Here is a 56,668-nt window from a genome sequence, read left to right as displayed (position 1 = left end):
GCCGAAGACACGTCCTCCCGGGCCTGCCGCAACACCTCGTCCGCCCGCGCCGGCGAAGCGGCAAGCAGGTTGCGCGCGGTGTCGATGCGCAGCGCCACCCCGCCGAGCGCCGGGCCGAGGCCGTCGTGCAGGTCGCGGCGGACCCGGCGGCGCTCCTCCTCGCGCGCCCCGACCAGGCGCTCCCGGCTGTGCTGCAGCTCGGCGGCGAGATGGCTGGAGCGGGCCGCGGCCGCGGCCTGCCGGACCACGTCCGCGAGGAGCCGCTCGTCCCGCGGCGACAGCACGGTGCGGGGACCGCCGGCCGGCAGGATCAGCCGGCCCACCGTCTCGCCACGGTACGTGATGGGCAACGTCTGCGTGTCCGGCACCGCGGTGCCGTGCTCGGCGAGCAGCGTCGAGTCCCCGCCGCGGTGGACCTCGACCGCCACATACGGCGCGTTGAACGCCTCGGCAACGCTGCGCGCGACGGCCAGGAGCTGGTCCTCGGGGCTGTCGGTGCGCTCCAGCTGCTCGGCCAGCCCGGACACGACCCGGTACGGATCGTGCCGGCGGCCCAGCACGACCCGCTGCACGAGTTGCCAGAGGCGGTGCCGCAGCGGGCCGTACACGAGCATCACGACGAGCAGCCCGGCCAGTGCCGCGCCCTGCTCGCCGAGCAGGGTCGTCGCCGCGGCGAGCAGGACCGCGTCGACGGCGACCACGAGGGTGGCCAGGGCGCCGTAGAGCACGGTGCCGCCCAGCAGCCGGTCGATGTCGACGAGGCGCGGGCGCAGGATGCCGATCGCGATGGCGCCGCCGGTGACCACGATCGCCACGACCAGGCCGAGCGACAGCGCCGACTGGGGCAGCAGCAGCGCCGAGAGCATGACCAGCACGTCGACGACCCCGGCCCAGACGAGCCACCGCATGCGGGTCTTCGCCAGGCCGGAAGCTTGCCGGTACCGGCGGAAAACGACGACGAACGGCACCAGCAGGCTCAACGGCAGCGCCGCGTAGCCGATCCGGAGCAGGACCGTCCAGACGCCGTCGGGCAAGGGGATGCCCAGCAGGTCGGCGGACAGGTGTTCCAGCGGGCCGGCGTCCCCGGCACCGGCGATGCGGGCCGGCACGAAGAGCAGCGTGAGCGGCAGGATCGCGGTGCAGCCGAGGCTGATGTACGCGGCCCAGCGCCAGCGGCCGGCCGGTGGGCGGCCGTCCGGGTAGAAGACCAGCAGCAGCGGCAGCGAGAACAGCAGCGACGCGCCGAGCCGCTGATACAGCCACCAGGTGACGGTCGCGCCGGGCAGCCACGGGTCCTGCGCGGTCGCGTAGCTGGCCCACTCGGCGCTGGTGCCGTCGGCGGCCCAGTGCAGGCCGGTGACGCAGAGGATCCAGGCGACCGGGTTGCGGGGGACCTTGCGGACCAGCAGCGCGCCCGGCACCGCGAGGGCCAGCCCGGCGAGGCCGGAGATCCAGCCCGGCTCGACGCCGTCGGCGGCCCGCCGGTCCGCGCCCAGTGCCACCTCCAGGACGATCGAGGCGACCGTCGCGGCCAGCGTGAGCAGGACGAACAGGCCGCCGGCGAGGGTGGGGAGCCGGGTGCGCATGCCGTCATCGTGTCAGCCGGGCAGTCCCGTCGTCCCGAGGCAGCTGTCCCGACCTGTCCGGGACATGTTCCGGGCCGCGTTCAGGGCGCCGGGCCCTGCCGCCCGGGTCGCCGTGGGACGCAGGATTCTCGGCATACCCGGCGAGCCTGCGCCGTTCACATAAAGGACCTGCCATGTCGATCCGCACCGAACCCGTCCCCGCCCGCACCGACGTCCTCACCGGTCAGCCGGCACCGGCCGCCATCTCCGTCCGAGGGGTCCGGGCCCTGGGCCTCGCCCTGACCGCCGGCACGCTGTCGTGGGCGACGAGCATGTTCACCGTCGGCAACAACCCGACGGACTCGCTGGGCCTGACCATCACCGACACCACCGGCGGGCTGTTCCAGCTGGGGCTGTTCGCCCTGCTGGCGATCCAGGTCCGGACCCGCGCGACCGGCCTGACCAAGGTCGCCAAGGGCATGCTGGTCGTCGAGCACGTCCTGCTCGCCGTCGCCACCCTGTGGAGCTTCCTGCACGCGGTCCCGGCCCTGCGCGACGCGGCGTGGCTGATCCCGATGGACATCTTCTGGCCGCTGTCGATGCTCGGCATGGCCGTCATCGGCGTGAAGATCGCGTTCGCGGGCCGCTGGAAGGGTGCCGCCCGGGTGTGGCCGACCGTCGCGGAGAGCTGGGCCGTGGTCACCGTCCCCGCGTTCGGGATCTTCGGCTCGCCGGTGGCGGACTACATCGGCGGCGCGCACCTGCTCATCGGCTACGTCGCGCTGGGCGTCATCCTGATGCTGCGCCCGCAGCTGACCGGCGCCCGGGCCTGACCTTCACCCGGGGTCTGAGGTTCACCCGGGGTCTGAGCTTCACCCGGGGTCTGAGGTTCCCCGGGGTCTGAGGTTCACCCGCACACGAAGCCCTTGCCGGTCTCGGCGAGGGCTTCCTGCATGACCGCGGTCAGCGTGGCGCCGCCGGTGCGGTCCGGATACGCCTGCACGGCGACCCGCAGCGACGTCAGGAAAGCCGCCGCCATCAGCCGGGCCCGGATCGGCGCCGCGACCCCACGGGCGGTCAGCTCCGCGGTGAGGTCGTCCTCCATCGCGGTGTACGTGGTGACCTGCTGCGCGGCGAGCGCCGGGTGCCGCCGCACCAGCCGGACCTGCGCGATCCACCCGGGGTCACGGGTGCCGAAGTCCTGGAACACCTCGACGGCGGCGGCGGTCAGCACCGGCCACGGCGCGTCGCTCTCCGGCCGGGACCGCACCGCGTCCAGCAGCAGCCGCATGCGGGCCAGGTCGCCGTAGAGGAGGGCCTCCTCCTTGTTGGCGAAGTAGTTGGAGAACGTCCGCCGCGACACCTCGGCGGCGTCCGCGATCGCCTCGACGGTGACCCGGTCCGGGCCGTGCTCGATCGCCAGCCGGACGGCCGCTTCGTGCAGGGCCTGCCGGGTGGCGGACTTCTTGCGTTCGCGCAGCCCGGTGCTCACGCTCCGAATGTTACCCACTTCTCACCGGGCAAACTTGCGCATTGGGCAACTTTTTCAGATGCTTGTACAAGGCAAGTATCTGGGAGGTGTACCGGTGGAGCTGCGCGACGAGCTGTCCGGGCTGATGAAGGTCCTCCGCGTGCTCAAACAGCAGCGGCATCCGGTCCTGCCGAGCGGGACCGTCGGGCTGCTGCTGGCGATCGAGCGCGGCGGGCGGCTGAAGGACGTCGCGGCGACCTGCGCCCTGGACCAGTCCACGACCAGCCGGGCGGTCAGTGCCGCCTCGCAGGCCGGACTCGTCCGGCGGGTGCCCGACCCGCACGACGGGCGGGCCAGCATCCTCGAGCTCACCGACGCCGGCCGGGCCACCCTCGCCGAGGCCGTCACCTGGTACGACGCCCTGCTCGCCGACGCCCTGCGCGACTGGACCAGCGCGGACGTCGAGCAGTTCGGCGCCTACCTGCGGCGCTTCACCACCGCGCTGCACGACACGTCTCTGCACAGCACGTCTCTGCACGGCACGTCTCTGGAGGCACAACGATGAGTCAGACCAAGACCGAGGAGCCGATGTCGCATCGGCAGATCCTCGAGGCGCTGAGCGGACTGCTGCTCGTGCTGTTCGTGGCGATGGTGAGCTCCACCATCGTCTCCACCGCCCTGCCGAAGATCATCGGGGCGCTCAACGGCACGCAGGGCCAGTACACCTGGGTCGTCACCGCGACCCTGCTCACCGCGACCGCCTCCACCCCGATCTGGGGCAAGCTCTCCGACCTGTACAGCAAGAAGCTCCTCGTCCAGATCTCCATCGTGATCTTCGTCGTCGGCTCGATCGTCGCCGGCCTGGCCCAGAACGCCGGCGAGCTGATCGCCGCCCGCGCCTTCCAGGGCATCGGCGTCGGCGGCCTGCAGGCACTCGTCCAGGTCGTCATCGCCGCGATGATCCCGCCGCGGGAGCGTGGCCGGTACAACGGCTACCTCGGCGGCGTCATGGCCGTCGCGACCGTCGGCGGCCCCCTCCTCGGCGGCGTCATCGTGGACACCTCGTGGCTCGGCTGGCGCTGGTGCTTCTTCGTCGGCGTGCCGATCGCCGTCATCGCGCTCATCGTCCTGCAGAAGACCCTGCACGTCGCCACGCTGCGCCGCGACAACGTCCGCATCGACTACCTCGGCGCCTCGCTCATCGCCGCCGGCGTGAGCACCCTGCTCATCTGGGTCTCGTTCGTCGACGGCTCGTTCGCGTGGCTGTCCTGGCAGACCTTCGCCATGGTCGGCGCCGGCCTGGTCCTGCTCGCCCTCGCCGTCCTGGTCGAGGCCCGCGCCGCCGAGCCCGTCGTCCCGCTGGACATCGTGCGGCAGCGCACCACCGCCCTGTCGATCGTCGCCAGCCTCGCCGTCGGCATGGCCATGTTCGGCGGCGCCGTCTTCCTCGGCCAGTACTTCCAGATCGGCCGCGGCTACACCCCGACCGAGGCCGGCCTGCTGACCATCCCGCTGATGGCGGGTGTCCTCGGCGCCTCGATCGTCGTCGGCCGCCTGATCACCCGCTCCGGCAACATCAAGCCGTACATCGTCGCCGGCACCGTCGTCCTCGTCCTCGGCTTCGCGGCCCTGGCCACCATCGACCACGAGACGTCCCTCGTCTTCGTCGGCGCGGCCATGCTCCTCGTCGGCATCGGCGTCGGCTCCTCCATGCAGAACCTCGTCCTCGCCGTGCAGAACACCGTCCCCCTGAAGGACATCGGCGCGGCAAGCTCGACGATCGCCTTCTTTCGCTCCCTCGGCGGCACGATCGGCGTCTCGGTCCTCGGCGCCGTCCTCGCCCGCCGTGTCACCGAGAACATCGCGCACGGTCTGGCCGCCGCGGGTGCACCGGCCGGCGCCGGCTCCAGCGGCACCAGCAACCTCAACCTCAACGCCCTCCCGCCCGCGATGCAACACATCGTCCGGGCCGCTTACGGCGATGCGACCGGCCACATCTTCCTCATCTCGGCCGGCATCGCGATCGTCGGCGTGATCGCGGCGGCACTGATGAAGCCGACCGCCCTGCGCAGCACCCTCGACCTGACCGCCCCGACCGAACCCGAGAAGGTCCCGGCGACCACCCGCTGAGCAGACACCCTGGCGGGGCGGCTTCCCTCGGAGCCGCCCCGCCCACGCCGTTTCACAGCAGCACGCACGCCCGATGCCGCAGGAGATCCTCGGCCAGCTCCTCGACCAGAGTGGTGGCACCGACCGCACGCAGCGCCTCCGCCACCATGCCCGGCACGCCGTCCGGCACCCCGTGATCCCCGACCGCCGGCAGCGCCGTCAGCAGGTGCACCGGCTCCAGCGGCAGCAGGGCCCACGGCAGCCCCGGGCCCGCCTGCCACCCACCGTCCTCGTCAGCGAGCCGGCGCACCGCGGCCCGCACCTCGGCGTCCAGCAGCCAGTCGTCGTCCCGGCGTGTGGCTTCGATCACCGCCGGGTAGGACCAGCGCTGGAACGGGGGCCTGGTGTCCGGCCGGCGGAGGTAGGTTGCAGGGGTGTCGCAGTCCGCGCTGGTGCCCGATGACTTCGTCGTTCCTCACGAGCTCGTGACCGGTCGGTTCCGCCTGGAGCCGCTCGGCCCGCAGCACAACGAGCGTGACCACGCGGCGTGGACCGGCAGCATCGAGCACATCCGGGCGACGCCCGGGTTCGACAGCGGGACCTGGCCGCCGGTCGAGGGCATGTCCCTGGAGCGCAACCTCGCCGACCTGGAGCGCCACGCGGCGGACTTCGCGCGGCGGACGGGCTTCACGTATTCGGTCATCGGGGTGCCCGGCGGGGACGTCATCGGGTGCGTGTACATCTACCCGGCGCGCGACGAGGGTTCGGTCGTGGAGGTCCACTCGTGGGTCAGCGCCGGCCGGGCCGAGCTCGACGGGCCGCTCCACGAGGCAGTCACCCGATGGCTCGCCGCGGACTGGCCGTTCACCGAGGTCCGATACGCGGCCAGGTAGGCAGGTGTAGGGCAGGTCGGTCAGCGCGCGAGGAACAGGATGCCGACGGCCAGGGTCAGGTCCAGCACGCCGCACCACTCGGCGAACGAGCGGGCGACAACGGCGTTCGCGCGCCAGTGGGCGGCGTCCCAGGCGGCGTGGGCCAGCAGGCCGGCGGCGACGAGGTAGCGGCCCAGGTCGGTGGGGACCGACAGGGCGGCCACGCCGACCGCGAGGAACACGAGGCCGGCCGGTGCCTGCAGGGCGGGCAGGCCCCGGCGGCGCAGCTGCCCGCCGAAGAGGCCCACCGCGGTCAACGCGACCGCGAGGACGACCAGGGACGGCCACGGGTCGATGTCCAGGAGGCGCTGGACCGCGACGACGCCCACCAGGGCGAAGAGCACCGGCCAGGTGGCGCGGGGGCGGTCGACGACGGTGATGAAGAGGTACCCGGCGGCGGCCACGGCGAGCAGGAACGCGTATTCGAGGCCGTCGCCGGCGTCCCAGAGGCTGATGGCGGCCCAGGCGAGCGCGAGCCAGGTGGGCCAGCGGTGACCGATCGCCGACGCGACAGAGGTTGATGACATGGCCACACCATCCGGGCTGGGGACACGGCGGGCCAGACCAGCGTCGCGGCAGGTCCGAAACTCTGGGATGTGGGTCCGTTCGGACTACACTGCCGGCGTATGGAGACCCGGCCGGTCGCCGTTGTCGGGTACGACGGTGCGGAGCTGCTCGACATCGCCTGCGTGACGACGACGTTCGGCATGGCGAACGTGATCGGCGGGCTGCGCAGGCCGTACCGGATCATCGTGGTCAGTCCGGGAGGGCTGCCGATCACCTGCGGGCCCGGGGTGGTGCTGCACAGCGCGCAGGCGCTCGAGCGGCTCACCGAACCGCTCGACACCGTGATCGTCTCGGGCGGGATCGGTCATGCCGGCGCGGCCGCGAACCCGTTGCTCGTCGCCCACGTGCGGCGGCTGGCCAGGCTCAGCCGGCGGGTCGCGTCGGTGTGCACGGGTGCGACGATCCTCGCCGCCACGGGCCTGCTCGACGGCCGGCGCGCGACCACGCACTGGCGGTTCGCCGACGCGCTGGCCGCGCAGTACCCCGGCGTCACCGTCGATCCGGATCCGATCTACATCCGGGACGGGGAGATCTCGACCGCGGCCGGCGTCACCAGCGCCCTGGACCTGGCGCTGGCCTTCGTCGAGGAGGACCACGGCATCGAGCTGGCCCGGCTGCTCGCCCGCGACCTGGTGACCTACCTGCAGCGGCCCGGCAACCAGGCGCAGATGAGCCTGTTCACCGCCGCGCCGCCGCCCGACCACGCCACCGTCCGGGGCGTCGTGGACCACATCAACGCGGCGCTCGACGGTGATCTCAGCACGACCAGCCTGGCCCGGGTCGCCGGGGTGAGCCCGCGCCACCTCACGCGGCTCTTCCTGACGAACCTCGGGCAGACGCCGGGCCGCTACGTGCGGGACGTCCGCACGGCGGCGGCCGCGCATCTCCTGCTCACCACCGCGCTGCCGCTGCCGGGCGTCGCGGCCCGGTGCGGGCTCGGCTCGGCCGAGACGCTGCGCGCCGCGTTCCTGCGGCGCTACGGCATCGCCCCGTCCCGCTACCGGGCCATCCACGAAGGCTGAGGCCGCCGGGCGATCCACGAACGGCTAAGGCCGCCGGGCGACGCCGAGGAGGTGGCCGCTGGCGCCGAGCATGCTGGGTTCGCGCTCCACGCCGCGCAGCACCTCCAGCATCGTCTCCGTCGCCGCCGGGTCGCCGACCAGGGAGTCCAGGCGGTCGTCGTTGAGCCACAGCGGGCACTCCACCGCGACGACCTGGACGTCGGTCAGCCCGGCGTCCTCCGCCTCGGCGGCCACCTCCTCCGGGCGGTGGAAGTACGCGGTGGTGAAGTAGCCGCGGCCCGACGAGTCGTTCACGTGCCGGCCCTCGCGCAGGGCGCGCTCGACCAGCGGCGGGAAGCCGGGGTCGTCGAAGAAGCCCTTGAGCAGCCCGTCCAGCAGGAACGCGAACCGGCTGATCACCGCGCCGACCACCACACCGCCCGGGGCGACGGCCCGGGCCGCCTCGCGCCACGCGGCGACCCGGTCGGCGCGTTCGGGCAGGTGATACAGCGGGCCGAGCAGCAGCACCGCGTCGGCGGCGCCGTCGGCGACCGGCAGGGCCCGGGCGTCCCCGACGGCGGCGGTCACGCCCGGCTCCGGGGTCAGGTCGAGGACGTGCACGCGATATCCGGCGGCGGTGAGCGGGCGCGCGTAGACACCGGTGGCCCCACCCACGTCCAGCAGCGTCGCCGGCGCGGGTGGCAGCACCCGGGTCAGCACGTCCCAGGTGCGCAGGAACTCGAGCCGACCGACGCCGGACGCGGTGAGCCTGGTCCGTTCGCCGCCGCGCCGGTAATACTCGGAAATCGCGTCTGTTGCCATACGCATTGTTATACCGACAGGATTCGATCGGCCGGGGGCGGTTCGGCTGATGCGGGGTGGCACGTTTCCGGGATTTTGGGTCGGGCGGACGGCCGTACCGTTAGGTCCAACAGCGCAACACCGAGATACGCATCCGAGAGGAACACCCCCATGAGCGAGTACGGCGAGATCGAGACCGGTGAGGCCCACGGCGGCCTCTCCGAGGCGCACGCGGAGACCGGCAGCGAGCAGGACTACAACTCGCAGTACGGCATCCTCGAGACGGACCACCAGAGCATCGAGCACACCGAGTTCGAGAACGTCAAGCACATCGAGTACACGGACGCCGCGGGCAACCACTACGAGGTGACCGAGTACACGCGCTACGAGCACACCGAGATCGAGTCGGAGCACACCTTCGCCGCGTACGGCCAGGAGGGCTCCGCCGGCTTCGGCGCCGCCGAGATCGAGGGGACCGACGAGACCTCGGACTCGCAGGTCCTGTCGCTGACGGAGCGGTTCGAGAGCTTCCTCGGCGACGTCCTGGACGGCCCGAACTACGAGATCTCCGACAGCAGCGCCTGATCCACCCGCCCGGGTGCGTCTCGACTGCGCTAGGAACGCCGGTCAGCCTTCGTGCTGGCCGGCGTTCCGCGCTGTCCGCCCCGGGTCATCTCACGTCCAGGTGACGATGTCGGGCAGCATCTCCGCCATCCGGTCGCGGGCCGCCTCCGCCGGCATCCGCTGGAACACGAACTGGACGATGACCCCCTCGGCCGCCCACGCGCACCACGAGACCAGGTTGTCCTGGACGCGATCATCCCGGCACGCGGCGACACCGCCGAGGCGCGGCGGCACGCGGCCCTTGATCGTCCGGTCGCCCCAGTACGTCGTGCTCGCCGGCACCGGAGCCTGGGTCGCGAGCCAACCGTCGACCGCGGCCTGCGGGCCCTGCGCCGTGAACCGCGCCCCGACCTGCCCGGTCACCAGCGCCCAGTACTGCGTGTCGACGGCGTCCTCGTAGGCCGTCGCGTAGGGATCCGTGACCCCGGCCTGCCGCTGCCGGGCCAGCGCCGCCGTGGTCGACGTGGTGTCGGCCGAGCGCCGCAGCGTCCCGGCCTGGGCCGGCGCGACCAGCACCCACGCGCGGGCCGGTCCGGCCGACCGGCCGCCGCCCGGTGACGCGGACGCGGTGCCCGGGAGGCCGCGTTGCGTGGCCACGGGGGACCTCGGCGCTCGGGTGGTCGGGGTCGAGGCCGTCCGGTGTCCCAGGCGGATGATGGTGTACCCGTATCCGCCGACGCAGGCCACCAGGACGACGACGCCGGCCAGGATGGCGATCAGCGGACCGCGACGCAGGCGCCGGATGCCGCGCGGGCCGGGCTCGGGCGGCTCGTAGTGGTAGGGCGTCGGCTGCGTCGGCGGCGCCCAGGACGGGGGCGGGACCGGCGCGGGGGTAGAGGGCGGTGCGCCGTCGGGCAGGTGCCACCCCTGGTTGGGCTCCGGCTCGGCCACTGGCACTCCCCGCCATCGTTGAACGTCGGACCGGCGCAGGATACGTGATCACGCATCCGCACAGCGGCCCACGCGACGGAGGCGTCGGCGGTACCGTGGCCGAATGACGACCACGAAAACCGTCGATACCCGCCGGGGTCGTCGTGACCTCGCCGTGCTCACGGCCGGTCTCGGGGTGTCGATCGCGGGCGACGCGGCCGCGCTCATCGCGCTGCTGCTGCGGCTGCAACCACACGGCAGCGGCTGGGTCGCGGCGCTCCTGGCCGCCGAGCTGGCGCCGTTCGTGGTCCTCGCGCCGGTGGTGGGGCGGGTCGTCGACCGGTTCGAGACCCGGGCCGTGCTGATCGCCGCGCTGCTCGGCCAGGCCGTCGTCGCGGTGCCCCTGGCGCTGCTGGACGGGCCGCTGCCGACCGTGCTGCTGTTCGCCGCGCTCGCCAGCCTGTCGGCGTTCGTGCGGCCGGCGACGAACGCACTCGTGCCCGCCATCACCGGCCCCGAAGGGCAGCAACGTGGCTTCGCCCGGCTCGGGCTCGGCTTCGGGCTCGGCTGGATCGTCGGGCCGGCCGCCGGCGGGCTGCTCACCGGCTGGTTCGGGGTGCGGACCACGGTGCTCGCCGACGCGGCCACGTTCGCCGTGCTCGCCGGCACGTGCGCGCTGCTCACGGTGCGCCGCCGGCCCGACCCTTCGGCGAACGGCCGCGACCGGTCCGGCGGGCTGCGGCTGCTGCTCGCCGACCGGGTGCTGTCCGTCGCGATCCTCGGCGTCGCGGTCTGCACCGGCGCCGCCATCGTGGACAACGTCGCCGCGCCGTTCCGCTTCATCGACCAGCTCGGCGCGTCGGACAGCCAGTACGGGCTGTACCTGACGCTGTGGGGCGTCGGCTCGCTCGCCGGCGCGCAGGTGCTGCCGCTGCTGCGCCTCAGCCACCGCACCGCGCTCGCCGTCGCGTGCCTGACCATCGGCGCCGGGATCGCGGGCATCGGGGTCGCGCCGGTGCTGCTGCTCGCGTACGCCGCGGCCGTCCTCGGCGGGGTGGGCAACGGCATGCTGAACGTCGCCCAGAGCGCGCTCGTCACCGCCCGCACCCCGCCGGAGCGGCACGGCCGCGCCTTCGCCACCGTCGGCGCCGTCGTCCAGACCGCCATCGGCGTCGGCACCGCGGCCGCCGCGCCGCTCGTCGCCTGGCTCGGCGGCGGCGGCGCCATGCTCACCGCCGGCCTCACGTCCATGGCAGCCGCCGTCACCGTCCTGTTGCTCACGGGCAGCGCCTGAGGGCACGCCGGGGTGTGCTGATACCGGACAAGGGTGTCGGGTGGGTGACAGGGCGGCGCAAGTGTTCGCCAAGTGGGCGCCAAGTGCGGGGCGGCATGCTCTTCCCAGCAGCAACCGAAAGGGCCCGGAAGGGTCCTCGCACGGACTAGCTCGAAGGCCCCCCTTCGATACACATATATCGCTGGACCGGTAGAGCGGCGCTCCTCCCTCGCGCCGCTCTACCAAGCTTTTCCAGCGGGCGTTTCAGCAGGCGTTTCAGCCGGTGAAGAGCAGGACCAGGCCGGCGACCGTGTAGGCGACCATCAGCCCCAGCAGCGGCACCTGGCCGGTCATGGCCTGGGCGCGGGGGAAGAGTTTCAGCGCCCGGTCATGGGCGAGGACCGTGCCGACCAGGTGGCCGAGGATGATGGCGGTGATCTGGACGTTGGCGACGCCCGTCGGGGTGATGACGCCGGTCCACGGGTCGAAGTCGGGGTGGTCGAGCAGCAGCGCGACCGTGCGCTGGCCCTCCAGGACGAACAGCGAGTAGTAGTGCGCCACGACGTAGCCGACGACGATCGGCACGATCGAGTGGGCCAGCTCGCCCGGGGTGCGCTCGGCCGACGTGTGGCCGCGCCGGCCGGCCGCCCGGGTCGCCACGGTGTAGGCGAGCGCCACCGCACCCACCACGCCGAGCAGGCCGAGGGTGCCGGTGACGGGGGCGGGCAGGCCGTTCTCCTGGGTGAAGCGCAGCCAGAACAGTGCGCCGGACATCGCGTCGTAGAAGGTGGCGCCGAGCAGGATGACGACGACGGCGACCAGGCCGGGCGCGGGGCGCAGGCCGGCGATCCCGTCGAGGGGGTTGCGCAGGACGCGGGTGCCGTCGGGGCGGCGGCCGATCGGGGAGAGCCGGCCGACCAGGTCGCTGAGCACCTCGAACGCGTCGCCGCGGGTGAACCAGTCGGGGCCGTAGACGAAGCCGCCGGCGAGCATCGCCACGGCGTAGACGGCGAGCCAGGTGCCCAGGACCGGCAGGGTGGCCCGGTCCGGGGCGACGAGCTCCAGCCAGGCGAACGCGAACAGCCCGGCCGCCGCGGGCCAGTAGCCGAGACCGGCGGGCAGCTCGCGGCGGGCCTTGAAGCCCAGCGACAGGGTCCGCAGCGGGTTCAGCGCCCGCCAGACCGGGCCGAGCAGCAGTGACAGCGGGACCAGGCCGACCCAGAACAGCACGTACACGATCCCGGCGGCCGGGTTCTCGGTGGTGTCGGGCAGCGTGAACGTCCACGCCAGCACCGCCAGAAGCACGATGCCAAGCAGCCGTGGTACGACGGCCGGCACGGCAATCGCACGCACCGGGCGGCCCGCCGCCGGGTCGAGCCGTGGGGCGCGCCACGCGACGCCGAGCACGAGGAAGGACACGATCAGGGCGGCGGCGGCCCCGACGAGCAGCTGGCCGAGGGTGAGCGGCAGGTCCTGGCGGCCGCCGACGCCGTGCGCCAGGACCGGGGTCACGGGGTTCAACGGACCACGAGCTGGAAGAGGACCAGGTGCGACGAGTGCGTCTCCACCTCGAACAGCCCGGTCTTGTCGACCCGCAGGTCGATCGAGGCGGGGGTCCCGGCCGGCAGCGCCAGGGTCTTGTCGTAGCCGTGCACGTGCAGCTCGTCGGCGACGTCCGAGGTGACGGTGATGCGCACCAGGCTGCCCTTGGTGACCTCGACCCGGCCGGTCGGCGGGGTGACCTTGCGTTTCGCGACGCTGACCACGACCTCCTTGTCGAAGGCCGGGACGGGGGAGGGCGGCACCGAGGTCGGCCCCGCCGTCGGCGACGCGGAGGCCGACGAGGAGGCCGCCGGGGAGTCCGCCGGGGAGTCCGCCGGGGCGGCGCTGGTCGTCGGGGCGCTGGTGGGCGCGGCGGCGGGCGAGTCGCAGCCGGCGGTCAGGAACGCGAGCAGGCAGGCGGCGGCGACGGTGGAGCGGGCGGCAGGCACGAAAGGGGCTCCCGGGCGGCGGGGGTTCGTCAGGGCTGTGAATTTAGCGTCTTGTCGCTCATGGGGGAACCCGGCATCATGTGCCGATGCGATCGGTCCGCGCCACTATGGTCAGATTCGCGGTGCTGACGATCGTCGCCGCGCTCGGTTTGGTGCTGCCGGCGGCGCCCGCGTGGGCCCATGGGCAGCTCGCCATGTCCGACCCGGTGCAGGACAGCACCGTCGACAAACCCCGCGCCGACGTGGCGCTCTACTTCACGGAGCAGCCGGCGTCGTTCGCCTGGTTCACCGTGACGGCCCCGTCCGGGCTGCGGGTCGAGGGTGGCTGGCGGGGCGGTGAGCCGAAGCGGCTCGACAAGCCCGTCCAGGAGTACTTCATGGTCGACGGGAAGTTCGAGCCCAGGTCGTACAACGCCGGCTTCCCGGCGATCGTCCCGGTGTCGCACTGGCCGGAGCAGGGGCTCTACACCGTCGCCTACCAGTCGGTCGCCTCCGACGGCGAGGCGGTGAAGGGGCAGCTGCGGTTCACCTACAGCGGCTCGGTGACGCCCGCGCCGGCGGGCTGGACCGCGCCGACCGGCGGGCCGCCGGAGGCGCTGACCAGGGCGCTCAACAAGGAGGGTGCGCCACTGGCGACGCAGGCCGCGCCCACCGCCGGCCCGCAGCAGGCGCTGCCGCCGCCCGCCCCGGCGACGCCGTTCGTGCTCACCGACTGGCTGATTCCGGGGCTGCTCATCGCCGGCGTCGCGGTGATGGTCTGGCTCGCCGCCCGCCGGGCGCCGATCCAGCCGGAGCGGAAACGCCGCAAGGCCGCCCTCCGGTAGGAGGACGGCCGGCGCGGCCGGATGTCACTTCGTGGCGGTCCCGCAGGTCTGCTGGATCTGCTGGGTGAGCCGGCTGGCGAACTCGTGGTCGCTGATGATCCGCTGCTGGTACTGCTCGACCTGCACGTCGGTCAGCCCGGCGTAGATGGGCTTGCTCGCGTACGCGTCGGCCATCGCGCCCGGGTCGGTGTAGACCCGCGACTGCACCGCGCACAGGTGCGCCGCCGTGGTGTCCACGTAGATCGTCTCCAACCGTTCGGGTGTCAACGACGCGCTGGCGGAGGGGCTGGCCCCGGTTGCCACGGACGGGGCGGCGATCTTCGCCCGGGTGTTCGCCGGCTCGTCGCCGCAGCCGGCCAGGCCGGCCGTGACGGCGAGTGCGGCGAGCGCGAGCAGCGTTCTGGAGCGGATCATGACGATGCCTTCCTGCGGCGTCGGCCTCTAGACGACGACGAGCGTGAGCGGGTTGGTGTCGGTGGTGGTGCCGTAGGTCTGCTTGACGGTGAGCGTGTAGGTGCCGGCGGCGACGTTCGTGGCGTCGAACTTCACCGACGCGTAGTCGTCGGCCCCGACGGGCAGCCCGGCGGCGTCGTTGAGCTGCGTGTACGCCCGGTCGGCGGGGTAGCTCACGCCCAGGCCGGCGGGACCGCCGGTGACGGTGATCTTCAGGTCGTCGACGCCGGCCTTGCGCGCCTGGAACACCAGCTGGCTCCAGACCGGCGTCTTCTTCGGCACGGTCACCGTGGAGGTCTTCTGCGTGACGGCGTCACCGGTGACCAGGATGACCGGCAGGGTCGCGGTCGAGCTGCCGGTGCGGGCCGTGCCGGTGCAGGTCGTCGCGCCGGCGGTCTTCTCGGTGTAGGAGTAGTTCAGCGTGATCGGCGTGAGCGAGACCAGCGTGTTCGTGGTGACGCTGATGTTGAACGCGGCGTAGTCGAGGCTTCCGGCCGCGAGCGTGTCGCCCTTCGACAGCGACGAGTAGGTCTTCGTGTTCGTCGGGTAGTTCACCGTGACACCGGGGCCCGACGCGGTGAGCTTGACGTTGCAGACGTCGCCGGCCGCGCCCCACAGGGTGCTCACCCACCCCTGCTGGCCCAGGATCATCGGCGCGAGCAGCGGGACCGTCAGGCCGAAGGCGGGGGTCGCGGCGCTGGCCGGGGACGCGGCGGGCAGGATGGCTGCCGCGCCGGCGGCACAGGCGATGGCGATGGAGGCTGAACGGCGCATCGGAGAGGTCCTTCTCTGTCGGGACTGGTGATGTCTGCCAGATCGGCCGGTCCGGCGTGGGCTTGAGCTAGCCGCCGAGCGCCATCCAGGTGTCGTACTGGTGCACCGCGATTCCCTCGAACGCGGCATAGCGCTGGGCGGCGCTGTCGACCGCGCTCAGGGTGGCCCGCATGGCGCTGCCGCTGCCGCCGTGAAACGTGCAGTACGCGCAGTCACCGAGCGCCTGCGTCTCCGCGCCGAGCCGGGCCGGTTTGGCCGCCTTCCCCGCCCGTCGCAGCAGGTCCTCGGCGACGCCGAGCATGGAGTTGCCGCCGGTGGCGGTGTTGCGGTAGCTCATCACCGTGACGCCGTCGACCCGTGCGAGGACGGCGTCGGCCAGGTTCTCCCCGCCGACCTGCACCGTCGGCAGCCAGAACGGCACGTCCATCTCGACCGGCGGCCCGATCAGCACCAGCTCGTCCAGGAGCCGCAGCAGCATCGGTACCAACGCTGCCTGTTGCTTTTCCCAGGACGGCAGCAGATAGGGCTCGACGTCGACGTGCAGGCCCCGGAACAGCCCCGTCGCGGCGGCGGCGCGGGCCCAGGCCAGGGCGGCGCCGTGGTCCGTGGTCCAGGCCGGCTCGCCGCCGAGCGCGTCCAGGGCGATCCCCGCGTCGTCACACAGCGCGCGCAGCCGGGTCAGGTCCGTGACGTCGGCCCGTGGATCGTAGTACGCGAAGATCGTCGTGACCGAGTTGGCGACCGCCCAGTCGACGACCGACTCCGGAGCGGCGCGCTCCCACAGCCACATGGCCCGGGTGCCGGGCGGCGCCACCGACGTCTCCGGTGCGGGCGGCGGCAGGCGCCGATGCCCGGCCGCGACCAGGAACCCCATGGTCAGCACGACGCACAGGACCGCGTGCGCCACGCTCCGGATCACGTCAACTGTTCGGCGGCGCGGACCCGGCCCGAAGGATTTGGGTCACGTTGACGTCACTGGGAGCCGTGGGACACGATGAACCCCGAGCGGTCATAGGGAGGAACCCAGTGCGAGTCTGGGACGGTCCCGCCACTGTGACCGGGCGCCACCAGCCGGGTGCATCCGGGAGTCAGAGACTCCAGCCGCTCGCTTGACGACCCAGCGGGCGCGGACCCGCCGAAGGGAATGTGCCCGTGACGTCGCCGTACCCGTTCTCGGCCGTGGTCGGCCTGCCCGACCTGCGCCTCGCCCTGCTGCTCACCGCCGTGTCACCGGCGATCGGCGGGGTCCTCGTCCGGGGTGAGAAGGGCACCGCCAAGTCGACCGTCGTGCGGGGCCTCGCCACGCTGCTGCCCGAGGTCGACGTCGTCGCCGGCTGCCGCTTCGCCTGCGACCCCGCCGCGCCCGACCCGTCCTGCCCGGACGGCCCGCACGCTCCTGATTTTGGTCTGGTCCGGCGTCGCTCGGCCCTGGTCGAGCTGCCCGTCGGGGCGACCGAGGACCGGGTCGTCGGCACCCTCGACCTGCAGCGGGCCCTCGGCGACGGGGTCAAGGCCTACGAGCCCGGCCTGCTCGCCGCCGCGCACCGCGGCGTGCTCTACGTCGACGAGGTCAACCTCCTGCCCGACCACCTCGTCGACCTGCTCCTCGACGCCGCCGCGATGGGCCGTGCCCACGTCGAGCGCGACGGGGTCTCGGTCAAGCACGCGGCCCGCTTCCTGCTCGTCGGCACCATGAACCCGGAGGAGGGCGAGCCGCGCCCGCAGCTCGTCGACCGGTTCGGGCTGGTCGTCGGGGTCGCGTCGCCGTCGACGCCGGCGCCCCGGGCCGAGGTGGTGCGGCGGCGCCTGGCGTACGAGAACGACCCTTCGGGGTTCGCGGCTCGGTTCGCCGAGGAGGACGCGGCACTCGCGGCCCGGATCGCCGTGGCCCGCCAGGCGCTGCCCGGGGTGTCGCTGCCGGACCGGCAGCTGGACCGCATCGCGCGGATCTGCCTGGCCTACCGGGTCGACGGCCTGCGCGCCGACATCGTCGTGGCCCGCACCGCGGTCGCCCTCGCCGCCTGGCACGGCCGGACCGTGGTGACGAAGGACGACCTGCGCGACGCGGCCCGCCTCGCGCTGCCGCACCGGCGCCGCCGCGATCCCCTCGACCCGCCGGGCGCGGACCAGGAACGCCTCGAGGAGATCCTGGACCAGGAGCTCGACGGCCCCGACGACGACACCGATGGTGGTCCTGACGACGGCCCGGATGGAGGGGATCCGCCGCCTTCCGATCCTTCCGCCGGTTCCGATCCCACCGCACCGGATGTTTCCGACTTGTCCAACGAGTCGCATGATGCGGAAAGTGGTGGCGGCGCGCCCCCACCTGCGTCGGCTGGTCCCGGCACGTCCCCACCAACCTCGCCCGGCCGCAACGCGGACACATCCGAAATTTCGGATTCAAGCGATGCAGCGCCAGGTGACGACGGCAACGCCGGCCCGGCCACGCAGCCGGCCGGGGAGTTGGCGTTCGCGCAGGCGCCGTACAAGACCCGGCTCCTGAAGATCGGTGGCCGGGCCAACCGGCAGCAGGGCGCCCACGCCGGCCGGCGCTCACCCGCGCACGGGCGGCACGGGCGCGTGGTGCGGTCGCGGCAGCCCAGCGGCGGCAAGCTCGTCAGCCTGCACCTGCCCGACAGCGTGCGGGCCGCGGCGCTGCGCGGCTCCCGCGCCGTGCACGCCCAGGACCTCCGCGAGGCGGTCAAGGTGGGCCGGGAGGCCAACCTGGTGCTGTTCGTCGTCGACGCGTCCGGGTCGATGGCCGCCCGGCAGCGCATGACGGTCGTCAAGACGGCTGTGCTGTCGTTGCTGCGCGACGCGTACCAGCGCCGGGACAAGGTCGGCATGATCACCTTCCGGGGTGCGGAGGCGACCAGCGTCCTGGAGCCGACCGCCAGCCACGAGGTCGGCGTCCTGCGCCTGGCCGAGCTGCGCACCGGCGGCCGCACCCCCCTCGCCGCCGGGCTGCGGCAGGCCGCCCGCACCCTGCACGGCGAGCGGCGCCGCGACGCCCGCCGCCGCCCGCTGCTCGTCGTCGTCACCGACGGCCGGGCCACCAGCGGCCCCGACCCGCTGACCGTCGCGCCCGCGCTGGCCGGAGTGCCCGCCGTCGTCGTGGACTGCGAGTCCGGACCCGTGCGCCTCGGCCTCGCCCAGCGCCTCGCCCGCGCCCTGTCCGCCGACTGCGTCCCGCTGTCGGCACTGTCCGCCGTGTCTGTCGTGGGGAGCTGAACATGCCGCAGGGCAAGGTCGAGAGCGTGCCCGACGACGGGCTCACCACCCGCCAGCGCCGCCGCCAGCACGTCCTGGCCGTCCACACCGGACAGGGCAAGGGCAAGTCGACGGCCGCGTTCGGGATGGCGCTGCGCGCGTGGAGCGCCGGCTGGCCCATCGCCGTGTATCAGTTCGTGAAGAGCCCGAAGTGGAAGGTCGGCGAGGAGACCGCGCTCAAGGCACTCGGCGAGACCGGTAAGGGCGGCCCCGTCGTGTGGCAGAAGATGGGCGAGGGCTGGTCCTGGATCCAGCGCCCCGGCACCGAACGCGACCACGCCAGCGAGGCCGCCGAGGGCTGGGAGCAGATCAAGCGCGACCTGGCCGCCGAGGCACACCGGTTCTACGTGCTCGACGAGTTCACGTATCCGATGAAATGGGGCTGGGTCGACGTCGCCGACGTCGTCGCCACGCTGCGCGACCGGCCCGGCAACCAGCACGTCGTCATCACCGGCCGGGACGCGCACCCCGACCTGATCGAGCTCGCGGACCTCGTCACCGACATGACGAAGGTCAAGCACCCGATGGACGCGGGCCGCAAGGGGCAGCAGGGCATCGAGTGGTAGCGAGGATCGTCATCGCGGCACCCGCCTCCGGCCACGGCAAGACGACCGTGGCGACCGGGCTCCTCGCGGCGTTCGCGGGGCGCGGGCTGCGGGTGGCGCCGTTCAAGGTCGGGCCCGACTACATCGACCCCGGCTACCACGCCCTCGCCGCCGGCCGGCCCGGTCGTAACCTCGACCCCGTCCTCGTCGGCGAGGAGCGCATCGGGCCGCTGTTCGCGCACGGGTCCGCCGGCGCCGACATCGCCGTGGTCGAAGGGGTCATGGGCCTGTTCGACGGGCGCACCGGCGCGGGGGAGTTCGGCTCGACCGCGCACGTCGCGAAGCTCCTCGACGCACCCGTCCTCCTGGTCGTGGACGCCACCGCGCAGGCCCGCTCGATCGCCGCGGTCGTGCACGGCTTCCGCTCGTTCGGCTCCGGCGTCCGCATCGCCGGCGTCGTGCTCAACCGGGTCGGCTCCGACCGGCACGAGCAGATCCTCCGCGACGCGTGCGCCGAGGTCGGCACCCCGGTGCTCGGGGTGCTGCGCCGGCACGACGCGGTCGCCGCGCCGTCCCGGCATCTCGGGCTCGTCCCCGTCGTCGAGCGGCACGCGGAGGCCACGGAGTCGGTGCGGGCGCTCGCCGCCGTGGTGACCGCCGGCGTCGACCTCGACGCGGTCCTCGCCGTCGCCCGCGCCGCGCCCGCGTTCGCCGCGGCGCCGTGGTCGCCGGCCCTGGTGACCGCCGGCGAACCCGTCGCCGGCCGGCCGCTCGTCGCGGTCGCCGGTGGTCCCGCGTTCTCCTTCAGCTACGCCGAGACCGTCGAGCTGCTCACCGCCGCCGGCGCCGAGGTGTCCATAGTGGACCCGTTACGGGACGAGTCGCTGCCGCCCGGCACGCGCGGGCTGGTCGTGGGTGGCGGCTTCCCGGAGGTGTACGCCCAGCAGCTCTCCGACAACACCCCCCTGCGCGAAGCCGTCGCCGCCCTCGCCGCCCGCGGTGGCCCGGTCGCGGCGGAGTGCGCGGGGCTGCTGTGGCTGGCCCGATCGCTGGACGGCAGGCCGATGTGCGGCGTGCTGCCCGTCGACGCGGGCATGACGCCGAAGCTGACCCTCGGCTACCGCGATGCCGTCGCCTTCGGTGACAGCGTCCTCGCGGCCGCCGGGACCAGGGTCAGCGGTCACGAGTTCCACCGCACCGCGGTCACGCCGCCGGCCGGTGCCACCCCGGCGTGGGCGTGGCGGGGCGAGGCCGGCACCGTGCGGGAGGGGTTCACGGCCGGGTCGGTGCACGCGTCCTACCTGCACCTGCACTGGGCCGGCGCGCCCGAGCTGGCGCACCGGCTGGTCACCGCATGCGCTGCGTGATCGGGTTCGGCGCCCGGTCCACCGCGACCGCCGCCGACGTCGAAGCCCTCCTGGCCGACCTCCCCGGAGCCGAAGCCCTCCTGGCCGACCTGCCCGAAACCGATTACGTGCTGTCCACCGTGGACACCAGGCTGGATCTCGCGACGGAGGTGGCGGCCGCGCACGGCTGGACGGTCACCACCGCGCCCGCCGAGGTGCTCGCCCGGGTCGACGTGCCCAACCCGTCCGCGATCGTGGCCGCGCACACCGGCACACCGAGCGTCGCGGAGGCCGCCGCCCTGCTCGCGGCCCGCGCCTACCCGTCCGTCCGGACGGTGTTCACCGCGCCCGACGGGCCCGCGCCGGCCGTGGGAGGGCCCGCGCCGGCCGTGGGAGGGCCCGCGCCGGCCGTGGGAGGGCCGGCGCGGGCGGTGGGAGGGCCTGCGCGGGCGGTGGGAGGGCCTGCGGCGGCCGTGGGAGGGCCGGCGGTGCTGCTGGTCGCCAAGCGGGCCTCCGCGGTCGCCACCGTGGCCGTGGCGGCGGTCGCGCCCGCCGTGACCGTCGTCGGGATCGGGGCGGGAGGCCTCGAAGACCTGTCGCCGGCCGGGCGTGCCGCGATCGCCGGGGCCACCGTGCTGTTCGGCAGCGAACGGCAGCTCGACCTCGTGGCGGGCGGGGCCACCGGCGCGACATCGGTTTCGTGGCCGTCGCCGCTGGTGCCGGCGCTGCCGCGGCTCCTGGCGGCGCACCACGACGAGCGGGTCGTCGTCCTCGCCAGCGGGGACCCCATGTACTACGGCATCGGCACCACGCTCGGGCGGCTGCTCGGCGCGCGGCACGTGCACGTCGTGCCGCACCCGTCGGCGGTGTCCCTGGCGTGCGCGCGGCTCGGCTGGGCCCTCGACGACGTCGAGGTGGTCAGCGCCGTCGGCCGGTCCGTCGACGCACTGCGCCGCGTCCTGCACGACCGGCGCCGGGTCCTCGTCCTCAGCGCCGGTGCCGGCACCCCCGCGCAGGTGGCGGAGATCCTGCACGACACGGGTTTCGGCGCGAGCGAGGTCACCGTCCTGGAGTCGCTGGGCGGGCCGGACGAGCGGATCCACCACGACGTCGACGCGGCCGGTCCGCTGAACGTCGTCGCCGTGGACTGCCGCGGCGGCGGCGGGATCCAGGTGGTGCCCGGGCTCGCCGACGGGTCGTACACCTCCGACGGCCAGCTGACCAAGCACGAGATCCGGGCCGTCACCCTCGCCGCGCTTGGCCCGCGCCCCGGCGAGCTGCTGTGGGACGTCGGCGCCGGCTCCGGCAGCATCGCGATCGAGTGGCTGCGCGCGCACCGGTCCTGCCGTGCCGTCGCCGTCGAACGCGACCCGGTCCGCGCGGAGCGGGTCGTCGCCAACGCCCGCGCGCTCGGCGTGCCGCAGCTGTCCACTGTGGTCGGTGCGGCGCCCGGCGCCCTCGACGGCCTGCAAGAGCCCGATGCCATCTTCATCGGCGGCGGCTTCACCGCGGCAGGGGTGTTCGAGCGCTGCTGGTCGGCGCTGCGCCCCGGCGGACGGCTCGTCGTCAACGCGGTCACCGTCGAGTCGGAGCGGCTCGTCGCCGACCTGCACGCGACGCACGGCGGCGAACTGACCCGGATCGCGGTCCAGCGTGCCGCACCCGTCGGCGGGTTCCTCGCCTGGCGGCCGATGATGCCGGTGACGCAGTGGCTGGTCAGAAAGGCGGCGTGGAAATGACGGTGTACTTCATCGGGGCCGGACCCGGTGCCGCGGACCTCATCACGGTGCGGGGCCGTGACGTGCTCGCCCGCACGCCGGTCTGCCTGTACGCGGGCAGCCTCGTGCCGGTCGAGCTCCTCGACGTGTGCCCGCCCGGGGCGCGGCTCGTGGACACCGCGAACCTCGACCTCGACCAGATCCTCGCCGAGCTGACGGCCGCGCACGCCGCCGGGCTCGACGTGGCCCGGCTGCACTCCGGCGACCCGTCGGTGTTCAGCGCGATGGCCGAGCAGCTGCGCCGGCTCGACGCCGCGGACGTCCCCTACGAGATCGTGCCGGGCGTGCCCGCGTTCGCCGCCGCGGCCGCCTCGCTCGGCCGGGAGCTGACGGTCCCCGGGGTCGGGCAGACGCTCATCCTGACGCGCACCGCGGCCCGGGCCACCCCGATGCCGCCCGGCGAGGAACTGTCCACCTTGGCCGCCAGCCGCGCCACGATCGTGCTGCACCTCGCCGTGCAGCGCATCGCCGTCGTGGTCGAGGAGCTCATCCCGTGGTACGGCGAGGACTGCCCGGTCGCGGTCGTCGCCCGGGCCAGCCGCCCCGACGAGGTGATCCTGCGGGGCACCCTGTCCGACATCGCCGCGCAGGTGCGGGAGGCCGGCATCCTGCGGACCGCGGTCATCGTCGTCGGCCGGGTGCTCACCGCCGAGGAGTTCCCCGACAGCCACCTGTACTCCACGACCCGGCCCCGGTCCTGACGCGTCAGCCGGGCCTGTCCGTGCCGGGCCTGTCCGTGCCGGGCCTGTCCAGGTCGGGCCCGTCCAGGTCGGGCAGGGAGTCGATGGTCAGCGCGTAGGTCGTGCCGGCGGACGGCCCGCCGATCGTCAGGACCCCGATGACCTCGCCGAGGTCGTTCACCAGCGGGCCGCCGCTCGCCGACGCCGGCAGCTGCAGCCCGATCCGGAACAGGCGCAGACCCTGCTCCGGGAACGACTCCAGCCGGTCCACCAGACCGTCCACAAGGGACGCACCGGACCCCGCGGACGGCGCGAAGACCTGGTCGCCGACCCGGACCAGGCCGGGGTGCCCGAGGGCGAGGCCCTTGCCGGGGTGCCCGTGGGCGAGGCCCTTGCCGGGCGCCGGCACCCGCAGCAGCGCCACATCGACCGCGGCCGGCTCCGGCACGACGAGCCGCTCGACCGGTGCCCCGCCGGCGGTGATCTGCTCGGCGGTCGCCGAGCCCAGCCAGAGCCGGTTCGTGACCACGGTGCCGTCGCCGAGGACGAAGCCGCGCCGGCGGGTGACCTCACCACCCGGGTGCGTGACGGCGACCTCGACGAGCGCCCGGAGCACCAGCGCGGCGAGCTCCGGCGGGCCGGTGGCCACCTCGATGCCCAGGAGGGCCGCGTGCCCGGTCAGCACCCGGCGATAGCGGTCGGCGTCATGGACGGCGGCGAGGCAGGCCAGCAGTCGGCGCGCGTCCGCGGCATCCGCCGGCGGCTCGCCCAGCTCGTCGAACGCCGCCAGCGCCGCCGCGTGGTCGCCCGTGTCGTGCCGGTGCCGGAACCGCTGCCGCGGATCGGGCTCGGCCGTCGCCACCCGCACCAGGGTGGCGTTCCACGTCGCGATGCGGTCCAGCAGCGCCCGCAGCCGCTCCAGCTGCCCGCGCAGCTCCCGGGCCAGGTGCCGGCCCTCGGTCAGCGCCTGGCCGGGGTCGGCGCCGTTGTCGCGGCGCAGGAACTCCTCGGCCAGCCCGGCCAGGTCGCGCAGCGGGGCGACGAGCAGCCGCACCTGCCGGCCGGCGTCGCCGCCGTCGGCGAGGACGGCGTTGAGGATCCGCACGGTGGCCGGGTCGGGCGGGGTCGCCGGCGGCCGGTATCCGTCGATGCGGGTGCGGAGCTCCTGCCAGGCCCCTTCGGCGTCGTCGGAGCGTGCCTCCGCGACCAGCTCGGTCAGGTCGGCGCGGAGCCCCTGGAGGTCGTCCTGGCGCTGCTGGCGGCGGGCCATGTCGTCGATCTCGGCCGGGGACAGCACGGTGGTGTCGCTGATCCGGATCGAGCGGGAGCGCCCGGTGCCCAGGTCCTGCGCGGTGACCTCCAGGACACAGCTGGCGTCGATCGAGAACGTCACCTCGATCTGCGGCACCCCACGCGGCGCCGGCGTGATGTCGCCGAGCCGGAACTGGCCGATCTTCGCCGCCTGGTCGAGGCTGCCGTTGTAGATCTCGATGTCGACCGCGGTCTGCTGGTCCTCGTGCGTGGTGTAGACGTTGCGCTGCTGGGTCGGGATCGTGGTGTTGCGGGCGATCAGCTCGGAGAACACCGGCTTCTCGTCGTCGTTGTCGCGCACCCGCAGGCCCAGCGCCAGCGGCGTGACGTCGAGCAGCAGCACCTCCGACAGCTTGCCGTCGAGCACCGCCGCCTGCAGGGCCGCGCCGGTGGCCACCGCGGTGCGCGGGTCCGGCACCGGCGTGCGGGTCAGCCCGAACACGCCCTCGACGACCTGCTGCACGAGCGGCGACAGCATCGGGCCGCCGACGAGGACCAGGTGCTGCGGGGCCTCCGGCAGCGACGCCTTGAACTGGGTGCAGGTGTCCCGCAGCGCCGCCAGCGGCCCGGCCAGGATCTGCCCCAGCTCCGCGCGGCTGAGCTCGACCCGGGCGTCCTGCCCGGCGACCAGCTCGCGCAGCGGGTAGTCGGCGTGCTGCTGCGCCGACAGGTTGACCTTGAGGTATTCGGCCGCCACCTCCAGCCGCCGCCGGGCGGTGCCGCTCTCCGGCACGTCGATGCCCTGCGCCGCGAGCCGGCCCGCCAGTGCGGTGGTGACCTCCGCGTCGAAGTCCTTGCCGCCGTAGGCGTTGTCGCCGACGACCTGCTGGACCTCGTACACCCCGTCGCCGACGTCGAGGAAGCTCACGTCGAGCGTGCCGGCGCCGAGGTCGACCACCACGATCCGGCCGGTCAGCCGGCGCTCCCGGGCCGCGGTCATGCACGCCGCCGTCGGCTCGTGGATCAACCGCACGAGCTCCAGCCCGGCGATGCGGCAGGCGTCGCGGGTCGCGTGCTTCTGGTTGTTGAGGAAATACGCCGGGATCGTCAGGAGCACCCGCGACCGCTCCAGGCGGAGGTCGTGGTGGCGCTCGGCCCAGTTGAGCCACTCCTCGTCGAGCTCGCCGAGCTCGGCCCGGGCGAGCTCGCCGACGCGTTCGCGCACCCGCTCGGCGAGATACGTCTCCACCAGCCCACGCCCGTGCTTGATCAGCCGGGCGGCGACCTCCTCGGGCCGGTAGGTGCGGCCCCGGACCCGATACGTGGTCCGCGAACCCATCCGGCGCTTGGCCGCGCTGACGTGCCCGACCAGCCAGCCGGCGAACACCTCCTCGCCGGCGAGCCCGATGAGCTCGTTGCCCTCCCGGTCGAGGCTCAGCGTCGACGGGAACTGCGGGCGGCCCTTCCACGGGCACAGCACCGCCCGCCCGGTCCGGGTGTCGTAGATCGCGGCCGCGCAGGTGGTGGTGCCGAGGTCCATCGCCCAGATGCCGGCGAAGCGCTGGTCGATCTCGAACCGCGCCTGCGCCACCCATGCCTGCGCCCGCTCGTCGAAGGCCCGCCGGCCGTGCCCGCCGAGCCGCTCCACCGCCGCCACGACCTCGGCCTGCAGGTCGGGCGAGAGCGCCGGGTCGCGCTGCAACAGCCGCAGCTCGTCGGTGGCCCGGATGCCCGCCGGGTTGCCGGCCGAGCGGCCGGACACCACCCGCAGGCAGCGGCGGGCCAGCTCGTCGACCGCGCCGGCGCGGCGCAGCCACTGGCCGAGCCGGGGGTCCTCGACGGCGTCGTCGCCGCGCTGGGCGACCAGGCAGGCGGCCGCCGACGCGAAGTCGCCGGCCCGCTCGAACAGCTCGGCGGCCCGTTCCCACTGCTGCTCCTGCTGATACAGCCGGGCCGCGCCGATCAGGTCCCCGCCGGCCTGCCGGGCCTCGGCCCGGGCGGCCAGCCCGGTGTCGCTGACGTCGCCGCGCAGCACCCGGTCGGCGTCGCCGAAGCGCTCCGCCTGGCGGAACAGCCGGTGTGCCCGGTACAGGTCGCCGGCCTGCTCGGCGCGCAGCGCGGCCTCGGCGGGCTCGCCGGCCTCCTCCTCGAACCGGCTCCAGCGCGCGTAGCCGTCGAGGTCGCCGTCCCCGCCGGCCCCGTCCGCAGCGCCGCGCTCGGCCGCCAGCCGGTGGTGCTGCCGCCCGGCGGCCACGACCGCGGCCCGCACGCCCTCGACCTCGGCCAGCCGCACAGCCACGTCGCCCCGCGCCCGGTGCAGGTGCGTGATGAGGCTGCGCACCAGCCGTGCGGCCGGGGCGAACTCGCCCCGCTCGACCAGGGCGTCGACGTCGGGCAGGCACCGCCCGGCGAGCCGGTCCAGCCGGTCGGGTCGGTCGTCCGGGCAGCCATCGAGCGCCTCAGCGAACCGGCCGAGCCGCTCCAGGCATTCGCTGGCCAGGTCGGCGCGGCCGGCCGCCTCGAACGCGGCCAGGGCGCCCTCGACGTCGCCGCCGGCGAGCAGCAGCTCGCCGAGCCGGCCGGTGAGCCCGGCCACCGCGGCCGGCTCGACCCGGCGGGCCAGCCCGATGCCGGCCCGCACGTCCTCCTGGCGCGGCGAGCCCAGGCAGCAGGCGATCGCGCGGTGTTGCGCGCCCGGCGAGTCGGCGAGCCGCACCGCGTCGGCGCCGCGGCCGAGGAACCGGTGCACCTCGAACAGCTCCGGCAGCAGGCGCTCGGGCAGGTCGTCGAAGAACGCCCCCCAGACCGCGGACGCCCGGTCGAGCGAGGCCCGGCCCAGGTGCGCCCGCAGCACGGTGGTCAGGACACCGGCGTCGAGCACGGCCGCGTCCCGCCAGCGCCGCAGCTGCCCGACGAGGGCGTCGGCGTCGCCGGCCGGGCCGAGCAGCGCGGCCAGCCGGTCGCGGGCGGCGAGCTGCGGTGCCGGCAGCGCCGCCCGGGTCGCCAACTCGAACACCACGGCCGGCGCGTCGGCGTCGTCACCGGCGGCCTGCTCCAGCAGCCATGCCTCATCGGCGGCGTGGAACGGGTAGCGCCCGGCGGGCACCCGCTCGTCATAGGTGCGCACCAGTGTGCGGGCCAGTGCCGGGTCGGCCGCGAGGGCGAGCCGGACCGCGTCGCGGTAGGCCCGCGCCGCCCGGTCCCCACCGGCGGTGAACTCCTGGTCGAGCCCGTCCACCGCCTTGCGCAACCGTCGCTGACCTCCGGGCAACCAGTCGCCGATCGGCATGATGAGCACCCTCCCGTCCGCCGGGCCAACTCTATGGCAGGACCGCACCACCGTCGATGCGCCGCGGTGGGGCCGGGCCGTCGTCGTCGTGGCCGGCCGGGCGGTAGGAGACCGATGAGTCTGGCCAGGCACGGCACCCGCGTCGTCGAGGTCGACGGACTGCGCTACCCGGTGACCGTTCCCTACGCGGGATCGCTCAGGGCGACGGTGTACCTACGCGGGTTCGCGCAGGGCGGTGGAAAGGGCGACGGCGACGACCGGGACGATCGCGAGGGCGATGAACGCGCCGCGCGGGCCGTGGTGCTCGGCGACGAGGCCGAGCAGCGGCATGCCGAGCCCGCCCGCGCTGACCGCCAGCCCGAGGGTGACCCCGGCGGCGGTGCCGGGGCGGCTCGGCAGGTAGTCCTGGCCGAGCTTCACCAGCACCGCGAACGGGATGTTCGTGACCAGGCCGACGAGCAGGACCAGGGGCAGCGCGAGGTGCCGGTCAGGGCACAGCAGCATCGCCGCGATCGCCGGGCCGAGCAGGAGGTTGCCGATCCGGACGGTGCGCACCAGGCCGATCCGGTCGGCGATCCGGCCGCCGGCGAGGGTGCCCAGCACGCCGCCGCCGAGCTGCAGGGCGAGGGCGGCGCCGCCGAGGGTGGTGGACGCGCCGAGCGTGTCGATCCAGTACAGCGCCACGAACGTGTTCACGCCGAACGAGACCGCGGACCGGACGATCTCGACCCCGGTCAGCACGGCGAACATGGCGGGCCGGTCCCGGCCGGGTGCGGCGGTCCGCGCGGCCGCGCGGCCGGTGACGCGGCGCTGGTGGCGCAGCAGGACGAAGCCCATGAGCACGGCCGGTGGGATGAACAGCGCGGTCGCGCCGACCCCCCACGCGTCCAGCGCCGGCGTGGCGAGGGCCGGCGCGACGAAGAACCCGACGCTGCCACCGGCCGCGAAGTAGCTCATCGCGGTGGCGCTCGACCCGGCGGCCAGGCGCGCGTCCCGCCCGGCGGCGGGGTGGAACATCGCCACCCCGAGCCCCGACAGCAGCAGCAGGGCCCAGACCAGGGGATAGGTCGGGGCGACCCCGGCGAGGCCGGCGCCCGTGCCGGCGAGGGCCACCCCCACCGGGGACATCCACGGCAGGCGGCGGCGGTCGGCGATGACCCCGAACACGAGCTGCGGCAGCGAACTGCCCAGCGCGGCGGCCATGGCCAGGCCCGCGGCGCCGACGTAGCCGTAGTGGCGGTCGAGGACGAAGTACGGCACCGCGGCGGGCACCAGGCCCTGGTAGAAGTCGTCGACGGCGTGCGCGGTCGCCCACACCCGCATCCGCCGCCACGGGGACGGCTCGCGGTGCGTCGAGGGGTCGGTCATCAGTTCAGCGGTGCTCACCCCTCCAAGATCGCAGTGATCGGCCGTGCGGACTTCCGGTATCCTGCCGATCAATGTCGAAAATCCGCCACATGCCGCTCGCACCGACGAAGGTGACCGAGCACGGCTCCGGTGCGTTCATCGACCGGCACCGGCACGACCAGCATCAGCTGGTCTACGTCAGCCGCGGCGTCATCGCCGTGCAGACCGAGGCCGGCGGCTGGGTCGCCGCCGCTGACCGGGCCGTGTGGATCCCCGCGGGCTGCTGGCACGAGCACCGCTTCCACGGCGCGAGCGCGTTCCACACCATCGGGTTCCCGCCCGCGGACCCGCCGCTGCCGGCCGACGCGCCGACCGTCGTGGCCGTCGGCGCCCTGCTGCGGGAGCTGCTCGTCGCCGGCACGGACCCGGCCCTGCCCCGCGACGAGGAGCTGCGGCTGCGGGCGGTGATCCGCGACCGGCTGCGCCGCGCCCCGCAGGAGCCGGTGGCGCTGCCCACCGCGCGGGACGGCCGCCTCGCCGCCGCGTGCCGGCTGGCCGCCGACCGGCTCGACGAGCCGCAGACCCTGCCGTCGCTGGCCCGCCTCGCCGGTGCGAGCGAGCGGACCCTGGCCAGGCTGTTCCGCGCCGAGTTCGGCATGACCTACCCGCAGTGGCGCACCAACGTCCGGGTCTACCGGGCCATGATCCTCCTCGCCGGCGGGCTGCCGGTGACGGCCGTGGCACACCGCTGCGGCTTCGGCACCCCCAGCGCCTTCGTCGACACGTTCCGCCGCGCGACGGGCCTGACCCCGGGCGTCTACCAGGCCCGGGAGCGCGCCGGCGGGGCGCCGGGAGGCTGAGCGGGGCGGCGCAGTCCCCGGACCTGCGCCGCCGCCGGTGGGAATCAGGTGCAGTGCTTGAGGTTCGGCCGGATCGCCGCCGGGACGGTGTTCTCGCAGACGTTGTCGGTGCCGCCGATGAGGGCCGCCCACGTCTTCTTCGCGGGGTCGTACTTGAACACCACCACGGCGGTGTCCATGGCCTCCGGCTGGGTCAGCGCCGTCGCGTAGCCCTGATAGCAGCTGATGTCCTTGAAGCCCTTGCCGAGGATGATCGCCCCGGCGACCTCGGCGTTGGCCTGGAACGCCTTCTGCAGTGCGGTCGCGTCGACGGGGCAGCCCCCGCCGGTGGCGGCCGCGCTGGACGGTGCCGCCGCGCTCGACGTGCCCGCGGCCGGCGCGGCGCTGGACGTCGCGGCACCCGCCGGCGCGGCGGTGGTGTCGGCCGGATCCTCGGAGGAGCAGCCGGCGAGAGCGACCGCCGCGACGGCGATGGGGAGCAATGCTCGTGTTTTCACACGCGGAATCCTTGCGCCTGCGGCCGTTTCGTGGTTGTCGGCTAACGGACATCTACATTGGACAGACGGTGGATGCCCGTCGGCGGTCAGTCCCCGGCGGTCAGGACCGCGGCGGCGGTGGTGCGCACGTACCAGCGCTCGAAGTCCACTCCTGCCCAGCCGCGGCGCCGCACGAGCCAGTCGTAGTTGTGCCAGTCCATCGCCAGCCACAGCACGTCGGTGACCTGGTCGACGGTGAGGGCCGGGTCGGTGCCGCCGGTGGCGACGAGCTCGGCGGCGAACCGGGACATGCCCTGCCGGCGCTCGTGCTCGTTCTTGGCCAGGATCGCCGCGGCGTCGGGGTCGGCGGTGGCGGCGCCGGCCAGGGCCAGCATCACCTCGGCCTGCCGGGCGTGGGTCTCGGCCAGGTGCCGGGCGTAGCGGGCCAGCTTCGCGCGGGGGTCCCGCAGCGCCTGGATGTCGGCGACGAACTGCCGGTCCGGCAGCGCGACCGGGTCGTCGTCGCCGGCGATGGTCCGGTCCACGAGATCGGACAGCAGCTGTCGTTTGGTGCCGAACACCGCGTAGACGGTCTGCACCGCGACGCCCGCCTCGGCGGCGACGGCGGTCAGCGGGGTCGCGGCGTAGCCGTCCCGGACGAACAGCCGGCCGGCCGCGTCCAGGATCGCCGCCCGCGTCAGCCGCGCCTGCCGCTGCCGCCCCGACGCGTCGTACCGCCGCTTGACAGCCATCCCGTCAGCGTAGTGTTCTATTCGATAGAGGTTTACTCTATTCAAAGGAGTGCACGGTGTACGGAGTGGTGCAGCAGATGCCGGGCGTGTCCGAGACCGAGTACCGCATGGTCGAACGGCACCTCGGCCCCGACCGGCCGCCGGGGCTGGTGGCGCACGTGTCGGGCCCGTACGAGGACGGTTGGCGCGTGCTGAACATCTGGATCGACGAGGCCGCGTTCCGCCGGTTCCAGTCGGAGCGGCTGATGAAGGCGGCCGGGCTCGCCGCGCAGGAGGAGGGCTTCGACCCGGGGAAGGCGGCCGGGTTCAGCTCGTTCGCCGTCGTCGGCGACGAGATGCCCTTCTGATGGACGCCGCCGCGACGGTGGCAGCGTTCTGGGCCGCGGCGGCGCCCGGCTGGATCCGGCACGCCGACCGGCACGACGTGCGCGGCCGGCCCCTCGGCGAGGTGGCGCTGCGGTCCCTCGCCGTGCGGCCGGGGGAGCGGGTCCTGGACGTCGGCTGCGGCTGCGGCGGCACCACCGCCGAGCTGGCGGCCGCCACCAAGGCCGGCGGTGCAGGCAGTGATGAGGGCGGCGGTGCGGTCGGCGTCGACCTGTCGGCCGCGATGATCGAGGCCGCCCGGTCACGGTTCCCCGCCGGGCGGCACCCCGGGCTCCGGTTCCTCGCCGCCGACATCGAAACCCTTGACGTGGTGCCCGGTGGTCCGTTCGACGCCGCCTACTCGCGGATGGTGCTCATGCTGCTCGCCGACCCGGTCGCCGGTTGCGCCGCGGTCCGCCGGTCGCTGCGGCCCGGCGGCCGGTTCGCGGCGACCGTGTTCCGCGCCGGCAACGCCTGGCTTCCCGCGGCGATGCTCGGCGCCGCCCCGCATCTCGGCGCCCTGCCGCCGCTGCCGGTCGGCGCCGAGCCCGGACCGTTCGCCCTCGCGGATCCGGGGCGGATCGCGCGGGTGCTGACCGCCGCCGGCTTCGCCGACGTCGCGACCGAGCCGCACGACGTGGTGATGGAGGCGCCGGACGAGCCCGACGACGTCGCCGAATGGCTGATCGAGCTCGGCCCGGCGAGCGCGCCGTACCGTCTGGCCGTACCAACCGCGCAGCATGAGGCTCGAGCAGGTGCCGGGAAACTGCTCGCCCGCTTCCGTGACCCCGGGGCCGGTTACCGGATCCCGTCGGCGCTCTGGCTGGTGACCGCCCGCAACCCCGGGTGATCAGCGGGTGCGGAGGCCGTCCAGGGCGACGCTCAGGACCCGGTCGCACTGGGCGGCGTCCCCGCCGACGCCGTGGGCCGGCTGGAGCGTTCTGTCGGGTCCTGGCAGCCGCGGTGCGGGCCTCGACCGCGACATCTACCTTGGGCCGCATGTCACCTGGACGCTGGGTTCGGCTCCTGCTCACCGCCGGGATCACCCTCGCCGGCTCCGCCCTCGCCGCCGCGCCGGCCGCGGCGGCACCCGCCCCGCCGTGCCCCGGCGGCCTCTGCGTCCGGTACTGGGCGGACCTCACCATCACCGCCTGGGCGAGCCCGTCCACCCCGGTCCAGCCCGGCACGATCCACTACTACACGGTGGCGGTGACGAACACCGGCTGGCGCACCAGCCCGACCACCGTGCCCAACCCGGCGCCCGGCCCCGCCGCGGACTCGGTGTACGTGGCCTTCCTGCCGACCTCTCCCGTCGAACGCCCGCCGCTGCGCGGCGAGGGTGGCGTCGGCCCGGGACCGCCGTGGAAGTGCGTCGGCTATCTGAGCAACGGCATCGTCTGCGACACCAACGGCATCCCCACCAACTCGACCCGGCTGGTGTCGTTCCCGTTCCTGGCCCCGTTCGAGCCGGGCACGTACACCACCAACTTCTCCGTCTACGCGTTCAACTTCACCGAGTACAACGTCAACAACAACACCTACTCCCTCACCTACCAGGTGGGCCCGCCGGCCTGAGGTCTCCACCCTGGGGTTGAGGCCATCGATCAAACTCCGCGCCGACGCGCCGGACGTGCGCCGATCCGTACGGTCGCTGTCACAGGCGAACGAACGGAGACGGTGATGGTGCAGCAGGTGCTCGTGGTGGCGGCGGCGGTCGCGTTCGCGGGGTTCGTGATCAGCCGGCAGGTCCGGCGCCGCAAGGTCACCGTGCGGGGGCTCGTGATCCTGCCGGTGTGGTTCCTGGTGTTGTCGCTCCTGGTCGACCACGCGATGATCGGCCGGTTGCACACCGGGGCCACTGTCGGGTTCTTCGCGGCGGGGATAGCCTTTGCCGGGGTCATGGGGGCGCTGCGGTTCCGCACCCTGCGGGTCTGGCGGGGCGAGGACGGTCCGTGGTGTGAGGGAAACTGGCGCACCGGCGCGCTGTGGGTCGCGACGATCGCGGTCCGGGTCGGACTGTTCCTCCTCGCGACCCGCCTGGGTGCGACGGAAGGAGCCGGCGAGGCGATGGTGTACGTGGCGGTGACGCTGGGCGTACAGAACCTGCTGCTGGCAAACGCCACCGGCCTGCTGCCGAACGCGGCGCCGGCGGCGGCCCCGCTGGAACGGGTCGGATGAGCAGTGCCCTGGACCGCCTGCCCGGCCGCGGTGTCGCGCTCGGGCAGGCGGTCGGCGCCGTCGCCTACACGGTGGCGGCGGTCGTCTCGGTCCCCGTCCACCTGCGCTGGCTCGCCGCCGGGCTGGCCGCGGTCGCGCTCGCCGGGGCGTACGCGAGCCGCCGTGCCGGTGCCGACCGGCCCGTCCGGATGTTGCTCGCGCTGGTGGTGATGGCGGCGGGCGGGCACGCGCTCTACGTGGTCGACCCGACGTCGCCGGGCTGGTTCCCGGCCGGGCTCTCGATCGCCCTGGCCTTCGCCGCGCTGCCGCTGCCCCTCGCGGTCGGGTTCGCCGTCGCGACGGCCGCGACCGGCGCGACCATCGCCGAGCTGCGCAACCCGGGCGCGCTGCTGCCGCTGCTGGCCGGCTGCGCCGGGTTCGCGGTGCTCGGCATCGGCATCGGCGGGTCGCGGCAGCGGGCGGAGACCGCCGAGCGGCTGCTCGCCAGCGAACAGGCGCTCCGCGAGGCCGAGGCGCGCACCGAGGTGCTCGCCGAGCGGCAGCGTCTCGCCCGCGAGATCCACGACATCCTCGCCCACACCCTGTCGGCGCAGATCGTCGGACTGGAGAGCGCCCGGCTGCTGCTGCGCAAGGGCGCCCCCACCGAGGCGGTGCTGCAGCAGGTGGATCAGGCGCAACGGTTCGCCCGCGAAGGCCTCGACGAGACCCGCCAGGCGGTGTCGTCGTTGCGGGGCGACACCCGGCCGGCCGTCGAGGCGGTCCGCGCCCTCGCCGACACCGCGGGCGCCCGGCTGACGGTCACCGGCGACCCCGGGCACCTTTCGCCGGAGGCCGGGCTGGCGGTCGAGCGCACGGTCCGCGAGGCCCTCACCAACGTGCGCAAGCACGCGCCGGGCGCACCGATCGAGGCGGCCCTCACCTTCCACCAGGCCACGATCGAGGTGCAGATCCGCAACGGCCGGTCGTCGGCCCGCCCCACCCTCGCCGACACCGGTGCGGGCTACGGTCTCAGCGGCCTGCGCGAGCGGGCCGAACTGCTCGGCGGCGACCTGACCGCCGGCCCCCACGAGGACGGGTTCCGGGTGTGGCTGACGATTCCCCGATGACGCTCCTGCGGGTGGTCGTCGCCGACGACCAGCGGGTCATCCGCGACGGCATGCGACTCATGCTGTCGCTCGTCGACGGCATCGACGTGGTGGCGGTGGCCGCCGACGGGGACGAGGCGGTGACCGCGGTCGCCGAGCACGACCCCGACGTGGTGCTCATGGACCTGCGCATGCCCCGCTGCGACGGCGTCACGGCGACCGCCCGGATCCGCGAGCTGCACCCGCGGACCCAGGTGGTCGTGCTCACCACCTTCGCGGAGGACACCGAGATGCTGGCGGCGCTGCGGTCCGGCGCGCGTGGCTACCTCACCAAGGACGCGAGCGCCGACGAGGTCGTCCGGGCGCTGCGCCGGGTCACCTCCGGCGAGGCCGACCTCGCGCCGCAGGTGCAACGGCGGCTGCTGGAGCTGCTGCCCCAGCACGCGCCCGCCGCGGCGGGCCCGGCACCGGACGGGCTGACCGACCGGGAGCTGCAGGTGCTGCGGCTCGTCGCGGAAGGCCTGTCCAACACCGAGATCGCGGGTCGCCTGCACGTGTCCGACGCGACCGTGAAGACGCACATCAACCACGTGTTCGCGAAGACGGGGGTACGGGACCGGGCGCAGGCCGTCGCCTATGCGTACCGGCACCGCCTCGTCGACGGGTGAGTCAGTCACCCAGGGGCCGCAGAGCCTCAGACCCGCGGGCTACTGCCGGCGCAGGCCGTCCAGGGCGACCCTCAGGACCCGGTCGCGCTGGGCGGCGTCGACGAAGCCGCCGGCGGTCAGGCCGCTGATCATGCGCAGCGTGTCGTCGAACGTGACGTCGGTGCGCACGGCGCCGGCGGCCTGGGCGCGGGCCAGCAGCGGCTCACCGACGCGGTAGATCTCCTCGCGGCAGTGGCGGAACATGGACGAGTCGCGGTTGAGGGCCTCATAGATGGCGCGCTTCGTCGCCGTGTAGGCCACGAACCGGTGCAGCCACGACACCAGGGCGTCCCACGGCGGCCGGGAGGCGACGTCGTCGGCGGTCTGGCACAGCTGCTCGATCTCGCCGATGTAGACCGTCTCGAACAGGTCCTGCCGGGTGGGGAAGTTGCGATACAGCGTCCCGATGCCCACGCCGGCCCGCCGGGCGATGTCCTCGAGGGACGCCTCGGTGCCCTGCTCGGCGAACGCCGCGCGGGCGGCGGACAGCAACGCGTCGAAGTTGCGCCTCGCGTCGGCACGCTGCGGCCGGCGGACGGCGACGGGGGAGTCGGCGGACACGTTTTTCTCCAGCGGCTTGGAAGTGGAGGCACCCCTCCGCTAATGTGGAGGCGTACCTCCACTACTGTACCGCGTCCGGGGGAAATCCGATGACACGCGCACTCACCCTCAGCCCGCCACCCGTTGCGACCGCACCGGTGCGGGCGGGACGGTTCACCTTCGTCGCGCTCGCCACCGCGGCCGCCTCGTTCTCCCTGCTCCAATCGCTGGTCAGTCCGGTGCTGCCGACGATCCAGCACGACCTGCACACCAGTCAGAGCACGGTCACCTGGGTCCTGACCGCCTGGCTGCTGTCCGCCGCCGTCGCCACCCCGATCATGGGGCGCATCGGCGACATGTACGGCAAGCGCCGCACCCTGCTCGTCGCCCTCGCGGCCATCGTCATCGGGTGCGTGATCGCCGCCGTCGCGCCGAACATCGGCGTGCTCATCATCGGGCGGATCGTGCAGGGGCTCGGCGGCGCCGTGTTCCCGATCTCGTTCGGCATCCTCCGCGACGAGCTGCCACCGGCCAGGGTGGCGTCCGCGATCGGCGGGCTGTCCGCGGTGATCGCCGTCGGCGGCGGCCTGGGCGTGGTCCTCGCCGGACCGATCGTCGCCGCGGTGGACTGGAGGGCCCTGTTCTGGATCCCGGCCCTGGTCGTGGCGGGCACGTTCGCGCTGACCCTGCGGTTCGTCGGCGAGTCGCCATCCCGTGCCCGTGGGAGGATCAACTGGCTCGCCGGGGCGCTGCTGTCCGGCTGGCTGGTCGCCCTGATCCTGCCGCTGAGCAAGGCGCCGGCCTGGGGGTGGACGTCGGGCCGGGTCGTGGTGCCGCTGATCGCCGCCGTGGTCCTCGTTGTCGCGTGGGTGCTGGTGGAGCTGCGCTCCGCCGAGCCGCTCATCGACATGCACATGATGCGCCTGCCGGCGGTCTGGACGACGAACCTCGTCGCGCTGCTGTTCGGCGCGGGCATGTTCGCCACCTACGCGTTCCTGCCGCAGTTCCTGCAGACGCCGCGCTCCACCGGGTACGGCTTCGGCACCACCGTCACCGGCGCCGGGCTGGCGATGCTGCCGATGCTGGTCACGATGGCGGTGGCCGGATTCGTGAGCGGCCCGCTGACCGCCTACGTGCCGACGAAGGTCCAGCTGCTGCTCGGCACGACGACCGCGGCGCTGTCGTGCGCCGGGCTCACCCTGTTCCACTCCGCGTACTGGCAGATCGCCGTCGCGACCGGGGTGTTCGGCGTGGGTCTCGGGCTGACGTGGACCGCGATGGTCAACCTCATCGTGCACACCGTCCCGGCCGGCCAGACGGCCGTGGCGAGCGGCATGAACGCCAACATCCGCACCATCGGCGGGTCCCTCGGCGCGGCGGTGGCCAGCGCGGTGATCACCGCGCACGTGACGCCGGCGGGGCTGCCCCTGGAGTCGGGGTACACGTACACCTTCGCGGCGTTGACGGCGATGTTGACGGCGGCCGCGGTGATCGCGGTCTTCGTGCCGCGGGCACGGAAAGGGGCCTGACCGGTCCGGTCAGGCCCCGGTGCCTCCACGCGGCTCAGCCGCGGGCTGTCCGGACTGTGCCTCGCGCGGCTCAGCCGCGGGCGATCCAGACGTCGTCGAGGGCGCCGTGGAACTGGTCGTTGTCCATGCCGTTGCCCTTGCCGCCGATGCTGAGCGGCACGGTGTTGACCACCGACAGCTCGGCGGGCAGCGTCGCGGTGCCGCGGACGGCGTCGTCGACCAGGACGGTCAGCGTGGTGCCGGACCGGCGGCACTCGAGACGGTGCCACAGGCCGTCGGAGACCGAGACGTCGGACATCGCCACGTGGATCGCGTGGACGGCGGCGTCGGCGAAGACGCAGCTCGGGCGGCCGGCCGCGCCGTCGATCTGCAGCTTGTACTGGCTGCCGGACGCGGAGTACCCCTTCTGCACGACGTTCTGGCCGGAGCCGGTGTCCTTCCTGGTCAGCCGGACGGTCGCGCCGTAACGGATGGGGCCGGCCCCGGGGTTGAGCTCCGGGGTGTCCGGCGTCTGCAGCACCGCGTGCGGGCACCGCTTGCCGGTGCAGCGGGCCGGGAAGTCCGCCGCCCGCCCGCCCGTGGCCATCCCGAGGCGGTCGGCGAGCCTGACCTTGCCGCCGTGCCCGGCCGATGGGATCAGCGTGTGGCCGTGGCCGGAGTCGTCCGTGACGGTGGCGCCGTTGCCGGCGGCGTCGAAGGTGTACCGGGCGACGACCACCGGCGCGGCGACCTCGACCGGGTCCGTGACGGTCACGGTCTTCGCGCTCGTTGCGGCGCTCGCGGGGCCGGCGACGCCCAGCGCGCTGAGTGCGACGCCGAGCGCCGCGGCGGCCAGGATCGCCGGCCGGATGGCTCTCATCCGGCCGCCATGCATGTTCCCCCATGTCTTCATGCCCGAAATGTGTCATATTCGGGCCGTAACCTCCGCGCATTTCCTCCAACGTGTCGGCCGCAATCCGTAACCGAACGGTTGACGCATTGTCACCCGAACCGGATGTCCAGCAATGGTTGCCGCAGGTCTGGAAGACTTGACGGCATGCGGTGGGCGGCGGGGGCGGCAGCGGCGCTGATCCTCTGCGCACCCGCGCTCAGCCTGTATGCACCCGCTCCGGCCGGTGCGCACGTGCCTGCTTCGGCCGGTCCGACAGAGGTCTGCCGCATCACCGATCCCGCGGTGACCGAGGTGTCCGGTCTCGTCGTCACCCCGACCGGCTACCTGGTGGAGAACGACAGCAACCCCGACCCGGCCAAGACCCGCGTGTTCACGCTCGACACGTCGTGCAAGGTGACCGGCAGCGTGCAGTATCCGCGCACCGCCCGGGACCCCGAGGACCTCGCGGTGGACCGCAAGGGCACCGTATGGGTGGCCGACATCGGCGACAACGGCCCCATGACCGGCGGCTCGGGCACCCGCCGCAGCACCATCGCGCTGTGGACCATGGCGGCCGGCTCGAAGAACCTGAAGATCCACCGCCTGGTGTATCCCGACGGGGTGCCCCGCGACGCCGAGGCGCTGCTCATCGACGGGCAGGGCCGGCCGGTGATCGTCACCAAGGACCCGGTCGGCGAGGTGTTCCGGCTGGACACGCCGCTGCCGACGGACAACACCGACGGCGCCGAGCTGACGAAGGTGGGCGCGTTCGAGCCGCACCGCACCGGCACGTCCAACCCGTTCAGCTTCCTCGGCATCGCCTGGGTCACCGGGGCGGCCGTGTCCGCCGACGGCACGCGGGCCGTGGTGCGCACCTATGCCGACGCCTACGAGTTCGAGGTCACCGGCGGCGACGTCGCCAAGGCGATCACCTCCGGGAAGCCGACGGTCACGCCGTTGCCGGACGAGCCGCAGGGTGAGGCGATCGCCTACACCGCCGACGCGACCGGGCTGCTGACCGTCTCCGACCAGGCCGGTCCGGTCGTCGTGCTGCGCTACCCGAGCGGGTTGAAGGTGGCGGCGCCGACCAGCGCCGTGCCGTCGGCGACCCCGGCGAAGGCGGCGCCGCCGAAGACGCCCGTGCGCTCCTCGGCACGGGCCCCGCTGCTGCTCGCAGCGTTTACGGTAGTGGCGTTGATGCTGGTCGCGGCGGTGGCGAGACGCGCCAGGAGGCGATGAGCACCCACGGTGTCGACGCGGGAGCGCTCACATGACACGATTCACCGACAGCAGTGGTCGGGGGAGGGGTTCGCGGCGGTGGTGCGCATCGAGGTCGAGCGGGCCACGACCCGTGACATGCGCCGGCGCAACCGGTCCACGCTCCTGTCGGAGCTGTTCTTCCGGGGTCCGCTGAGCCGGCACGACCTCAGCCGGATCACCGGGCTGAGCGCGGCGACCGCCAGCAGCGTCACCGCGGAGCTGCTGCAGGAGGGCCTCATCATCGAGGCCGGGCAGATCGACTCCGACGGCGGCCGGCCCCGGGTGCTGCTGCGGGTCAACCCCGACTTCGGCCGCCTCGTCGGCGCCGACGTCGGCGAGACCGGCGTCAAGGTCGAGCTGTTCGACCTGTCGATGACCCGGCTGGCCACCGTCGACGAGCCGCTGCCGTCGTCCCGCCCCGACCCGGAGGCGGTCGCCGGGCAGCTGCTCGCCGGGATCCGTGAGGTGCTCGGCGGCACCGACGCGTCCGACGTCATCGGCATCGGCATCGGCGTCCCCGGCACCGTCGAGCAGTCCGACCCCGTCCGCGTGCACGCCCCGACCGTCGGCTGGCGGGGGATCTCCCTCGACGGCCTGCTGCGCGAAGGGGGCCTGACCGCGCCGCTGTTCGTGGAGAACGGCGCCAAGTCCCTCGGCCAGGCCGAGATGTGGTTCGGCGCCGGCCGTGGCGCCGGCAACGCGGTGATCGTGCTGGTCGGCTCCGGCGTCGGCGCCGCCGTGATCACCAACGGGACCCTGTATCGCGGCGCCAGCAGCAGCGCCGGCGAGTGGGGCCACACCACGGTCGTCTACGGCGGCCGCCAGTGCCGGTGCGGCGCCCGCGGCTGCCTGGAGGCGTATGTCGGCGCCGAGGGGATCCTCGACCGCTACCTGCAGGTCGACCCCACGTTCGTGCGCAGCGCCGACGAGCTCGCCGACGTCGCGGCGCTCATCGCGGCCGGCACCCCGGAGGCGGACGGCATCCTGGCCGAGACCGCCGGCATGCTCGGCGCCGGCATCGGCAACCTGGTCAACCTGTTCAACCCGGAGCGGGTCGTGCTCGGCGGCTGGGCCGGCCTCGCGCTCGGCGCCCGCCTGCTGCCGCAGATCCGGGCGGCCGCCTGCGAGCAGGCCCTGGAGCACCCGTGGGGCCAGGTGTCGATCGACCTGTGCGAGCTCGGCCCCGACGCGGTCGCGTTCGGCGCGGCCACCCTGCCGATGGCCGAGCTGCTGCGCCGCGCCTCCCGGCCGTAACGGATCCTTAAGTTTGTCTATGGTCCGGGGTTTCTTGTTGACTCGAAAAAAGGGTCGGGAATAGCGTGCGCTCTATCTGGAAGGGCGGTTGACAGATAGCCCTCTCCCTCCCGAAAGGCTCGCCCATGAGCAGCCCCCGCCTCCGCCGCTCCCTGTTCGCGACCACCGCCGTGGCGGTGCTCGGCGCGGTCACCGCTGTCGCGATGAGCACCGCCTCCGCCGCGACCATCGGCCCCGTCACCGGCATCGGCGGCAAGTGCGTCGACGTCGCCGGCGCCGCGACCGCCAACGGCACGAAGATCCAGCTCTACACCTGCAACGGGACCGCCGCCCAGCGCGTCACGTTCGGCGACGACGGCACGCTGCGGGTCCTCGGCAAGTGCCTGGACGTCGCCGCGGCCAGCACCGCCAACGGCACCAAGGTCCAGCTGTGGGACTGCAACGGCACCGTGGCCCAGCGATGGACGTACAGCGCCGCGAAGGAGTTCACCAACCCGAACGCCGGCAAGTGCCTCGACGCCACCGGCCAGAGCTCCGCCGACGGCACCCAGCTGCAGATCTGGGCCTGCGGCGGGACCGCCAACCAGAAGTGGACGATCGGCGGCGGCACCACGCCCCCGACCTCCAACCCGCCGGCGTCCAATCCCGCCATGGGTGCCGCGCCGTACGCCTACCTCGGCTGGGGCAACCTCCCCGACCCGCGCACCATCATGACCGCGACCGGCGTCAAGTGGTTCACGATGGCGTTCATCCTGTCCAACGGCGCGTGCGACCCGCTGTGGGACGGGTACCGGCCGCTGCTCGGTGGTCAGGACCAGACCGTCATCAACAACATCCGCGGCGCCGGCGGCAACGTCGCCGTGTCCTTCGGCGGCGCGTCCGGGCCGTGGCTGGAGCAGACGTGCAGCAGTGCGTCGACGCTCGCCGCCGCGTACCAGAAGGTCATCAACGCCTACGGCCTCAAGGCGATCGACATCGACATCGAGGGCAGCGTCTACAACAACGCGACGCTGCAGCAGCGCACGATCGACGCGCTGAAGACCGTCAAGGCCAACAACCCGGGCGTCGCCGTGTACGTCACCTTCCCGAGCGACCGCAACGGCCCCGACGCCACGATGATCAACCGGGCCGCCGCCTCAGGGCTGACCGTCGACGCCTGGACCATCATGCCGTTCGACTTCGGCGCCGCCGGCCAGAACATGGGCACCCTCACCGTCCAGGCCGCCGAGGGGCTGAAGAACACGATCAAGAACGGCTACGGGTACACCGACGACCAGGCCTACCGGCACGCCGGCATCTCCTCGATGAACGGCATCACCGACGTCGGCGAGACGGTCACCGTCGCGGACTTCCGCACCATGCTGGCCTACGCCCAGCAGCACCACCTCGCCCGGTTCACGTTCTGGTCGGCGAACCGGGACCGCCCGTGCACCGGCGGCGGCACCGGCGACGACACCTGCAGCGGCGTCTCCCAGAACGCGTGGGACTTCACCAGGATCATCGCCCAGTACCAGGGCTGAGCCCCGGCCAGCCGCACCACCCGGACGGGTGCCCCGGAACGCGGACGGCCGGGGCACCCCCGTCCGCCGTGCCATCGGCCAGCGCCGATCGGTTGACCGGCCCGGACGATTGGTACCGACCACCGCCGTCACACGTTCCGCATCCGCCGAGGTACCCGGCATCCCGCCGGGCGCCACGTTAGCGTCGCGCTATGGACGACGTATACGTGGAGCCCTGGGGCATCACCAAGGAGCAGCTCGACGCGACGCTTCGGGCGCACCGGCGGCGTGCGAGGCGCCTCGCGTGGTATTTCGCCGTCGTCCTCATGGGCGCCGCCGGGGCGTTCGGCGCCGCCGCGGTGTTCGTCGAGCGGCCCGACGGCAGCCCGTCGACGAGCCCGATGCTGCTGCTCGCCGGGTTCACGGTGCTGGCAGCGTGCATCACGCCGGCGGTGGTGATGGCGACCCACCGGGCACACAGCGCCCGGTGGGTGCAGCGGCAGGGCGAATACGAGGCCTTCACCGCCGTCGTGGACGACCAGGGGACGGGCGGCCGGACGCTCGGGCAGCTGCTGCTGTTCAACTTCCGGCTCATGGACCGGTTCAGCGCCACCGCGCTCGGCCAGGCGCGGGTGTCCTTCGTGGCGTGTCTCATGGCGGCCGGTGCGACACTGGTCGTGCTGCTCACCGGCTCGGCCACGGTGCTGGCGGCCGGCACCACCAGTGTCCAGGTCACCTCGGGCGCGTTGACGGCCGTCGGCACGGCGCTGTCGGGGTACCTCAGCTTCACGTTCCTGAAGACCTACGAGATGACATCCCGGCAGATGAGCTATTACTACGGCCAGCCGCTGGTGCACTGTTACCTGCTGCACGCCGAATGGCTCGCGGAGCGGGCGGGCGGGGATGACGCGACCGGCTCGGTGAACCGGGAGCTGATCACGGCGTCGCTGGAGCTCGGCCGGGCGGCCCAGGACCATCTGCTGGAGCTGCAGGAGAAGGTCCAGCAGCGACCGCGGACCGAGGAGCCGGTGCCCGTCGGGTCCTGACCGGGGCGGGCCTGATCTAGTCTCGGCGGGTGGAACGACCTCTTGTCACCGTGTGCCGGGACTGCTGCTGCGGATCGGCGCGCAAGCATCCCGACGTCGACCACGCCGGGCAGGTCGCCCGGCTGCGGTCGGCGCTGGGGCAGGCGGGGGTGCGGGTCAGCGCCTGCCTCGACGCGTGCGAGCGGTCCAACATCGTCGTCGTGCACCCGACGCCCACGGCGCGGCGGGCCGGGGCGCGGCCGGTCTGGCTCGGCTACGTCCTCGACGACGCGGTCATCGGCGACCTGACCGCATGGGTCGAGGCGGGCGGGCCGGGGATCGTGCCGCTGCCGGAGATCCTCGGCCTCTACCGCACCAACCCGCCGACCGGTCAGGGATAGCGGCGGGGGGTGAAGACCACCGGGGTGCCGCCGTCGCCGCGCTCCACCGCGCGGGTCTGCGACGAGCCGATGATGAGCAGCGTCCGCATGTCCACCTCGGACGGTTGCAGGTCCGCGAGGCGCACCACCCTGACGCGTTCCCCGGATCCGCCGACGTCACGGCCCAGCACGACCGGGGTGTCCGGGGACCGGTGCCGCAGCAGCAGCTCCCGGGCCGCCTCGACCTGCCAGGTCCGGCTCTGCGAGCCCGGGTTGTACACGGCGATGACCAGGTCCGCCTTCGCCGCGGCCTCGAGGCGGCCGGCGATCACGTCCCACGGCTTCAGCCGGTCCGACAGCGACAGCACGCAGAAGTCGTGGCCGAGCGGCGCGCCGACGCGGCTGGCCACCGCCTGCGCCGCGGTCAGCCCCGGCAGGACCCGGACGGGCACGTCCTTCCAGCGGGGCTCGGCGGCGACCTCCAGCACCGCCGCCGCCATCGCGAACACGCCCGGGTCGCCGGACGACACGACGGCCACGCGCCGGCCCTGGGCGGCGAGCGCCAGGGCGAACTCGGCCCGCTCCGACTCGACACGGTTGTCGGAGGCGTGCCGCTGCTGCCGCGGGTTGGCCGGGATCCTTGCCAGGTACGGGCCGTAGCCGACGAGGTCCTCGGCGGCCTCGACCGCGGCCCGGGCCTCCGGGGTGAGCCAGTCCCGCCCGGCGGGTCCGAGGCCGACCACGACGACCTCACCGGCAGCGGTGGCGGGTGCTTTCCCCCGGAGCGCGGAAGCGGTCGACTCGTGCACCCGGCTCGGCAGCAGCGCCAGGGAGAAGTACGGCACGCTGTCGGGGTCCACTGTGGACAGCGGGGCGACCCGTTCGCGGTCGGTGGTGGCGCGCTCGACATACCAGGCGTCGTCGAGGCGGCCGGCCCGCTCCAGGGCGTCGCGGACGGTGCCGAACGTGCGGCCCAGCTTCATGATCGCGGCCGAGTCGGTCGCCGCGAGCCGCTCGGCGAGGACGTCCGCCGGCAGCGTGCCGGGCAGGACCGTGAGGATCTCGTCGCGTTCGACGAGGGGCCGGCCCAGCACCGCGGACGCGCCGGCCACGGAGGTGACGCCCGGCACGACCTCGGTCGGATACCGGTGCGCCAGCCGCTTGTGCATGTGCATGTACGAGCCGTAGAAGAACGGGTCGCCCTCGCAGAGCACCACCACGTCGCGGCCCGCGTCGAGGTGCGCGGCGAGCCGGACCGCCCACGCGTCGTAGTGCTCCTCGATGACCGCGCGGTAGTCGCCGATCTCCTCGGTGGTGACCGGGTAGACCAGGGCCTCCTCGATCTGGCCTTCGCGCAGGTACGGCGCCGCGATCGACCGCGCGATGCTTCGCCCGTGGCGGGCACTGTGGAACGCGACCACGGGCGCGGCCGTGATGAGCCGGGCCGCCTTCACCGTCATCAGTTCCGGGTCGCCGGGTCCGAGACCGACGCCGTACAGCCGCCCGTTTTCCACTGTGGTCATTCCTTCTCGTCCGCGATGGCGTTGACGGCGGCGGCCGTCATCGCGCTGCCGCCACGGCGGCCGTGCACGACCAGGTGCGGCAGGTCGGACGCGGCAAGGGCCGCCTTCGACTCCGCCGCGCCGATGAACCCGACGGGGATGCCGAGCACCGCCGCCGGTCGTGGCGCGCCCGCCTCGATCATCTCCAGGAGCCGGAACAGCGCCGTCGGCGCGTTGCCGACCGCGACGACGGCCCCGGCGAGGCGCTCGCCCCACAGTTCGAGGGCGGCGGCGCTGCGGGTCGTGCCGAGCTCGGCGGCGAGCGCCGGCACCCGCGGGTCCCGCAGGGTGCACAGGACCTCGTTGTCGCGGGGCAGCCGCGCCCGGGTCACGCCGGACGCGACCATCTCCGCGTCGCACAGGATCGGGGCACCGGCGCGCAGCGCGGCGCGGGCGTGCCGGACCACGTCTGCGCTGTATCCGACGTCACCGGCGAGGTCCACCATCCCGCACGCGTGGATCATGCGGACGGTGACCTGGGCGATGTCGGCGGGCAGGCCGGACAGGTCGGCCTCGGCCCGGATCGTGGCGAACGACCGCCGGTAGATCTCCGCGCCGTCCTTGACGTACTCGTGCGTTGTCACGCGACCACCTGGTAGCCGTCCGCGGTCGCGAGCATCTCCACGTGCCTTCCCTTCGGTGCGCCGCAGCGCCGTTCGCAACCGACCCAGTGCACCGGCAGTCCGGTCGGCGCCGTGCCCGCCTCGACCGCCGCGCGCGCGTCCGCCCGCACGTCGGCGAGGGCCTTCGCGCAGCCCGGCCGACCGGCGCACGCGGTCACCCCGGCCCATGGCGATCCGGGGTCGGTGACCAGGCCGGCCGCCGTCAGCAGGGTTTCGACGTGTTCAGCTTCTGCCATTGGTACGTCCGGCACGACGACGGTCCGCCACGGCGTGACGATGATCTCCTCCGGCGCGGCGTCGAGGAGCGCCGCGGACTGCGCGGGGGTGAGCAGCCCGAGGGGAACGACGACGGTGAGGGCGGCCCGCCCGTCTGTCTGCGGCGTCCAACCGGCGGACGGGCCGGTGCCGTTCTTCACAGCACGCGGGTCGACGGTCGCCTCCAGGCGGGCCGCCACCCGGGCCGGCCCGTCGGTCAGCTCGGCGAGGCGCCACGCGGTGCCGCCCTGCTCGGCCCGCTCCGCCAGGAACGCTGCGGTGGCCCGCAACAGCAGGTCAGCATGGCCGCGGGCGGTGGTCAGCCGGCCCGCCAGGGTCAGCCGGTCGCCGTGCAGGCCGATGTCGCCGCCCAGCGGGGTCACGTCGCCGCGCCCGTCGTCGACGGTGACCAGGAACCGGCCCGGCAGCGCGGCCAGGGCCGGGTCGGCGCACAGGGCGGCGTCGTACGCGGCCACCACCGCCCGCACGTCGCCCGCACCGAGGCCGTCGCGGCCGCTGAGCGGGCTGGCGATGATGTTCCGCACCCGTTCGTGGGTGTCCGACGGCAACAGCCCGGCGGCGGACAACCGCGCGGCCAGCTCCATCTCCGCTCCGGGGCGCAGCGCCCTGACCTGGACGTTTCCCCGCGAGGTCAGCTCCAGGGCCGGGTCGCCGAGGTCCCGGGCCGCGGCGCGGAGCGTGCGCAGGCCGTCCACGGTCAACCGGCCGCCGGGCAGCCGGACCCGGGCCAGGCCCCCGTCGGCCGCGGCGTGGACCTGCACCGCGCCCGGGCACCGGTCCGGAGCGTCGCGTCCACTGGCAGCCTGCACGGGCCGGATACTACTGCGCTTGACGCAAGACAGCGCTGTCCAGGAGAGTTGGCGCTGCTGCACGGCGACGTGTGGAGGAAGCCGGTGTGAATCCGGCGCGGTCCCGCCACTGTGACCGGGGAGCTTCACTTCTGAGTTTGGCCACTGGGTGCGAGCCTGGGAAGGCCGGAGGTGAGCGCCGATCCGGGAGCCAGGAGACTCTCCGTCGCCCGACCTTTCCCGACCGACTTGGGGCGCGGACCCCGAGGGAGGACCCCGGCGTGATCCTGCTGTTGTCGACGTCCGACACCGACCTGCTCAGCGCGCGTGCGAGCGGTGCCGCGTTCCGGCTGGCCAACCCGTCCCGCACCGCCGTCGAGGACCTCCCGGGCCTGGCCGACGGTGCCGACCTGGTCGTGGTGCGGTTCCTGGGCGGCTACCGGGACTGGCAGGAGGGCTTCGACGCGCTGCTGCGTATGCCGATTCCCGTGGTCCTGCTCGGTGGTGAGCAGCTGCCCGACGCCGAGCTGATGTCGCACTCCACGGTGCCCGCCGGGGTCGCCGCGCAGGCCCACGCGTATTTCGCCGAGGGCGGCCCGGCCAACCTGGGTGAGCTGCACAACTTCCTCTCCGACACGATCCTGCTCACCGGTCACGGCTTCGCCCCACCGGCGACCACCCCCACCTGGGGGCTGCTCGATCGGCCCTCGGCCGGCACCGGCCCCACCGTCGGCGTCATCTACTACCGGGCGCATCACCTCGCCGGCAACACCGGGTTCGTCGGGACGCTCTGCGAGGCGATCGAGGACGCCGGCGGCCGGGCGCTGCCCGTGTTCGCGTCGTCGCTGCGCACCGCGCCGGCGGAGCTGCTCGACACGCTGCGGCAGGCCGACGCGCTCGTCGTCACCGTCCTCGCCGCGGGCGGCACCCGGCCCGCCGACGCGCAGGCCGGCGGCGAGGACGAGGCCTGGGACGTGGGCGCCCTGGCCGCGCTCGACGTGCCGATCCTGCAGGGACTGTGCCTGACCAGCGCCCGCGACACCTGGGACGCCAACGACGACGGCCTGTCGCCGCTCGACACCGCCACACAGGTCGCGATCCCCGAGTTCGACGGTCGGATCATCACGGTGCCGTTCTCGTTCAAGGAGGTCGACGCCGACGGGCTCACCGTCTACGTCGCCGACCCTGAGCGGGCCGGCCGGGTCGCCGGGATCGCCGTCGGGCACGCACGGTTGCGGCACCTGCCGCCCAGCGAGCGCAAGGTCGTGCTCATGCTCAGCGCGTACCCCACCAAACACGCGCGAATCGGCAACGCCGTCGGACTCGACACGCCCGCCAGCGTGGTCCGGCTCCTGTCCGCCCTGGACGAGCGGGGCTATGTGGGCGCGGACGGGTTCCCCAAGGACGGCGACGCGCTCATGCACACGCTCATCGCCGCCGGTGGGCAGGACGTCAACTGGCTCACCGAGGAGCAGCTGCGGGGCAACCCGATCCGGATCTCCGCCGGTCGCTACAAGGCCTGGTTCGCCACCCTGCCGCCGGAGCTGCGCGCGTCGATGGAGCAGCACTGGGGGCCGGCACCCGGGTCGCTGTTCGTCGACACGTCCCGTGATCCCGAGGGCGAGATCGTCCTGGCAGCGCTGCGCGAGGGCAACATCGTGGTGATGGTGCAGCCGCCGCGCGGCTTCGGCGAGAACCCGGTCGCGATCTACCACGACCCCGACCTGCCGCCCAGCCACCACTACCTGGCCGCGTACCGCTGGCTGGCCGACGAGTTCGGCGCGCACGCGGTCGTCCACGTCGGCAAGCATGGCAACCTGGAGTGGCTGCCGGGCAAGACCGTCGGGCTGTCCGCGTCCTGCGGCGCCGACGCGGCCCTGGGCAACCTGCCGCTGATCTACCCGTTCCTGGTCAACGACCCCGGCGAGGGCACCCAGGCGAAGCGCCGGGCGCACGCCACGCTGGTCGACCACCTGATCCCGCCGATGGCGCGGGCCGACTCGTACGGTGACATCGCCCGCCTCGAGCAACTCCTGGACGAGCACGCGACGATCGCCGCCCTCGACCCGGCGAAGCTGCCGGCCATCCGCGCCCAGATCTGGACGCTGCTGCAGGCCGCCCGGCTCGACCACGACCTGGGCCTGGCCGACCGGCCGGGCGAGGACGGCTTCGACGAGCTCATCCTGCACATCGACGGCTGGCTGTGCGAGATCAAGGACGTGCAGATCCGCGACGGGCTGCACGTGCTGGGGGTGGCACCATCGGGCGAGGCCCGGGTCGACCTGGTCCTGGCGATGCTGCGGGCCAGGCAGATGTGGGGTGGCACGGTGGCCGCGCTGCCGGGTCTTCGTGAGGCGCTGGGTTTGACCGAGGGCGATTCCGGCCGCGTCTCGGTCGACTCCGTCGAAGCATCGGCCCGCGCGCTGGTGGCTGCAATGGAATCGCGGGGCTGGCCCACTTCGGATATCTCCGACATTTCCGATATTCCGGATGTGGTACGGGTGCTGGAGTTCGCGGCCCGGGAGATCGTGCCGCGGCTGGCGCGCACCACCGACGAGCTGACGATGGTGCTGCACGCCCTGGACGGCGGCTACGTCCCGGCCGGGCCGAGCGGCTCGCCGCTGCGTGGCCTCATCAACGTCCTGCCGACCGGCCGCAACTTCTACTCCGTGGACCCCAAGGCGATCCCGAGCCGGCTGGCCTGGGAGACCGGCCAGGCGATGGCCGACTCGCTGCTCGCCCGCTACCGCGCCGACCACGGCGAGTGGCCGCGCTCCGTCGGGTTGTCGATGTGGGGCACCAGCGCGATGCGCACCGCGGGCGACGACATCGCCGAGGCCCTCGCACTGCTCGGCGTCCGACCGATCTGGGACGACGCGTCCCGCCGGGTGGTCAACCTTTCCCCCATCGACCTGCCCGAGCTGGGCCGCCCCCGCATCGACGTCACGATGCGCATCAGCGGCTTCTTCCGCGACGCGTTCCCGCACGTCGTCGCCCTCCTCGACGACGCGGTGCAGCTGGTGGCCTCGCTTCCGGAATCCGCCGACGACAACTACGTCCGCGCCCACGTCGATGCCGACCTCGCCACGCACGGTGACGCACGGCGCGCCACGCTGCGCGTCTTCGGCTCCAAACCGGGCGCCTACGGCGCGGGCATCCTCCCCCTCATCGACAGCCGCAACTGGCGCGACGACGCCGACCTCGCCGAGGTGTACGCCGTCTGGGGCGGCTACGCCTACGGCCGCGGCCTGGACGGGCTCCCCGCCCGCGGCGACATGGAAGGCGCCTACAAGCGCATCAGCGTCGCGGTCAAGAACACCGACACCCGCGAGCACGACATCGCCGACTCCGACGACTACTTCCAGTACCACGGCGGCATGATCGCCACGGTCCGTGCGCTGACGGGTCGCGCCCCCGCCGCGTACGTCGGCGACAGCACCAACCCCGACGCCGTGCGCACCCGCACCCTGAGCGAGGAGACCGCCCGCGTCTTCCGCGCCCGCGTGGTCAACCCCCGCTGGCTCGCCGCCATGCGCCGGCACGGCTACAAGGGCGCCTTCGAGCTCGCCGCCACCGTCGACTACCTCTTCGGCTTCGACGCCACCGCCGGCGTCGTCGCCGACTGGATGTACGAGAAACTCGCCGAGGCCTACGTCTTCGACCCCGAGAACCGCAAGTTCCTCGACGAGTCCAACCCATGGGCCCTGCACGGCATCGCCGAACGCCTCCTGGAAGCCGCCGACCGCAACCTCTGGGAACACCCCGAGCAGTCCACCCTGGACGCCCTCCGCCAGGTCTACCTCGAAACCGAAGGCGACCTGGAAGACACCAACTGACGTCGGACTTCAACGCTCTTGCTCTTGCGGCGCCGATCGAAGGACAGTGCTGGTCGCGTGGGCGACCAGACCTACCTTTCGATCACAACCGCTCATCGCGGGTGGCCGGTGGATGTGGGAGTGCGCGGGGTGCCTGCGTCGTGGATCCATGCCGGCGTTCATCGCGGGTGGCCGGTGGATGTGGGAGTGCGCGGAGTGCCTGCATCGTGGACCCACGCCGGCGCTGTGCTGCGCGAACAGCGACCAGGCCGGCGCCGGCGCGAGACCCGCGGACCGGGACATCGCCGCACCACCGCGCAGACACTCGCCGGAAGCCACGCAGCAGCGAACCACGCAGAAGCGGAAGCGGCAGGGCGCCTCCGTGTGCTGCCGCTTCCGCCCAGCCGCAGGGATACGGCGGGCCACGCACGACTCGTTCGTGCTTCACGGCGCCACCTCCGGCCAGTCGTGCATCACGACGGCAAACACGAGCACCGCACGCGGGCACGCCGTCGTGTCACGCGCCACCATCGCCGAACCACCCGCTGGCGCACCGCCGAACCACCCGCCGGCCGAACCCCACGCGGAACAGGCACAGCCGAGGGCCGACGTGAAGACCTCACTGCACGAGGCCGACCACCAGGTCCGCTGACGCATCGCCTCGTCCCGGGCGCCCCGGCCGAGGAGCGGGGTTGCGAATCCCACGCCACCTCCGACGTCTGTCCGCAGGCGAGACACCCTCCCGCCCTGCCTCGCCGTCGTCTTTGCTTCGCCGTCGTCTTTGCCTAGCTGTCGGCCTGCCTCGCCGTTGTCTTTGGCTCGCCGTCGCACTGCCTCGGCGCGGTAGGCCGGTGTTCGCACGCGGTGCACTCCGGCGTCAGCACTCCGCTGCCGCCTCGGTCCGAGCAGGCGACGCTGTCCGGGCATGCCACATGGCCGTCGGTTGCAGTGGTGGACCGCGAGTGGACGGTGATTCGAACGCGTCGTCGCTGCCGTGCCGGCAAACCTCCTTCATTTGCGGCGATGTCCGGCGCTCGTGTCGCCAGGCGGCCGTGGACTGGACCGGTTGCAGCTCAACGGATCCCAGGCGGAGCACGTCCACGGGGCCTTCGGCGCCCCGCACGAGGGGGCACCGGGACAGCACACGCCATCGCGGACAGGACACGACCCTCCACGCGCGCAGGGCAATCGGATGCACGATCCCCACGCGCGCACCCGTCTCGATCTGGTAGGGACGAGGACACGGCGGCAGGTCGAGCCGCCGCCCGTCCCGGCACAGGCACGAGAGCCGGACAACCGGGCGCCGACGTGATGCGAACCGGCGCAGACACGGACGCCGACGCGAGGCGAGCAGGCACCGGCGCAGACACGGCCGCGGACGCAATCGCGAGGCGAGCGGACACGGGCGCGGGCGCGGGACAGGCAGAAGCTGGAGCCGGGCAAACAGAAGCGGGCGTGAGGTGGGCGGGCAGAGGTGTGAGGCGAGCCGGTGTGCAGGTGTCGCGGACCTGCGCAGGCGAGGTCACAGGGGTTGGGCGGACCGCCGCCGGAATGGGTGCGGGACGGGGTGATGCCGGAGGAACAGACGCGGGTGCGGAACGAGCGGTCGCCGATGCCGAATGGGCGAGCGCGGAACGGGCCGGTGCGCCACAGGGGCGAGCGGACGTTGGCGCAGAGCGAGCAGCTGCCGGCGCGGGCACAGACGACCCAGGCACGGACGGCGCAGGCACGGGCGACCCAGGCACGGGCGACCCAGGCACGGGCGACCCAGGCACGGGCGACCCAGGCACGGACGGCGCGGGCACGGGCGGCGCGGGCACGGGCGACCCAGGCACGGACGGCGCGGGCACAGACGACCCAGACGCGGGCGGCGCAGGCACGGACGACCCGGGCACGGACGGCGCGGGCACAGACGGCGCAGGCACGGGCGGCGCGGGCACAGACGGCGCGGGCACGGGCGGCGGCGGTGCTGGGTGATGCGGGCCTGCGACCGGCCTGACCGCCGACATGGGTGGCGAAAGGCTTGCGCCCGACGGTGGCCTGGTCGCGTGCAAGCGGGCCAGTTTCGCCGCGTGCCGAGCCGCCAAGCCGTGCCTGCGAGCCTCAGCGAACTCGGCCCTGGTCCGCAGCTTCTCCTCGCGCCGCCGCGCGGTCTCGGCCCTCGACGCCGCGAACCGGGCGTTCCAATCGATCGAACCAGGGTCCGCGATCGACCCGGAACCCGGTGCTTCCAACGAAAAGTACGGCCGTGGCATGTGCCGCCTCCCCCCGGTAGGCGCTGCCCTCCATGCTCGAGGTCGCACGCAACGGTGTCCAGCGGCATGACGCGCGGTAGACCACACCGTGACGCAACGGGACGTCAGGTGGTGAGGTGCAGGATGGTGTCGGCGGCGAGGTCGATGTCGGACTCGTCGGTGGTGAAGTTGCTGACGGAGAAGCGCATGGCCGGGTTGCCCTGCCAGGTGGTGCCGCTGACCCAGCAGGTGCCTTCGGCCTGGACGCGGTGGACGATGTCGGCGGTGTGGGGGCCGAGGTTGAGCAGGACCTGGTTGAGGACGACGTCGTTGAGCACGTGGCCGGACATCCGGTCGGCGAAGCGGGTCGCGAGGGCGCAGCAGCGGTCGACCAGTGCCGAAACGCCGTCGCGGCCGAGGGTGCGCAGCGCTGCGTACACGGGGAAACCCCTGGCGCGGCGGGAGAATTCGGGGTTGTAGTCCAGGGCGTCGCGCTCGTCGCCGCCGGCGTGGACCAGATAGGCGGCGCGGACGCCCATGGCCGCGCGGTGGGCGGCGGGGTGGGCGCAGAAGACGAGGCCGGAGTCGTACGGGACGTTGAGCCACTTGTGGGCGTCCGTCGTCCACGAGTCGGCGCGTTCGACGCCGGTCACCAGGTGGCGGAGCCGGGGGCTGGCCGCCGCCCACAGGCCGAAGGCACCGTCGACGTGGACCCAGGCGCCGGCGGTCTGGGCGACGTCGCAGATCTCGCCGATCGGGTCGAAGGCGCCGGTGTTGACGTTGCCCAGCTGGGCGCAGACGATGGCCGGGCCGTCCAACGAGGAGAGGGTCTCGCGGAGCGCGTCGACGATGAGGCGTCCTTCGGCGTCGACCTTCACCGGCACGAGGGCCGCCGTGCCGATGCCGAGGAAGCGCAGCGCGCGGTCGATGGTCGAGTGCCGGTCCGCGCCGGCGAGCACGGTGATCCGCGGCGCGCCGTGCAGGCCGCCGGTCTCCACGTCCCAGCCGACCCGGCGCAGCACCTCGTGCCGGGCCGCCGCGAGGGCCGTCACGTGGCTCATCTGCGCGCCGGTGACGAAGCCGACCGACGCGTGCGCGGGCAGCCCGAACAGGTCCCGCAGCCACCCGCCGGCGACCTCCTCGACGACGGCGGCGGCGGGGCCGGCGGCGTACAGGCCGGCGTTCTGGTCCCAGGTCGCGGTCAGCCAGTCCGCGGCGAGGGCGGCCGGCGTGGCCCCGCCGATGACGAACCCGAAGAACCGGCCGCTGGGCGACGCGACGATGCCGGGGTCGGCGGCCGAGGCCAGTTGGGCGATCACCGCACGCGCGTCGACGCCCGCGGCGGGCAGCGGGCCGCCGAGCGATGCCCGCAACTGCGACAGCGACGCGCGGCTGCCGACCGGCCGGGACGGCAGGCCGGTCAGGAAGCGGGTCGCCTGCTCGTACGCCTCGGTGAGTGGGCCGTGCCAGTCCGGTTGTTCCATGCTTCCCATCTTGCGTGAGCTGGGCCACGTTGGTTGTCGGGTGGCATACATCCGGGATTCAACGGCGCGGCGGCGCGAATACGTTCTTGGCGTCCCACCGAATCCCCTGTCGCACCACCACATATGAAGGAATCGAATCCCCATGAAGCGTCTGCTGATCGCCTCCGCCGTTGCCGGTGCCACCCTCCTGCTGACCGCCGCCTGCGGGGGTGACGACAAGAAGGGTGACGACAAGAAGGCCGAGCCCGCCGCCGCGTCCGCCGCGCCCGCGAGCAGCGCCCAGCCCTCCGGAAGCGGAAGCGCCAAGCCATCCGCGAAAGCGGGACAGGGCCTGCAGTACGAGAAGGTCGCCCAGCTGACCGGTGACCTGTTCACGAAGGACGAGCTGTGCCCGGTCGGCAAGTGGGACACCAACTCGACCGGCGTGCCCAGCAAGTACCGCAGCGCCGTGGCGAACTTCAAGCAGTTCGACTGCTACAAGAAGAAGGGCGACTTCATGCCGTCCCGCGGCCAGCAGGCCATCTTCGTGCAGTTCAAGGTGGCGGACGCGGCGAAGGCGTACGCGCAGGAGCAGGCCAAGATGTACCCGACGCTGATCGTCGGCAACACGGTCGTGGTCGCCGGCACGGGCCTGGAGAACACCGACATGAAGGCCTACCTGGCCGCCGTCCAGGAGACCGCCGGCGGCGCGGGCGAGATCCTCACGAAGTCTTAAATCCCCAGCTCAGTACCTTAATTCGGGTCGCATATTGACTTGCGCACCGGGGCGGGAATAGCCTCCGATGGATCTGTAAGGCAACTTCACAGATCCGTCCCTCCGCCGTCACCCACCGACGCGGCGGAGGACGGCTCCCGCCCGCCCCGGACCCACCCCCGACACGGGTCCTCCCGCGGGCGCCCCGCCCAGAAGGGACCCCCATGTCCAAACGCCGGCTCGGGCTCGCGCTCGGTGCCATCCTCCTCGCCGTCACCGGCACCACCGTGGTCGCCATGACCACCGCATCGGCCGCCGCCACCGGCCAGATCACCGGCTACGGCGGCAAGTGTGTCGACGTCGCCGCCGCGAGCAGCGCCAACGGCACCCAGGTCCAGCTCTACACCTGCAACGGCACCGGCGCCCAGCAGTGGACCGTCGGCGACGACGGCACGATCCGCGCGCTCGGCAAGTGCCTCGACGTGAATGCCGCCAGCACCGCGAACGGCACGAAGATCCAGATCTGGGACTGCAACGGGACGACCGCCCAGCAGTGGTCGAAGCAGAGCGATGGCACGCTGCGCTCGCTCGGCAAGTGCCTGGACGCGACCGGTCCCAGCTCCGCCGACGGCACCAAGCTGCAGCTGTGGGACTGTTTCGCGAGCGCCAACCAGCAGTGGACCCTTCCTGGAGGCACCACGAACCCGACCACCAACCCGCCGACCAGCACGCCTCCGAGCAACCCGAACAACCCTGATCTGGGTCCGAACGTGTCGGTCTTCGACCCGTCGATGTCGCAGGCCACGATCCAGAACCGGCTCAACACCGTGTTCAACCAGCAGGTGACGAACCAGTTCGGCAACGCCCGGTTCGCGCTGCTGTTCAAGCCGGGCACGTACAACGTCAACGCCAACGTCGGCTTCTTCACCCAGGTCGCCGGTCTCGGTATCAGCCCGGACTCGGTGGTCATCAACGGCGCCGTGCACGCGGAAGCGGACTGGTGGCCGGACGGCTCGCAGAACGCGACGCAGAACTTCTGGCGGTCCGCGGAGAACCTGTCCGTGACCCCGACGGGTGGCCTGGACCGGTGGGCGGTGTCGCAGGCGGCGCCGTACCGGCGGATGCACGTCCGCGGCAACCTCGCGTTGTCCGACGGCGGCTGGTCGTCCGGCGGCTGGATCTCCGACAGCAAGATCGACGGGCAGATCCAGTCGGGGAGCCAGCAGCAGTGGATCACCCGGAACTCGCAGATCGGCAGCTGGTCCGGCTCCAACTGGAACCAGGTGTTCGTCGGCACCAGCGGCGCTCCCGCGAACAGCTTCCCGTCGCCGCCGTACACCACCGTCGGCAGCACGCCAGTGGTCCGCGAGAAGCCGTTCCTGTACGTCGACGGCACCGGCGCCTACCAGGTGTTCGTGCCGTCGCTGCGCACGAACTCGTCCGGAAACAGCTGGTCCTCAGGTAGCACGGCCGGGAGCTCCCTGCCGATCAGCCAGTTCTACATCGTGAAGGCCGGTGCCACCGCTGCGAGCATCAACGCCGCACTCGCCGCCGGGCAGAACCTGCTGTTCACCCCCGGTGTGTACAACGTCAGCGACACCATCCGGATCACCCGGCCCGACACCGTCGTGCTGGGCCTCGGCCTGGCGACC

The 56,668-nt window shown here is 73.5% G+C and carries 50 protein-coding genes and 2 riboswitches (1 of these 52 cut by a window edge); of the genes, 29 read left to right on the top strand and 21 right to left on the bottom strand.

Features of this window, described 5'->3' with window-relative positions; genetic code table 11:
* Positions 1 to 1,586: the 5' portion of a sensor histidine kinase gene (locus tag Dsi01nite_RS45515; RefSeq protein ID WP_203852693.1), read on the bottom strand. It extends 469 nt beyond the left edge of the window; only the first 1,586 of its 2,055 coding nucleotides appear in the window; it begins with the start codon at positions 1,584 to 1,586; the stop codon falls past the left edge of the window.
* Positions 1,587 to 1,759: 173 nt separating this feature from the next.
* Here Dsi01nite_RS45515 and Dsi01nite_RS45510 point away from each other — a divergent pair, with 173 nt between their 5' ends.
* Positions 1,760 to 2,398 (top strand): hypothetical protein, encoded by a 639-nt coding sequence (locus tag Dsi01nite_RS45510; RefSeq protein ID WP_203852692.1) that lies wholly within the window; start codon positions 1,760 to 1,762, stop codon positions 2,396 to 2,398.
* Between the two features lie 74 nt (positions 2,399 to 2,472).
* Here Dsi01nite_RS45510 and Dsi01nite_RS45505 read toward each other — a convergent pair whose 3' ends face one another.
* The gene (locus tag Dsi01nite_RS45505) at positions 2,473 to 3,057 is read right to left on the bottom strand and encodes a TetR/AcrR family transcriptional regulator (protein WP_203852691.1); all 585 of its coding nucleotides are present in this window, start codon (positions 3,055 to 3,057) and stop codon (positions 2,473 to 2,475) included.
* 94 nt (positions 3,058 to 3,151) lie between these two features.
* On the opposite strand from Dsi01nite_RS45505, the gene Dsi01nite_RS45500 reads away from it, so the two are divergent.
* Both Dsi01nite_RS45500 and Dsi01nite_RS45495 read left to right on the top strand, forming a co-directional pair.
* The gene (locus tag Dsi01nite_RS45500) at positions 3,152 to 3,601 is read left to right on the top strand and encodes a MarR family winged helix-turn-helix transcriptional regulator (RefSeq protein WP_203852690.1); all 450 of its coding nucleotides are present in this window, start codon (positions 3,152 to 3,154) and stop codon (positions 3,599 to 3,601) included.
* Positions 3,598 to 5,166, top strand: a complete 1,569-nt coding sequence (locus tag Dsi01nite_RS45495; RefSeq protein ID WP_203852689.1) for an MDR family MFS transporter — start codon at positions 3,598 to 3,600, stop codon at positions 5,164 to 5,166. Before Dsi01nite_RS45500 ends, Dsi01nite_RS45495 begins: the two co-directional genes overlap by 4 nt.
* A 52-nt stretch (positions 5,167 to 5,218) precedes the next feature.
* Here the strand turns inward: Dsi01nite_RS45495 and Dsi01nite_RS45490 are convergent, their stop codons facing one another.
* The gene (locus Dsi01nite_RS45490) at positions 5,219 to 5,515 is read right to left on the bottom strand and encodes a hypothetical protein (protein WP_203852688.1); all 297 of its coding nucleotides are present in this window, start codon (positions 5,513 to 5,515) and stop codon (positions 5,219 to 5,221) included.
* 64 nt (positions 5,516 to 5,579) lie between these two features.
* Here Dsi01nite_RS45490 and Dsi01nite_RS45485 point away from each other — a divergent pair, with 64 nt between their 5' ends.
* Positions 5,580 to 6,038 (top strand): GNAT family N-acetyltransferase, encoded by a 459-nt coding sequence (locus tag Dsi01nite_RS45485; protein ID WP_203852687.1) that lies wholly within the window; start codon positions 5,580 to 5,582, stop codon positions 6,036 to 6,038.
* A gap of 20 nt (positions 6,039 to 6,058) precedes the next feature.
* Here the strand turns inward: Dsi01nite_RS45485 and Dsi01nite_RS45480 are convergent, their stop codons facing one another.
* Entirely contained in the window at positions 6,059 to 6,604 is a 546-nt protein-coding gene (locus Dsi01nite_RS45480; RefSeq protein ID WP_203852686.1) for a hypothetical protein, read from the bottom strand.
* A gap of 99 nt (positions 6,605 to 6,703) precedes the next feature.
* Between Dsi01nite_RS45480 and Dsi01nite_RS45475 the strand changes: the two genes are divergently transcribed.
* On the top strand, positions 6,704 to 7,666 hold the full coding sequence (locus Dsi01nite_RS45475; RefSeq protein ID WP_203852685.1) for a GlxA family transcriptional regulator: 963 nt from the start codon (positions 6,704 to 6,706) through the stop codon (positions 7,664 to 7,666).
* A 24-nt stretch (positions 7,667 to 7,690) separates the two neighbouring features.
* On the opposite strand, the gene Dsi01nite_RS45470 is transcribed toward Dsi01nite_RS45475, so the two are convergent.
* Positions 7,691 to 8,467, bottom strand: a complete 777-nt coding sequence (locus Dsi01nite_RS45470; RefSeq protein ID WP_203852684.1) for a class I SAM-dependent methyltransferase — start codon at positions 8,465 to 8,467, stop codon at positions 7,691 to 7,693.
* A gap of 150 nt (positions 8,468 to 8,617) precedes the next feature.
* Here Dsi01nite_RS45470 and Dsi01nite_RS45465 point away from each other — a divergent pair, with 150 nt between their 5' ends.
* Complete coding sequence (locus Dsi01nite_RS45465) at positions 8,618 to 9,031, top strand: hypothetical protein (RefSeq protein ID WP_203852683.1); 414 nt, start codon at positions 8,618 to 8,620, stop codon at positions 9,029 to 9,031.
* 90 nt (positions 9,032 to 9,121) lie between these two features.
* Here the strand turns inward: Dsi01nite_RS45465 and Dsi01nite_RS45460 are convergent, their stop codons facing one another.
* The gene (locus tag Dsi01nite_RS45460) at positions 9,122 to 9,961 is read right to left on the bottom strand and encodes a hypothetical protein (protein ID WP_203852682.1); all 840 of its coding nucleotides are present in this window, start codon (positions 9,959 to 9,961) and stop codon (positions 9,122 to 9,124) included.
* A gap of 103 nt (positions 9,962 to 10,064) precedes the next feature.
* Here Dsi01nite_RS45460 and Dsi01nite_RS45455 point away from each other — a divergent pair, with 103 nt between their 5' ends.
* Positions 10,065 to 11,234: an MFS transporter gene (locus tag Dsi01nite_RS45455; RefSeq protein ID WP_203852681.1), complete on the top strand. Its 1,170-nt coding sequence runs from the start codon at positions 10,065 to 10,067 to the stop codon at positions 11,232 to 11,234.
* Positions 11,235 to 11,489: 255 nt separating this feature from the next.
* Here the strand turns inward: Dsi01nite_RS45455 and Dsi01nite_RS45450 are convergent, their stop codons facing one another.
* Positions 11,490 to 12,725 (bottom strand): hypothetical protein, encoded by a 1,236-nt coding sequence (locus tag Dsi01nite_RS45450; protein WP_239136702.1) that lies wholly within the window; start codon positions 12,723 to 12,725, stop codon positions 11,490 to 11,492.
* Positions 12,726 to 12,730: 5 nt separating this feature from the next.
* Positions 12,731 to 13,204 carry a hypothetical protein gene (locus Dsi01nite_RS45445; protein ID WP_203852679.1) on the bottom strand — a complete coding sequence of 158 codons (474 nt, stop codon included), beginning with the start codon at positions 13,202 to 13,204 and terminating at the stop codon, positions 12,731 to 12,733.
* An 86-nt stretch (positions 13,205 to 13,290) separates the two neighbouring features.
* On the opposite strand from Dsi01nite_RS45445, the gene Dsi01nite_RS45440 reads away from it, so the two are divergent.
* Entirely contained in the window at positions 13,291 to 14,028 is a 738-nt protein-coding gene (locus Dsi01nite_RS45440; protein ID WP_203852678.1) for a copper resistance CopC family protein, read from the top strand.
* A gap of 24 nt (positions 14,029 to 14,052) precedes the next feature.
* Here the strand turns inward: Dsi01nite_RS45440 and Dsi01nite_RS45435 are convergent, their stop codons facing one another.
* The 3 genes from Dsi01nite_RS45435 to Dsi01nite_RS45425 form a co-directional block, all read right to left on the bottom strand.
* Positions 14,053 to 14,442, bottom strand: coding sequence for a hypothetical protein (locus Dsi01nite_RS45435; protein WP_203852677.1), 390 nt, complete (start codon positions 14,440 to 14,442; stop codon positions 14,053 to 14,055).
* A 27-nt stretch (positions 14,443 to 14,469) separates the two neighbouring features.
* Positions 14,470 to 15,255: a hypothetical protein gene (locus Dsi01nite_RS45430; RefSeq protein ID WP_203852676.1), complete on the bottom strand. Its 786-nt coding sequence runs from the start codon at positions 15,253 to 15,255 to the stop codon at positions 14,470 to 14,472.
* A gap of 67 nt (positions 15,256 to 15,322) precedes the next feature.
* A complete protein-coding gene (locus Dsi01nite_RS45425; protein ID WP_203852675.1) occupies positions 15,323 to 16,174 on the bottom strand; it encodes a hypothetical protein in 852 nt (283 codons plus the stop codon).
* A gap of 70 nt (positions 16,175 to 16,244) precedes the next feature.
* Positions 16,245 to 16,375, top strand: a riboswitch (cobalamin riboswitch).
* A gap of 32 nt (positions 16,376 to 16,407) precedes the next feature.
* Here Dsi01nite_RS45425 and Dsi01nite_RS45420 point away from each other — a divergent pair.
* Genes Dsi01nite_RS45420 through cobM form a run of 5 tightly spaced genes read left to right on the top strand, consistent with a single transcriptional unit; the run spans position 16,408 to position 22,895 of the window.
* On the top strand, positions 16,408 to 18,486 hold the full coding sequence (locus tag Dsi01nite_RS45420; RefSeq protein ID WP_203852674.1) for a VWA domain-containing protein: 2,079 nt from the start codon (positions 16,408 to 16,410) through the stop codon (positions 18,484 to 18,486).
* A 2-nt stretch (positions 18,487 to 18,488) separates the two neighbouring features.
* Positions 18,489 to 19,091, top strand: a complete 603-nt coding sequence (gene cobO / locus Dsi01nite_RS57870) for a cob(I)yrinic acid a,c-diamide adenosyltransferase (protein WP_239136700.1) — start codon at positions 18,489 to 18,491, stop codon at positions 19,089 to 19,091.
* On the top strand, positions 19,085 to 20,437 hold the full coding sequence (locus Dsi01nite_RS45415; RefSeq protein ID WP_239136698.1) for a cobyrinic acid a,c-diamide synthase CobB: 1,353 nt from the start codon (positions 19,085 to 19,087) through the stop codon (positions 20,435 to 20,437). Before cobO ends, Dsi01nite_RS45415 begins: the two co-directional genes overlap by 7 nt.
* Positions 20,425 to 22,155, top strand: a complete 1,731-nt coding sequence (gene cbiE / locus Dsi01nite_RS45410) for a precorrin-6y C5,15-methyltransferase (decarboxylating) subunit CbiE (RefSeq protein WP_203852672.1) — start codon at positions 20,425 to 20,427, stop codon at positions 22,153 to 22,155. The genes Dsi01nite_RS45415 and cbiE overlap by 13 nt, the downstream gene beginning before the upstream one ends.
* The gene (cobM, locus tag Dsi01nite_RS45405) at positions 22,152 to 22,895 is read left to right on the top strand and encodes a precorrin-4 C(11)-methyltransferase (RefSeq protein ID WP_203852706.1); all 744 of its coding nucleotides are present in this window, start codon (positions 22,152 to 22,154) and stop codon (positions 22,893 to 22,895) included. The genes cbiE and cobM overlap by 4 nt, the downstream gene beginning before the upstream one ends.
* A 4-nt stretch (positions 22,896 to 22,899) precedes the next feature.
* Here the strand turns inward: cobM and Dsi01nite_RS45400 are convergent, their stop codons facing one another.
* Positions 22,900 to 27,414: an Hsp70 family protein gene (locus Dsi01nite_RS45400; RefSeq protein WP_203852671.1), complete on the bottom strand. Its 4,515-nt coding sequence runs from the start codon at positions 27,412 to 27,414 to the stop codon at positions 22,900 to 22,902.
* 213 nt (positions 27,415 to 27,627) lie between these two features.
* Positions 27,628 to 28,800: an MFS transporter gene (locus Dsi01nite_RS45395; RefSeq protein WP_239136696.1), complete on the bottom strand. Its 1,173-nt coding sequence runs from the start codon at positions 28,798 to 28,800 to the stop codon at positions 27,628 to 27,630.
* Positions 28,801 to 28,853: 53 nt separating this feature from the next.
* Here Dsi01nite_RS45395 and Dsi01nite_RS45390 point away from each other — a divergent pair, with 53 nt between their 5' ends.
* Complete coding sequence (locus Dsi01nite_RS45390; RefSeq protein ID WP_203852670.1) at positions 28,854 to 29,621, top strand: helix-turn-helix transcriptional regulator; 768 nt, start codon at positions 28,854 to 28,856, stop codon at positions 29,619 to 29,621.
* Between the two features lie 44 nt (positions 29,622 to 29,665).
* On the opposite strand, the gene Dsi01nite_RS45385 is transcribed toward Dsi01nite_RS45390, so the two are convergent.
* A complete protein-coding gene (locus tag Dsi01nite_RS45385) occupies positions 29,666 to 30,118 on the bottom strand; it encodes a hypothetical protein (RefSeq protein ID WP_203852669.1) in 453 nt (150 codons plus the stop codon).
* Positions 30,119 to 30,204: 86 nt separating this feature from the next.
* Positions 30,205 to 30,849: a TetR/AcrR family transcriptional regulator gene (locus Dsi01nite_RS45380; RefSeq protein WP_203852668.1), complete on the bottom strand. Its 645-nt coding sequence runs from the start codon at positions 30,847 to 30,849 to the stop codon at positions 30,205 to 30,207.
* Between the two features lie 56 nt (positions 30,850 to 30,905).
* Between Dsi01nite_RS45380 and Dsi01nite_RS45375 the strand changes: the two genes are divergently transcribed.
* From Dsi01nite_RS45375 to Dsi01nite_RS45350, 6 genes are all read left to right on the top strand, one after another.
* The gene (locus Dsi01nite_RS45375) at positions 30,906 to 31,196 is read left to right on the top strand and encodes a hypothetical protein (protein WP_203852667.1); all 291 of its coding nucleotides are present in this window, start codon (positions 30,906 to 30,908) and stop codon (positions 31,194 to 31,196) included.
* Positions 31,196 to 32,062 (top strand): class I SAM-dependent methyltransferase, encoded by an 867-nt coding sequence (locus Dsi01nite_RS45370; RefSeq protein WP_203852666.1) that lies wholly within the window; start codon positions 31,196 to 31,198, stop codon positions 32,060 to 32,062. Before Dsi01nite_RS45375 ends, Dsi01nite_RS45370 begins: the two co-directional genes overlap by 1 nt.
* Positions 32,063 to 32,211: 149 nt before the next feature.
* Entirely contained in the window at positions 32,212 to 32,787 is a 576-nt protein-coding gene (locus Dsi01nite_RS45365) for a COG1361 family protein (protein WP_203852665.1), read from the top strand.
* Positions 32,788 to 32,892: 105 nt separating this feature from the next.
* Entirely contained in the window at positions 32,893 to 33,390 is a 498-nt protein-coding gene (locus Dsi01nite_RS45360) for a hypothetical protein (protein ID WP_203852664.1), read from the top strand.
* Positions 33,387 to 34,496, top strand: a complete 1,110-nt coding sequence (locus Dsi01nite_RS45355) for a sensor histidine kinase (RefSeq protein ID WP_203852663.1) — start codon at positions 33,387 to 33,389, stop codon at positions 34,494 to 34,496. The genes Dsi01nite_RS45360 and Dsi01nite_RS45355 overlap by 4 nt, the downstream gene beginning before the upstream one ends.
* Complete coding sequence (locus tag Dsi01nite_RS45350; protein ID WP_203852662.1) at positions 34,493 to 35,143, top strand: response regulator transcription factor; 651 nt, start codon at positions 34,493 to 34,495, stop codon at positions 35,141 to 35,143. The genes Dsi01nite_RS45355 and Dsi01nite_RS45350 overlap by 4 nt, the downstream gene beginning before the upstream one ends.
* Positions 35,144 to 35,182: 39 nt before the next feature.
* Here Dsi01nite_RS45350 and Dsi01nite_RS45345 read toward each other — a convergent pair whose 3' ends face one another.
* Positions 35,183 to 35,743 (bottom strand): TetR/AcrR family transcriptional regulator, encoded by a 561-nt coding sequence (locus Dsi01nite_RS45345; RefSeq protein WP_239136694.1) that lies wholly within the window; start codon positions 35,741 to 35,743, stop codon positions 35,183 to 35,185.
* Between the two features lie 89 nt (positions 35,744 to 35,832).
* Here Dsi01nite_RS45345 and Dsi01nite_RS45340 point away from each other — a divergent pair, with 89 nt between their 5' ends.
* Positions 35,833 to 37,251 (top strand): MFS transporter, encoded by a 1,419-nt coding sequence (locus Dsi01nite_RS45340; protein WP_203852661.1) that lies wholly within the window; start codon positions 35,833 to 35,835, stop codon positions 37,249 to 37,251.
* Positions 37,252 to 37,321: 70 nt separating this feature from the next.
* On the opposite strand, the gene Dsi01nite_RS45335 is transcribed toward Dsi01nite_RS45340, so the two are convergent.
* Positions 37,322 to 38,110 (bottom strand): laminin G domain-containing protein, encoded by a 789-nt coding sequence (locus Dsi01nite_RS45335; protein ID WP_239136691.1) that lies wholly within the window; start codon positions 38,108 to 38,110, stop codon positions 37,322 to 37,324.
* A gap of 177 nt (positions 38,111 to 38,287) precedes the next feature.
* Between Dsi01nite_RS45335 and Dsi01nite_RS45330 the strand changes: the two genes are divergently transcribed.
* The 5 genes from Dsi01nite_RS45330 to Dsi01nite_RS45310 all read left to right on the top strand — a co-directional run bounded on the left by Dsi01nite_RS45330 (position 38,288) and on the right by Dsi01nite_RS45310 (position 43,561).
* Positions 38,288 to 39,361: a hypothetical protein gene (locus tag Dsi01nite_RS45330; protein WP_203852660.1), complete on the top strand. Its 1,074-nt coding sequence runs from the start codon at positions 38,288 to 38,290 to the stop codon at positions 39,359 to 39,361.
* 78 nt (positions 39,362 to 39,439) lie between these two features.
* Positions 39,440 to 40,636, top strand: a complete 1,197-nt coding sequence (locus Dsi01nite_RS45325; RefSeq protein ID WP_239136690.1) for an ROK family protein — start codon at positions 39,440 to 39,442, stop codon at positions 40,634 to 40,636.
* Positions 40,637 to 40,761: 125 nt separating this feature from the next.
* A complete protein-coding gene (locus Dsi01nite_RS45320; RefSeq protein ID WP_203852659.1) occupies positions 40,762 to 42,156 on the top strand; it encodes a chitinase in 1,395 nt (464 codons plus the stop codon).
* Between the two features lie 191 nt (positions 42,157 to 42,347).
* Positions 42,348 to 43,181, top strand: a complete 834-nt coding sequence (locus Dsi01nite_RS45315) for a TRADD-N-associated membrane domain-containing protein (protein WP_203852658.1) — start codon at positions 42,348 to 42,350, stop codon at positions 43,179 to 43,181.
* Between the two features lie 29 nt (positions 43,182 to 43,210).
* Entirely contained in the window at positions 43,211 to 43,561 is a 351-nt protein-coding gene (locus Dsi01nite_RS45310; protein ID WP_203852657.1) for a hypothetical protein, read from the top strand.
* Here the strand turns inward: Dsi01nite_RS45310 and Dsi01nite_RS45305 are convergent.
* From Dsi01nite_RS45305 to Dsi01nite_RS45295, 3 genes are read right to left on the bottom strand one after another with little or no spacing between them, the layout of a single operon-like run.
* Positions 43,552 to 45,063 carry a precorrin-2 C(20)-methyltransferase gene (locus tag Dsi01nite_RS45305; RefSeq protein ID WP_203852656.1) on the bottom strand — a complete coding sequence of 504 codons (1,512 nt, stop codon included), beginning with the start codon at positions 45,061 to 45,063 and terminating at the stop codon, positions 43,552 to 43,554. The two genes, Dsi01nite_RS45310 and Dsi01nite_RS45305, sit on opposite strands and share 10 nt — an antisense overlap.
* Positions 45,060 to 45,686, bottom strand: a complete 627-nt coding sequence (locus Dsi01nite_RS45300; protein ID WP_203852655.1) for a precorrin-8X methylmutase — start codon at positions 45,684 to 45,686, stop codon at positions 45,060 to 45,062. Before Dsi01nite_RS45300 ends, Dsi01nite_RS45305 begins: the two co-directional genes overlap by 4 nt.
* A complete protein-coding gene (locus Dsi01nite_RS45295) occupies positions 45,683 to 46,810 on the bottom strand; it encodes a ferredoxin-like domain-containing protein (RefSeq protein ID WP_203852654.1) in 1,128 nt (375 codons plus the stop codon). The genes Dsi01nite_RS45300 and Dsi01nite_RS45295 overlap by 4 nt, the downstream gene beginning before the upstream one ends.
* A 32-nt stretch (positions 46,811 to 46,842) precedes the next feature.
* Positions 46,843 to 47,031, top strand: a riboswitch (cobalamin riboswitch).
* Between the two features lie 39 nt (positions 47,032 to 47,070).
* On the opposite strand from Dsi01nite_RS45295, the gene cobN reads away from it, so the two are divergent.
* Positions 47,071 to 50,625: a cobaltochelatase subunit CobN gene (gene cobN, locus Dsi01nite_RS45290; RefSeq protein ID WP_203852653.1), complete on the top strand. Its 3,555-nt coding sequence runs from the start codon at positions 47,071 to 47,073 to the stop codon at positions 50,623 to 50,625.
* Between the two features lie 2,338 nt (positions 50,626 to 52,963).
* Here the strand turns inward: cobN and Dsi01nite_RS45285 are convergent.
* Entirely contained in the window at positions 52,964 to 54,322 is a 1,359-nt protein-coding gene (locus Dsi01nite_RS45285; protein ID WP_203852652.1) for a pyridoxal phosphate-dependent decarboxylase family protein, read from the bottom strand.
* Between the two features lie 142 nt (positions 54,323 to 54,464).
* Here Dsi01nite_RS45285 and Dsi01nite_RS45280 point away from each other — a divergent pair, with 142 nt between their 5' ends.
* The gene (locus Dsi01nite_RS45280; RefSeq protein ID WP_203852651.1) at positions 54,465 to 55,037 is read left to right on the top strand and encodes a hypothetical protein; all 573 of its coding nucleotides are present in this window, start codon (positions 54,465 to 54,467) and stop codon (positions 55,035 to 55,037) included.
* A gap of 203 nt (positions 55,038 to 55,240) precedes the next feature.
* A partial coding sequence (locus Dsi01nite_RS45275; RefSeq protein ID WP_203852650.1) for a ricin-type beta-trefoil lectin domain protein occupies positions 55,241 to 56,668 on the top strand: 1,428 nt, incomplete at its 3' end.

The sequence above is a fragment of the Dactylosporangium siamense genome (assembly GCF_016862795.1).
Taxonomy (GTDB): Bacteria; Actinomycetota; Actinomycetes; order Mycobacteriales; family Micromonosporaceae; genus Dactylosporangium; species Dactylosporangium siamense.
This window is presented reverse-complemented; position numbering and strand designations above follow the sequence as displayed.

Coding starts and splice junctions, on each gene's coding strand:
- Dsi01nite_RS45510 (WP_203852692.1), top strand. CDS start 1,760: ATGTCGATCCGCACCGAACCCGTCCCCGCCCGCACCGACGTCCTCACC.
- Dsi01nite_RS45495 (WP_203852689.1), top strand. CDS start 3,598: ATGAGTCAGACCAAGACCGAGGAGCCGATGTCGCATCGGCAGATCCTC.
- Dsi01nite_RS45480 (WP_203852686.1), bottom strand. CDS start 6,604: ATGTCATCAACCTCTGTCGCGTCGGCGATCGGTCACCGCTGGCCCACC.
- Dsi01nite_RS45475 (WP_203852685.1), top strand. CDS start 6,704: ATGGAGACCCGGCCGGTCGCCGTTGTCGGGTACGACGGTGCGGAGCTG.
- Dsi01nite_RS45470 (WP_203852684.1), bottom strand. CDS start 8,467: ATGGCAACAGACGCGATTTCCGAGTATTACCGGCGCGGCGGCGAACGG.
- Dsi01nite_RS45465 (WP_203852683.1), top strand. CDS start 8,618: ATGAGCGAGTACGGCGAGATCGAGACCGGTGAGGCCCACGGCGGCCTC.
- Dsi01nite_RS45455 (WP_203852681.1), top strand. CDS start 10,065: ATGACGACCACGAAAACCGTCGATACCCGCCGGGGTCGTCGTGACCTC.
- Dsi01nite_RS45440 (WP_203852678.1), top strand. CDS start 13,291: ATGCGATCGGTCCGCGCCACTATGGTCAGATTCGCGGTGCTGACGATC.
- Dsi01nite_RS45435 (WP_203852677.1), bottom strand. CDS start 14,442: ATGATCCGCTCCAGAACGCTGCTCGCGCTCGCCGCACTCGCCGTCACG.
- Dsi01nite_RS45430 (WP_203852676.1), bottom strand. CDS start 15,255: ATGCGCCGTTCAGCCTCCATCGCCATCGCCTGTGCCGCCGGCGCGGCA.
- cobO (WP_239136700.1), top strand. CDS start 18,489: ATGCCGCAGGGCAAGGTCGAGAGCGTGCCCGACGACGGGCTCACCACC.
- cbiE (WP_203852672.1), top strand. CDS start 20,425: ATGCGCTGCGTGATCGGGTTCGGCGCCCGGTCCACCGCGACCGCCGCC.
- cobM (WP_203852706.1), top strand. CDS start 22,152: ATGACGGTGTACTTCATCGGGGCCGGACCCGGTGCCGCGGACCTCATC.
- Dsi01nite_RS45400 (WP_203852671.1), bottom strand. CDS start 27,414: ATGCCGATCGGCGACTGGTTGCCCGGAGGTCAGCGACGGTTGCGCAAG.
- Dsi01nite_RS45390 (WP_203852670.1), top strand. CDS start 28,854: ATGTCGAAAATCCGCCACATGCCGCTCGCACCGACGAAGGTGACCGAG.
- Dsi01nite_RS45380 (WP_203852668.1), bottom strand. CDS start 30,849: ATGGCTGTCAAGCGGCGGTACGACGCGTCGGGGCGGCAGCGGCAGGCG.
- Dsi01nite_RS45370 (WP_203852666.1), top strand. CDS start 31,196: ATGGACGCCGCCGCGACGGTGGCAGCGTTCTGGGCCGCGGCGGCGCCC.
- Dsi01nite_RS45365 (WP_203852665.1), top strand. CDS start 32,212: ATGTCACCTGGACGCTGGGTTCGGCTCCTGCTCACCGCCGGGATCACC.
- Dsi01nite_RS45360 (WP_203852664.1), top strand. CDS start 32,893: ATGGTGCAGCAGGTGCTCGTGGTGGCGGCGGCGGTCGCGTTCGCGGGG.
- Dsi01nite_RS45355 (WP_203852663.1), top strand. CDS start 33,387: ATGAGCAGTGCCCTGGACCGCCTGCCCGGCCGCGGTGTCGCGCTCGGG.
- Dsi01nite_RS45350 (WP_203852662.1), top strand. CDS start 34,493: ATGACGCTCCTGCGGGTGGTCGTCGCCGACGACCAGCGGGTCATCCGC.
- Dsi01nite_RS45340 (WP_203852661.1), top strand. CDS start 35,833: ATGACACGCGCACTCACCCTCAGCCCGCCACCCGTTGCGACCGCACCG.
- Dsi01nite_RS45335 (WP_239136691.1), bottom strand. CDS start 38,110: ATGAGAGCCATCCGGCCGGCGATCCTGGCCGCCGCGGCGCTCGGCGTC.
- Dsi01nite_RS45330 (WP_203852660.1), top strand. CDS start 38,288: ATGCGGTGGGCGGCGGGGGCGGCAGCGGCGCTGATCCTCTGCGCACCC.
- Dsi01nite_RS45320 (WP_203852659.1), top strand. CDS start 40,762: ATGAGCAGCCCCCGCCTCCGCCGCTCCCTGTTCGCGACCACCGCCGTG.
- Dsi01nite_RS45315 (WP_203852658.1), top strand. CDS start 42,348: ATGGACGACGTATACGTGGAGCCCTGGGGCATCACCAAGGAGCAGCTC.
- Dsi01nite_RS45305 (WP_203852656.1), bottom strand. CDS start 45,063: ATGACCACAGTGGAAAACGGGCGGCTGTACGGCGTCGGTCTCGGACCC.
- Dsi01nite_RS45285 (WP_203852652.1), bottom strand. CDS start 54,322: ATGGAACAACCGGACTGGCACGGCCCACTCACCGAGGCGTACGAGCAG.
- Dsi01nite_RS45280 (WP_203852651.1), top strand. CDS start 54,465: ATGAAGCGTCTGCTGATCGCCTCCGCCGTTGCCGGTGCCACCCTCCTG.